The following is a 57,671-nucleotide window of genomic DNA, read 5'->3' as shown; positions in this document are numbered from 1 at the left end:
AACGCCTCATAAAGGCTATGTTTTTATGCATTATTCTCATCCAACATTGTTAGAAAGAGTGAAAAATTTAAAATTATAACCAAACCCCTCTTTTTTAAAAAAATTTCTTGTTTTAAATACCATAAAGTCGCTAAACATCTTATATTTATATAAATTACTTCCATTTACAAACTTCATAGTACCAACTATTTTAAGTAGAAAAGGATTGTAAATTCGTTTCGTTTATACTATTTTTAAATTTATGACAGAACTAGAGCTAGAGAATGAAAATGTTGCTATTGCTAAGGCTTATAAAGAATTACTTCGTGTAAGTTATAGAACGCTTACAGACGATGACAAAAAACTTATAAGGAAGGCTTTTGATGTTGCTGTAGATGCACATAAAGACCAACGAAGAAAATCAGGAGAGGCTTATATTTTCCATCCCATTGCAGTGGCTAAAATTGTGGCACAAGGAATTGGTATGGACGCAACTTCTATTGCTGCCGCATTACTTCATGATGTGGTTGAAGATAATGAAGACTACTCCATTACAGATATTGAGCAATTATTTGGTGAAACCGTTGCAAAAATTGTCGATGGCTTAACTAAAATTTCCTCTTTAGACACCGAAATGGATGTGTCTCTGCAAGCTGAAAATTTTAGACGTATGCTTCTAACATTAAATGACGATGTTAGGGTAATTATCATTAAAATAGCAGATAGGCTTCATAACATGCAGACTATGGAATCCATGCGCTCTGACAAGCAAGTTAAAATTGCCTCAGAAACCCTGTATATTTATGCCCCTTTGGCTCACAGAATTGGACTCTACAATATTAAAACAGAACTTGAAGATTTAGGTTTAAAATACACAGAACCTGAAGTATATAAGGATATTCTTACTAAGATAAAAGAGAGCAAAGAAGAACAAGATGCTTATATAACCGAGTTTAATAATGTTATAAAAACCTCGCTAGATAAGGAACAATTAAATTACACCATCAAAGGCCGACCAAAATCCATTTTTTCCATTCGAAGGAAAATGCAGAATCAAGGGGTTTCCTTCGATGAAGTTTACGACAAATTTGCAGTAAGAATAATTTACAAATGTAATCCTGAAGAGGAAAAATTTCTTGCATGGAAAATTTATTCCATAGTTACCGATCATTTTAGACCGAATCCTACTAGGCTTCGAGATTGGATTTCATCACCAAAATCGACAGGATATGAAGCATTACATATTACTGTTGTTGGACCAAAAGGACGTTGGGTTGAAGTTCAAATTAGAAGTGAACGTATGAACGAAATTGCCGAAAAAGGCTTTGCAGCTCATTATAAATATAAAGAAGGTAGCGTTAAAGAAGACACACTTGACACTTGGGTGGCCAAACTTCAAGAAGCTTTAGAAAACCACGAAACCAATGCTGTAGATTTTGTTGAACAGTTTAAGCTTAATCTTTATTCAAAAGAAATATTTGTCTTTACTCCAAAAGGAGAACTTAAGTCATTACCAAAAGGAGCAACACCTCTAGACTTTGCTTATAGTATTCATACCGAAGTTGGCATGAAAACTCGTGGCGCTAAAGTTAACGGGAAGCTGGTGCCTTTAAGTCATGAACTTAAAAGTGGGGATCGTGTAGACATTTTAACTTCAGATGCGGCGAAACCTAACCCTAACTGGTTAGATTATGCTACGACTGCAAAAGCGAGAAGTAAAATAAAATCGGCACTAAAGGAAGACAAGAAAATTATAGCTGAAGATGGTAAAGAAATTCTAAGACGAAAATTAAAGCAGTTAAAAATTGTTTTAAACGAGAAATCTGTAAACGAATTAGTAAGTCATTTTAAACTAAAAACCAGTTTAGATTTATTTTACAGAATAGGTGTTGGAACCATTGATAATACCATGCTTAAAGAGTATGCTTCGTCTAGAAGTAATGCTTTTATGAGCTATATTAAAAACAAAATCTCTCGAAAACAGAACCTTACTCAAGAAGAACTTGACAGAGATGAAATAACCTCTAAGTACGATTTATTAGTGTTTGGGAAGGAAGAAGAAAAACTAGATTACAAATTAGCCAGTTGTTGCAATCCAATTCCTGGAGATCCTGTATTTGGTTTCTTAACCATTAATGATGGTTTAAAGGTGCATAAAAAAAATTGTCCAAATGCTGTAAGCCTCCAATCTAACTATGCATACCGAATTATGCTTGCGAAATGGATTGATTCCTCTCAGCAGGAGTTCGCAGCCCAAATAACTTTATCTGGAATTGACAACCTTGGTCTTGTAAACGAAATTACCAAAGTCATTTCATCTAATATGCACGTGAACATGAAAAGTATAAGCTTTCAAAGTGATGATGGTATTTTTTCCGGAAAAATAAATGTGATTGTAAAAAACATCACCCTTCTTAAAAAACTTATGGACAACCTAAAAAAAATTAATGGTATCGATAAAGTATCTAGAGTTTAAAAAATAATGTAAATTTGCAACTGAATTATGAGTTTAAAAACAGATACTAAAAATCAGGAAATTGTAAAAAATGTTTTTACGGCTTATTTGGAACAAAAAAGTCACAGAAAAACACCTGAGCGTTACGCCATTTTACAAGAAATTTATAATAGCGAAGTACATTTCGATATCGAATCTTTGTACCTAAACATGAAAAACAAAAAGTATCGTGTTTCTCGTGCAACGTTATACAATACCATAGAATTATTATTAGAATGTGGCTTAGTTAGAAAGCACCAATTTGGCCAAAACCAAGCGCATTACGAAAAATCGTATTTCGACAAACAACACGATCATGTTATTTTAACAGATACTGGTGAGGTTATCGAATTTTGCGATCCAAGAATACAAAGCATAAAAAAAACAATTGAAGAGGTTTTTGATATTGAAATCACAAACCACTCACTCTACTTTTACGGCAACAAAAAAACAACCAAATAACTTATTTACAATGGCAGTAGACTTACTACTAGGATTACAATGGGGTGACGAAGGCAAAGGAAAAATTGTTGATGTTCTTACCTCCAATTACAATATTATTGCACGTTTTCAAGGTGGTCCAAATGCTGGACATACTTTAGAATTTGATGGCATAAAACATGTTTTAAGAACTATTCCTTCCGGGATTTTTCACAAGGAATCCATGAATGTTATTGGTAATGGTGTGGTCATTGATCCTGTTGTTTTTGCAAAAGAATTAGAAGGTTTAGATCAATTTAAAATCGATTATAAAAAGTCACTTATTATTTCTAGAAAAGCGCATGTCATTCTTCCAACGCATAGATTGCTAGATGCTGCAAGCGAAGCTTCAAAAGGAAAAGCTAAAATTGGTTCCACTCTTAAAGGAATTGGCCCAACTTATATGGATAAAACTGGAAGAAACGGAATTCGTGTTGGCGATTTAGAATTACCTGATTGGAAAGAAAAATATCGTGCTTTAGCTAATAAGCATGAGGCCATGATAAAATTCAATAATGTGGATGTTCAATACAATTTGGATGAAATGGAAGTTGAATTTTTTGAAGCTGTTGAAGTTTTAAAATCTTTACAATTTATAGATTCTGAAGAATATTTATATCAAGCCCAAAAAGCTGGAAAAACTATTTTAGCTGAAGGAGCTCAAGGCTCACTTTTAGATATCGATTTTGGAACTTATCCGTTTGTAACTTCAAGTAACACTACTGCAGCTGGAGCTTGTACAGGTTTAGGAGTTGCTCCAAATCAAATTGGCGATGTATATGGGATTTTTAAAGCCTATACAACACGTGTTGGTTCTGGCCCTTTTCCAACAGAATTATTTGATGAAGTTGGTGCAGACATGGCAAGGATCGGAAACGAATTTGGTGCTGTAACCGGGCGTGGTAGACGTTGTGGCTGGTTAGATTTAATAGCTTTAAAATATGCTTGTCAGGTAAATGGTGTCACAAAATTAATGATGATGAAAGGCGATGTGCTTTCAGGTTTCAAAGCCTTAAAAGTATGTACGGCCTACAATTACAAAGGAGAAACAATTACGCATCTACCTTATAATATTGAACCAGAAAACTTAACACCTATTTATACAGACTTTAAAGGGTGGAAAGAAGATTTAACTAAAATGACAGAAGCGTCTCAATTCCCTAAAGAATTGAACGACTATATAGATTTCTTAGAAAAGGAACTTGAAATCCCTATCTATTTAGTTTCTGTTGGACCAGACAGAAAACAGACTATTTTTAGATAAACCTTTTATAAAAATACCATATTAGACCTTTTAGTTTTAAAACACTGAAAGGTCTTTTCTATTAAAAATATCTTAATGCAAGCTAACAGAAGATATTAATCATTATTTTTGGGCAAAATTTACAATGTTGCAAAAAACAAGTCAAAATATATTAAGCATTTTCTTTTGTGTACTATTCTTAGGCGTTTCATTTGCCCAAGAACAGAAGCGTATAGAGATTAAATACTCTGGCTTTTTAGAGTTTAAGGAAGATGAGGCTCCAGGCTTGAAAGTAATGACTCGTGACGACTCGCAACAAATTCACGTAATTCACGAAGGGGTTAATATGTATTGCGATCAAGCGTTACTTTATAGCAACGAAGATTTTATTGAGGCTTACGGAAATGTCAGAATGATTCAAGGAGACACCATCAATATGACAGCCGCTTATTTAGAATACAGCGGAAAAACCAAATTGGCTTTTGCTAGTGGCGATGTTGTTCTTACAGAACCAAATTCAACCTTAACAACAGACACCTTATACTTTGATCGCGTCAAGCAACAATCATATTATAAAAGTGGTGGCCAAGTGGTTCGGGATTCGTCAGGAACTATTACCAGTAGAATTGGACGTTATTATATGGATTCCAAAAAGTATCAGTTTGTAAATGATGTCGTGTTAACACATCCTGATTACAATATCAATACTACCCATTTGGATTTTTATTCTGAAAGTGGTTATGCTTATTTATATGGTCCTTCAACCATTGTTACTGATGAGAGTAAAACCTATTGTGAAAAAGGGTTTTATGATACCGAAAACAAAACAGGTTACGGCATTAAAAATACGAAGATTGAATATGATAATCGGGTATTTGAAGGTGATAGTATGTATTTTGATAATACCAGAAGTTTCGCTTCGGCAACCAATAATATCATTGTAACAGATACCATTAATAAAAGTATTATAAGAGGTCATTATGCCGAAGTTTATAAAGCCAAAGATTCGGTTTTTATAACAAAAAGAGCTCTAGCAATCTCTGTACAACAGAAAGACTCCATTTATATTCATGCAGACACCTTAATGATAACTGGAAAAGCTGATAAGCGTATAACCAGAGCTTTTAGAAACACCAAGTTGTACAAATCGGATATGAGTGGGAAAGCAGATTCTATTCATGTTGATCATCAATCGGGATTAACGCAACTTATCAATCTCTCGAGATTAGGACCAAAAGATGCATTTGCTGTAAAACGAAGACCTGTAATCTGGAATTTAGACAACCAAATTTCGGGAGACACCATTCATTTAAAATCAAATCCGAAAACCGAAAAACTAGATTCTTTAATCGTTTTCTATGATGCGTTTTTAATTAGTAAAGACACCATTAGCGCCGACAGTTACAATCAAATTTCAGGCAAAAGACTCATTGGATTATTTGATAAAGAGAACAATTTAAGGCAAATCGACATTATTAAAAATGCCGAATCCATCTTTTTTGCTAGAAATGAAGAACAAGAACTTATTGGCATAGATAAAGCGAAATCTGGAAGCATCACTGTTTTCTTTGCCGATGGAGAAATGGAACAATACAACCGTTACAATCAGGTGGATGCAAAAACTTTTCCAGAAGCAGAATTCCCCAAAAATGCTAGAAAATTAAGAGGTTTCGATTATCGAGATGATGAGCGCCCTAAAAGCGTGGAAGATTTATTTAGTGAGGATGCGCCTTTGGAATTAACTAAAATTAAAGGCATGGAAGATTATGTGCCTCAAGAAGCCTTTTTCGATGAAAGCATGATCGAACGGATTAACAAAGCTGAAAAAGCTGAAGTACCAGTTCTAATTAAAGAAGGTGAAAATAGCGATAATACAACTAAAGAACGTTCTAAAGCCGCTAGACAAGTGCCTCAAAGCATTATAGATAGTGTGCAGTTAAAAAAGGAAATCAAAAAACCGATTCTTAAGGACCCGAGTAACTAATTATGGCAGATGATTTTTTAAAATATCAAGCGCAAACTTCGCCTCATCCATTAGCTATGAAAGTATCTCATGCTAAAGGTTCTTATGTTTACGATGTAAATAACAAAGCCTATTTAGATTTTGTGGCTGGAGTTTCAGCCTGTACCTTAGGGCATTGTCACCCAAAAGTAGTTACAGCAATTAAGGAACAATTAGACAGCTATTTACATGTCATGGTTTATGGCGAATATATACAAGAACCAGCTGTAGAATTAGCAAAATTATTGGCCAAAAACTTACCCAATTCCTTAGAAAAAACATATTTAACCAATTCTGGAACCGAAGCCATTGAAGGTGCTTTAAAATTAGCAAAAAGAGCCACAGGAAGAAGTCAAATTATTTCCGCAAACAATGCGTATCATGGCAGCACCATGGGAGCTATGAGTGTTATGGGCTTTGAAGAACGCAAAAGAGCCTTTAGACCTTTGTTACCAGATGTGTCATACATTACCTTTAATAACGAAGAGGATTTAATCAAAATAACAAAAAAAACGGCCTGTGTTGTTTTAGAAACCATTCAGGGCGGCGCTGGTTTTATTGAACCTCAAAATCATTATTTAGAAAAAGTTAGAGAACGTTGCGACAAAGTTGGGGCTCTTTTAATTTTAGATGAAATTCAACCAGGTATTGGCAGAACAGGAAAGTTATTCGGGTTCGAACATTATAATTGTGTTCCAGATATTTTAGTAACAGGAAAAGGTCTTGGTGGAGGCATGCCAATTGGTGCATTTACGGCTTCATCCAAATTAATGGATTTATTACAAGACCACCCCAAATTAGGTCATATTACTACATTTGGTGGGCATCCAGTGATTGCTGCCGCAGCTTTAGCCACTTTAAAGGAAGTTACAAAAAGTGATTTAATACCGCAGACACTAGAAAAAGAACAACTTTTTAGAAAACATTTAGTGCATCCATTAATAGTACAAATTCGCGGAAAAGGATTAATGCTCGCGGCAATGACCCCTTCCGCAGATATTACAAACGAATTGATTTTAGGGTGTCAAGATGAAGGACTTATTCTCTTTTGGCTACTTTTTGAACCTAAGGCAATACGGATAACACCTCCATTAACCATTTCAAAAGATGAAATTATTGAAGGTTGTCAAATTATTTTAAAAGTTCTTGATAAAATTCAAAAGAAATACAGCTCATCAACTAACTGATAGTCAGACAAAACCAAGCCTTTCCCTTAAAGTGTTCATTACTTTGTTAAAAACATTTAGGCTATTATATCATAAAAAACAAATAGTACGTTACATTTAGTAATGCAAACCATATAAATGTGCTTATGGAGTTTAGTCCCAATAACAATATATCTCTTACAAAGTTTGAATCGATGCTTAAAACAAACCATGTTTTGTTTTTCGATTCGGAGGAATTTGAGAACATTATACATCATTACTTAACTCAAGGTAAAATTTCTCTTGCTAAAAAAGCAATAAAATTAGGTCTAGAGCAACACCCCGATTCTACTAGTTTAAAACTTTTTAGAGTTGAAATTTATGTTTTTGAAGATAAACTTGACGAGGCAGATTCTTTATTGAATGAGCTCTACGAACTAGAACCACACAACGAAGAAATCTATATTCAAAAAGCAAATATCTTTTCAAAAAAAGACAATCATAAAAAGGCGATTCAAGCATTAAAAAAAGCCTTAGAACTTACAGATGATGTTCAAGATATTTACTCCCTAATTGGTATGGAGTACTTATTTATGGATAAATTTGAGGAAGCAAAATACTATTTCATGAAGTGCATGGAAGAAGATTATGAAGATTATTCTGCTTTGTATAACATGATCTATTGCTTTGAATTTCTTGATCAATTCGATGAAGCCATAGAATACTTAAATTCATTTTTAAACAAAAACCCTTATAGTGAAGTCGCTTGGCATCAATTAGGAAAACAATATTTTGCTTTAAAAGAACACGAAAAAGCTCTAGCTGCATTTGAATTTGCTATCATCTCTGACGACACCTTTATTGGTGCCTATCTCGAAAAAGGGAAAGTTTTAGAAAAATTAAAACGTTATGAAGATGCTTTAGAAGCCTATTCCATAACTCTAGAGTTAGATGACATTACGTCGTTTGCGCTTTTACGAATTGGCCACTGTTATGAGAAACTAAATCAAAATGAACTAGCCATTCAATATTACACCAAAACAGTTAAAGAAGATCCCTTATTAGATAAAGGATGGATTGCTATTACTAAGTTTTATAATAAAAAGCGAAATTATAAAAAATCCCTTTATTACATTAATAAAGCTATAAATATTGATTCTGAAAATGTAGTTTATTGGAAATTATATGCGCAATTAAACTTTCGATTAAATTTTTTAGAAGAAGCTGAAAGAGGTTATAAAAAAGTAATAGAATTAGGAAATCACGAATTAGAAACCTGGATGGTTAGAGGTGATATTTTACTAAAACTTGGAGAAACTGAAGCGGCTGTTTATCATTTTTTACAGGCCTCTGAATTCTACCCGGAAAATGCCGAAATTGAATATCGATTGGCAGGTTTATACTTTACTTTAAATGAAACTGAAAAAGGAAAATATCACTTAAAAAATGGCTTGTGCTTTAATATTGAATATGCGTTTATTTTAGAAGAACTCTTTCCAAAAGTCTATAAAAAACGTCTAATTAAAAACTTGCTTAAATCCAAATAATAGTAAAAACGTCTAACGTAAATTACATACCTTTGGTTTTCTATTTAAAAAACGAGACATGCAGAGACGTTTTAAAGACTATTTCTTAATTACATTAAAAGGTGTTGCCATGGGAGCTGCAGATGCTGTTCCTGGAGTTTCTGGTGGAACAATTGCTCTTATTTCGGGTATCTACGAAGAGTTGATTTCTACCATTAGCAATGTCAATTTTTCGCTTATAAAAACGCTTCGTACTGAAGGTTTCAAAGCTTTCTGGACAGCCTTAAATGGAAATTTCATCCTAGCACTTTTAATAGGTATTTTAACCAGTTTTGCATCGTTTATGCGATTAGCAAAATATCTAATTGAAGAACAGCCCATTTTAATCTGGTCGTTCTTTTTTGGATTAATAATTGCCAGTATTTTCTTTGTAGGGAAACAGATTAAGAAGTGGAACCCAGCTACTTTTATTTCATTAATTATTGGTGCCATTCTAGCTTATTATGTCACCACCTTACCTTCGATGGCAAACAATAGCAACCCCCTATTTTTATTCCTTGCTGGTGCTATCGCTATTTGCGCCATGATTTTACCGGGAATTTCAGGGTCTTTTATTTTGGTGATTCTTGGAGCCTACAAAACGTTAAGCGATGCTTTTCACGATTGGGATTTTAAACGTATTGCTATTTTTGGCCTTGGTGCAGTTGTTGGTTTACTAAGTTTTAGTCGCGTTTTAAAATGGCTTTTTAAGCATTATTATAATACAACCTTAGCACTTTTAACAGGCTTTATTATAGGTTCCTTAAATAAAATTTGGCCTTGGAAAAAATCTATTCTGGTTCTAAAGGATAGCACGGGATTAACCATGCCTTTTTCTGAAGTATCCAATTTAGGGTCGCTCTCCGTGTACCAACAACAAATAAACAACTTCGATTCTTATAAAATTGTAACAGAAGAAAGCGTTTCTCCTTATGTCTATTCTTCTATTAACGACGCAGTGAACAATCAATTATTTGTTGCTATCGCACTAATTATTGCAGGTTTTTTAACTATTTTTATTCTTGAGAAAATAGGAAACAAACAAACCTAATGCAAAGTACCAGGACATTTAAAGATAAAGTATTTCTAGTTTTAAAAGGACTAGGAATGGGAGCTGCCAATAAGGTTCCTGGTGTTTCTGGAGGTGTGGTAGCATTTGTGGCAGGTTTTTATGAGGAATTTATATACTCTCTTCAAAAAGTAAATGGAAAAGCCTTTAAACTTCTTATTAACGGACGTTACAAAAGTTTTTATCAATATATTAATGGGAGATTTTTAAGCTTGCTTTTCTTAGGAATGGTTGTAAGCTATTTTAGTATCTCTAAAATATTAGATTATCTTATTAAACATTATGAGCTCTATGTTTGGAGTGTATTCTTCGGAATGATTATTGGCTCAATTTATTATATAAGCAAAGATTTTAAAGATTGGAATTATAGAACCACTTTGTCCCTAATTATTGGGATTATGGTTGGTCTTAGCATTAGTTTTTTAGATCCAGCCACAGAGAACGATAATTTATTCTTTGTTTTCTTCTGTGGTATTATCAGCGTAGCAGGAATGACCTTGCCTGGTTTTTCGGGATCTTTCATTTTAATTATTTTAGGAAATTATGTGCTTTTATTAGTCGATTCTGTAAATGCGCTTTATGACACGTTTGCTCAAATAATAACAGGAGATTTTAGCTTTGTAAACAACCTAGAACGTATGAGAATGCTAAAAGTTTTAGCCGTATTTACCATAGGTTCTGTGGTTGGTTTGGTAACGTTTTCTCATATCCTAAATTATATTTTAAAACATTATAAAAGTATTACTATTGCCGCAATAATTGGGTTTATTGTTGGATCACTTGGCGTAGTTTGGCCATGGAAAAAAACCATCTTTAAAACGCAAAATAATGGTGAGTTCGTTTTGGATTCCACAGGACGCCAAATTATTGAAAATTACAAACGCTTTATTCCAGAATTAAATAGTACCACCTATAATGCCATTGGATTTATAGTATTAGGTATTATCATTGTTTTGGCATTAGAAATATACGGTCAGAAAACCAGAAAAATACATGAATAAATTTGGTCTCATAGGTAAAAACATCTCCTATTCATTTTCTAAAAATTATTTTAAAATTAAATTTAAAGATGAAAGCATTCTCGATGCTTCATATGAAAACTTTGATATTCAAGATATTAGTGCTTTTCCTGAAATCCTTAAAAACAATCCGAATATAAAAGGCTTAAACGTCACAATTCCTTATAAAGAAGAAATCCTTCCTTATCTAAACAAATTGGATAAGAAAGCAAAAAAAATAGGTGCAGTTAACACTATCAAAATAACTAAAAAAGGAAAATTAAAAGGCTACAATACAGATTATTACGGATTTAAAAAATCTTTAAAACAGCATCTAGAACCTCATCATAAAAAAGCACTTATTTTAGGAACTGGAGGGGCTAGTAAAGCTATTGCTTACGCTCTAAAAAAATTGAATATTGAAACTAATTTTGTTTCACGAAGTATTTCAAAAGAAACAGCTTATACCTACACCTCTTTAACTAAAAACGACATTGAAAGTCATCAAATAATTATTAATTGCACACCTTTAGGCACGCATCCGAATATTGATGAATGCCCGGAAATTCCTTATGAAGCAATAACCGAAAACCACATCCTTTTCGATTTAATTTACAATCCAGAGGAGTCCAAATTTCTTCTATTCGGGAAAGAAAAAAATGCGACAACCATAAACGGATTCCAAATGCTAATTTTCCAGGCAGATAAAGCGTGGAAAATCTGGAATTATTAGCTTAAAATCATATATAATTAGCCGAAGTCTTTGTTAATAATGCAGTTGTTATTACCTTTAACGCTAGAGTATTTTATTACGAACCATAACATTTTACAAAAATGTCAGAGCAAGATAACCTGCAAGAAGCAGACGGAAAGAAAGAATTAGAAATTTCAACAGAAAACATAGAAGATTCTACAACACCTAAACAAGAGATTACAGAAGAAATCGAAGACACTGAAAACGACGATAAAGTAATTTCTGAAATAGAAGAATCTAACGCTGAAGATGCTGAAGATGAAGGCAGTATAGACAGACATTCCATAACTAAAAAGGATTATGAGAAAATGTCTATGGAAGAACTTGCTGAAGAGTTGGAACACCTTGTAAATAACCAAAAGGTACAAGCTATAAAAACTCATGTGGAAGAAATACGCAGCGAATTTAAATCAAAATTCAGCACGCTTTTAGATGAAAAGAAAGAGGAATTCTTAAATGAAGGTGGTAGCGAAATCGATTTTTTCTATTCCAGTCCCATTCAAAAACGTTATAAAGACTCTATAAAAGACTATAGAACCAAATTAAATGCTCATTATAAAAGCTTAGAAAAAAGTCTTAAAGATAATTTAGCCGAAAGGTTAGATATAATTGAAGAAATAAAAGGCTTAATTAATGTTGAAGAAAACATTAATACAACCTATAAACATTTTAAAGATTTACAAGAAAGATGGCGTAAGGCTGGCCCAATTCCAAGAGACAAGTACAACAATGCTTGGAATAGCTACCATCATCATGTGGAGATATTTTATGATTTTCTTCATTTAAATCGTGATTTAAGAGATTTAGATTTTAAACATAATCTAGAACAAAAAGTAAAAATAATTGTTCGTGCAGAAGAGTTAGCTCAAGACGACGATTTAAATCGTGCTTTTAGAGAACTTCAAGTTTTACACAAAATGTGGAAAGAAGAACTTGGACCTGTCGATAAAGAATACAGAGAAGAAATTTGGAAACGCTTTAAAGCGGCTACTAAGAAAATTCACGACAAGCGTCAGGTATATTTTGAACAACTTGATGAAGAATATGAAAAAAACTTAGAGCTAAAACATGTTCTTATAGGCAAAATAAAAGATTTAGGTGAAAAAGGTGCCAAAACTCATAATGAGTGGCAGAAAAAAATTAAAGAAATTGAAGTTTTAAGAAACGAGTTTTTTAGCGCTGGAAAAGTACCCATTAAGGTAAACGAAGCAACTTGGGCATCTTTTAAAACAGCCGTAAGATATTTTAACAAAAAGAAAAACGACTATTATAAAGATCTAAAAAAAGATCAATATGATAATCTGAATAAAAAGCTTGAATTAATTAAAATTGCAGAAGCGAACAAAGACAGTGACGACTTTGATGCAACTACAGCTTTGATGAAGAAGATTCAAAACGACTGGAAGAATATTGGTCATGTGCCAAGAAAAAACAGCGATAAAATCTGGAATCAATTTAAAGCCGCCTGCAACCATTATTTTGATAAATTACACGAAGCCAAAAACGAAGAAAACAAAGAAGAAATAGAAGCTTACAACTCCAAAGTAACATTACTGGATGAGATTAAAGCTATCGAATTTTCTGGAGAGAAGGCAACAGACTTAAAAACGATTAAAGACTATATAGAACAGTGGAAAACTATTGGAACTGTCCCTAACAACAAAAGGCACATTGAAGGGAAGTTAAACAAAGTTCTAGATACTTGCTTTAAAAGCTTAAAATTAAATAAAACAGAAGCCGAACTTATAAAATTTGAAAACAAACTTGAAGTTTTAAGTAATTCGGACGATTCTAGACATTTAGACAACGAGCGTTCTTTTATCAGTAAAAAAATACAAGAAGTCAAAAGCGAAATCAACCAATTAGAGAATAACTTACAGTTTTTCACTAATGTAGATGAAAGCAATCCATTTGTAAAAGAGGTTTTGAATAATATTCAAAAACATAAAGATACTCTGGCTCTTTGGGAGACTAAACTAAATAAGATCAAGGCATTCTATTAAGAATAGTATTTTTTCTTAGCTCTATAAAACATTAAATCCTATTTGCATGAAATAAGTAAAACTTATTCGACAAATAGGATTTAATCTAACTAAACTAACTAAAAAGTTATTTTTTTCCCAACAAAAAAATAACCTACTTATTAATTGAATGACCTTCTGTATGGTAAGAACTTAAGCTATTAATCTATTACTCATGAAATAAAAAGTGTCATTCAATTATTATATATACGCACAGATATCTCTTTTGGATTACGAGGTTTAAAAAAAAATGTTTATTATTCGTATTTAACTAAAATTCAAAAGGTTGCAAATAATAATTTATCTAATTAAATCTTTTGAGACCGCCCGCCAAGACTTTCGGACAGGCTTTGCTTCTTCCCAAATTTAGTATTTGAAAATCACAGATTTTCCAGTTACATCTTTTGAGACCGCTTTGCTTCTTCCCAAATTTAGTATTTGAAAATCACAGATTTTCCAATTACATCTTTTGAGACCGCTTTGCTTCTTCCCAAATTTAGTATTTGAAAATCACAGATTTTCCAATTACATCTTTTGAGACCGCTTTGCTTCTTCCCAAATTTAGTATTTGAAAATCACAGATTTTCCAATTACATCTTTTGAGACCGCTTTGCTTCTTCCCAAAAGACATCCATTTCAGCTAAGGTCATATCTTTTAAATCCTTGTTTAAAGATTTAGCTTTAGATTCCAAATATTGAAAGCGTTTAGAGAATTTTTTATTTGTTCTTTCTAAGGCGTTCTCTGGGTTTATTTTTAAAAACCTAGCATAGTTTACCAAAGAAAACATAACATCTCCAAACTCATCTTCCATGCCGTTTAAGTTGCCATTTTTTACCTCGTGTTTAAACTCAGCTAGCTCCTCTTCTACTTTTTCCCAAACTTGGCTTGGTTCTTCCCAATCAAAACCTACACCAGCCACTTTATCTTGAATTCTACTCGCTTTTACTAAAGCAGGTAGACTTTTAGGCACGCCTTCAAGAACACTAGATCTTCCTTCTTTAAGTTTTAGGTTTTCCCAATTTCGTTTTACGTCTTCTTCATTTTCAACAATCACATCGCCATAAATATGTGGATGTCTATCAATTAATTTATCGGAAATTCCATTACAAACATCAGCAATATCGAAATCTTTAGTTTCACTTCCAATTTTTGAATAAAACACAATATGCAATAAGACATCACCCAGTTCCTTCTTGACCTCTTCTAAATCGTTATCTAAAATAGCATCACCTAATTCGTAAGTTTCCTCAATAGTAAGATGTCTTAATGTTTCCATGGTTTGCTTCTTATCCCAAGGACACTGTGCACGTAACTCGTCCATAATAGTTAATAACCGGTCGAAAGCTTTTAGTTGATTTTCTCTAGAATTCATTTGTGATGTTTTGATAAAATTACAATTTTTAATAGGATTGATTTAGGATATAAAGCAAAAAATCCAGCCTGTAAAGCTAGATTTTTTGTAATTTATTTTAATGAAAGAACTAATACTATTCTTCTTCGTCTGAAACAGCTGCTTCAACTTCAAAATCTAACATATCGTGTTTATGAAGTAAGTTATACCATTGAATTACTTTCTTGATATCGCTTACATACACACGCTCTTCGTCGTAATCTGGTAAGATTTCAAAGAAATATTCTTCTAATGCATCTTTACTGTCTTTATGACTAACAGGAGTGACATTACTGTTTTCTTTTTCTTTAATTTTAGTTAAAACCTCACGCAAAGGCACTTCTTCCGTTAGGGTATAAATAGCAATTTCGCTTAATACACTAACATTTTGATGAATGTTTACAGACAATCTTTTATTATCTAATAAAGATTCTGCAATAAAACCACCGCGAGTTTGGGTAATTAATTTATATAATCCTGGTTTCCCGGAAATGGCTAATACTTTTTCTAAACTCATAATTAATTTTTAAGGATCGCAAATATGCTACGTTTGTTATATTAAAACAAATTTTATCGTTTCTTTTTTTGATTAGGGAAGCGCATTCTATAATCAACACTAATTTTTCCTTTAGAAATATTAGTTAGTTTCCCTTTTATTAAGCGTTTTTTTAAAGCTGAAAGTTTATCAGTAAATAAAACACCTTCAATATGGTCATATTCATGTTGAATAACACGTGCTATTAAACCACTAAATTTTTCGGTATGTGTTTCAAAATTCTCATCTTGATATACAATCGTTATATTAGGTTTTCTAAACACATCTTCTCTAACATCTGGAATACTTAAGCAACCTTCGTTAAAAACCCATTCGTCACCTTCTTCCATTGTTATTTGGGCATTGATAAAAGTGCGTTTAAAACCTTTTAATTCGTCTTGCTCTTCAGGAGTTAACTCTTCGTCTTCAGAAAATGGAGACGTGTCTACAATAAACAACCTTATTGGAAGTCCAATTTGAGGCGCAGCTAAACCAACTCCAAAAGCACCATCCATGGTTTCATACATGTTATCTAAAAGTTCAGATAGTTTTGGGTAGTCTTTAGTAATCTCTCCACCTTTTTTCTTTAAAACTGGATCGCCATAAGCTACAATAGGTAATATCATTTTTTGTGTTTTGATAAATTCTCTGCAAAAATACAATCTTTAATTTATATCCATAAAAAAACTCCTTTTATTATAAAGGAGTTTTAATTTAAAATATATAAAAGATTTTTAACATCTTTTGCTTTTATCAGCAATGAAAAATAAATCTATTTCGCCTTTTAATTTGGAATTAATTCTTGCATTTAAGATATCTCTCTTTTTAGCAGCAATTTGTTCAGCAGAATCAATACTTAAAACTACCTCAGATATTATAGGATTTATTTCAATTGAAGTTTGAGAGTTCATATTAAAAGTTCCTAAAAATGCTACGAAAATTAAAGTCAAAAATGTTTTCATGTCGTGTATTGTTTTATTGAGACAGGACAAATATATGTTCGACGAACGGTATTAAAAGAATAAATTTGTTGAAACCCGCTGTAAATTCGTTAATATGATGAAGACATGTATTTCACCGATAAACGTACTACTCATAAACCTTAACAAATGGTTGTTCGTCGATTTATTGAAATAGTTGCTATTTTGAAGACAGATAACTTTGAAGAATGAGAGTTGCGCTAATTTCGTCAACTAAGGCTTTATTCTTGCGTTTCTTTTTAGAAAGACCACTATCAATCATAGTTTGAAACGCCATTTTGGATGTAAACCTTTCATCCACTCGAATAACAGGTATGCTAGGAATGGATTTTTTTAATTTCTCTAAAAATGGGATAATTAAGACTTCACTTTCAGAAGGGTCATTATTCATTTGTTTAGGTTCTCCAACCACAAATATATCCACGTTCTCTGCAGAAGTATAAGATATTAAATAAGCTATTAATTCTTTGGTTGCTACTGTTTCGAGTCCAAATGCAATAAGTTGCAATTCGTCTGTAACTGCGATTCCTGTTCTTACTTTCCCAAAATCTATAGCTAATACTCTTCCCATAGGTCAAAGTTACTACTTAAAAAGAGAAGATTCATGAACTGTTTAAAATTTCATATTTATAATCAAATCTAATTCTATGGATTTTGAATGAATAGCCTTTAGAGATTTCAATTATAGGCTTATCTTTGTGAAACGTATAATTAAATAACTAATGTTCCCGCTTTCGTGGGAAAACACTATGAAACAACTACAGCAAATTATAGAAAAAGCTTGGGACGACCGCAGCTTATTAACAGATAAAGTAACCATAGAAAGCATCCGAAATGTTATAGACTTATTAGACGCTGGAACTTTGCGTGTTGCTGAACCAACAGAGAATGGCTGGCAAGTAAACGAATGGGTTAAAAAAGCTGTAGTCTTATATTTCCCTATTCAAAAAATGGAAACCTTTGAAGTTGGAATTTTTGAATATCACGATAAAATTCCTTTAAAAACCGGTTATGCTGACAAAGGCATTCGCGTGGTGCCACATGCCGTTGCCAGACATGGTGCTTACATTTCTAAAGGTGTTATTTTAATGCCAAGTTATGTAAATATTGGAGCTTATGTTGACGAAGGAACCATGGTAGACACATGGGCAACTGTTGGTAGTTGTGCACAAATTGGTAAAAACGTCCATCTTTCTGGTGGTGTTGGTATTGGAGGCGTACTAGAACCGTTACAAGCAGCTCCTGTTATTATCGAAGATGGTGCCTTTATTGGTTCCAGATGTATTGTTGTAGAAGGTGTACGTGTAGAAAAAGAAGCCGTTCTAGGTGCCAATGTGGTATTAACTATGAGCACAAAAATTATTGATGTTACTGGAAAGGAGCCAGTAGAAACTAAAGGTGTTATTCCTGCTCGTTCTGTGGTAATTCCTGGTAGCTATACTAAAATGTTTCCTGCAGGAGAGTTTCAAGTACCATGTGCATTAATTATTGGAAAGCGTAAAGAAAGTACTAATAAAAAGACATCCCTAAACGATGCCTTACGTGAGTATGGTGTAGCTGTATAGGCTCGTTGCACTTCGCAAATAATAAAATTTAAAAAACTAAATTCCAAAATCAATATATTCCATGTTGGTTTTGGAATTTTTTTTATTCCGATTTGAATCTCATTTTTCTACCAGAACGTCTCAATTTCTTAGAATCTACTTTCTTTTGAAATGCTCTACTATGTTTCAACATTAAGGTATAAGTTTCATCGTAAGTCTTATTGTATAATTTAGAATACGTTTTGGACATATATTTAACCATAGTTCTAGACAACCACAAACGTCTAAAATTGTGCATACGATCGTTAAAGTCCATAACCTCAAAATGCATTCGATTTAAATCTATAAGATAGAAATCATATTGTTTCTCTTCTTTCTCAATAATCAAAGTATTTCCAGGAGAATGGTCTAAAAAATTAATATTGTTTTCGTGTAGCTTAAAGGTGAAGGCTGCAAATTGTTGTAATATCTCTTTCCTATTAGGAAAAAGTGGCTTGTGTATTAAATCTCTAAAATCGAAATCGTAGTTCACATGCTTACTTATATAATAACTAGTTGTTAGTCCTAAAAAATTACTATTTTCAATATATGCAATAGGAAATGGCGTTAAAATTTGACAGGCAATTAATTTCTCAGCATATTCAAAGGAACGTTTTGCCTTAGATTTTCGAATATACTTATACACAAAACTATTAAAGGCACTTGGTTTCTTGAACGACTTAACATTTAAAGCTTCCCCATTTACTTCAAATTGCTTGATAACATTTCGCTGACCAATAGTTACAGCTTCCCCAGAAGTTTCAAAATCTGCAATAATAGATTTTAAAGCTTCGTTTAAATGTTGGTATTGAGAATGGATGTGTATAATTTTGATTGTGTTTTGAATTTTCTCAAAGATATGTTAATTGATATTTTAATAAAAGTAGAAAATATAATACTTTGCAGTTAATTAAGTTTTAAGTTGATTAATTTTTATAAAAAAAGATTCCCACTTTCCTGTCTGCCGACAGGCAGGCGTGAGAACTAAGATGAAAAAAATACTTGTAATACAAAATAAACGTATTGGAGATGTTTTAATAGCTTCGGTAATAGCTCAAAACATGAAAAAAGTCTTTCCCGAAAGTGAGATTGATTTTTTGGTGTACGATTATACGGTTGGCGTTATTGAAAACCATCCCGACATTAGTCATATTATTGAAGTAAATGACAAGGAACTAAAAAAACTTGGGAATTTAAAAAAGCTTATCCAAGCAGTTAGAAAAAAAGAGTATGATATTATTTTCGATCCTTATTCTAAATTACAAAGCCGACTTGTTTGTTATTTTTCCAAAGCTCCTATTAGAATCGGCTTTCAAAAAAGAGGCAAAAACCCATTATTAAAATTTTACACCCATAACATTCCGTTTTTAGAAGACAAAACAAAGATTTGTGGCAAGGCTATTGAAGATAGAATTAATATGGTGACTTCTGTTTTCGATTTACCTGAAAATCAAATTGAATACGAACCAAAAATTGTTTTAACTGAAGAAGAAAAGCAATATAAAAAACTAGACACATATAATAAACCTTTTATCATGCTGGGTATTTTAGGGAGCACGCCTCAAAAATCTATGCCTTATGAATATATTGTTGAACTGATAGATTTTATTACGGACACCTACCAAGTGAATGTGCTTTTTAACTATGCTCCTCATCAAAAAGAAGATGCTCTTAACATCTATGAGTCCTGTAAAAACAAAGACAGCATTGTTATCGATATATATGAAGATAGTATCCGAGGTTTCATAAAACTCATGAATAAATGTGTGCTTTTAGTTGGGAACGAAGGAGGTGTTGTACATATCTCGAAAGCTTTAGACAAACCTACATTTACTATTTTCTCACCATATGTCATGAAAGACCATTGGGCTAGTTTTGAAGATGGCAAAAAACATGCATCTATCCATTTACTGGAAGAAAAACCAGAATTATATGATGAAAACAGTGTTGAAAACAGACGGAAAATTGAAGCAGACCCCAGCTTTATGTACAAGCAATTAACCCCAGAACTTATTATCCCTAAACTAGAAAATTTTTTAAAGTTCAATTTAAAAAACAAGGTTTGAAAATAATAGACAAGTTTCATAATTGGAGAAGAAAAAAGCGTTGGGATAGGCAATATAAAAAAGGCCGTTGGGACAATTTAAAAAAGCCTATTGAAGCATCTCGATATCATACTATAAAAGAGTTTATAATTTCTTATGGTAAAGACCAACCAAGTATTTTAGACTTAGGATCTGGAGAAGGTGTTCTAAACGAATATTTAGACTTAAATTCATACAACTATTTTTTAGGAATGGATTTTTCTAAAGTTTCTATTGAAAAAGCCAAGGAGAAGCAATTCCCAAATTCTAATTTTATCACAGCAGACATTCATAGTTTTACTCCAGACAGAAAATATGATGTCATTATTTTTAATGAAGCTTTTTATTACATTCAAGATTCTGAAAAAGAAAATGTCTTAAACCGCATCTTAAACTTTTTAGAAGACGAAGGCATCCTTATCGTTTCAATATATCAAGAAGGAACCAGTTGCTGGGAATACTTCAATAAACTGCAACAACTAAATCATAAAGTTGTAAAGACTCAAGAAGAAAAAAGGTATTGGAAAATAGGTGCTTATAAAAAATAGGTGTTGCTATTTACCAACAATCCCAAAATCGGTCCACGTTTTTTGTTCCGTTTTAGTTGTTTTTCTAATAGCTAGGTTTTTATCAATAGACTCCTGATTTTTATAACCTCGCGGATGATCTAAGTGAATACAAACTGCACTATATCTAATCTGTTTTCCTTTAATTCCAAGATTCATTAAGCGCTCACCTAGCTCTCTGTCTTGACCTCCATATTGCATACGTTCGTCAAATCCATTTATTGCAACAATATCTTTCTTCCAACCAGATGCATTATGTCCATTCCAACTAGCATTTGTAGGTGTAATCGCGTTTAAAAACCAAGACTTAAAACCTTTAGCTGTTAATTTATTATTTTTAAAAGACGCTTTTAAACCTTGAGATTTTAGCCATTTTAAATTAAAACAATTACCATTTAGAATAGATTCTTTAGTAATGGCTTTCGAAATAGTCATTGGCAACATAAAATAGCCACCAGACAAGAAATAACCTATTTCTCTTTCTCTAAAATGTACCTCAACAAAATCTTCTCTAGGAATACAATCGCCATCAGACATTAAAATATAATCTGCTTGACACTTTACAATAGCCTTATTTAAAATCTGAGATTTCTGAAATCCATTATCCTCATGCCAAACATGAGTAATTGGATAAAACACTTCCTTCTTTAAAGCTTCAATAAGATCTATGGTTTCTTGTTTAGAACCATCGTCTGCAATTACAACCTCAAAGTTCTGGTAAGTTTGATTGTTATAACCATGTAATACGTTTGCCAACCATTCAGGAGAATTGTAAGTACTAATTATTATAGAAATGGAAATCTCACTCATTAATTTATTGTTTTCTAAGGCAAAGATAAACATATTTAAGGTATTTGTTTTAATGGTTTAGAATGGTTTCAAATGAAATGGAATCTGTTATATTTAGGAATTCAAGAATTCACAAAAAATATAATTGGAACTATTTTAATAGAAATAATTTTAATAACGACTCCTAATACCATTTCCACCAAAAGTTATTGCCAATTTGGAAAGAGATAATTAGTAAGAATCAACAAACTCCTGTGATATAGCATTTTTTTCCACTTCTTTTATTTATCTTAGGGCTCACTTCTTAAAGACCTAATAAAAATAAATCACCCTCACAAAAAACATTAAAATCAATGAACATAACAGTGAAAAACATGTTAGCAGTTGTTGCGGGACTCGTAATTGGAAGTATTGTAAATATGGGCTTAATTAGTATAAGTGGCTCTATAATTCCTCCCCCAGAAGGAGTAGATAACACAACTATGGAAGGACTAAAAGAATCCATGCATTTGTTTCAATCCAAACATTTTATATTTCCATTTTTGGCACATGCCTTAGGCACTCTGGTTGGAGCCATAATCGCAGCAAAAATTGCAGCAACTCATAAAATAACATTCGCATTGGTAATTGGTGTTTTTTTCTTAATTGGCGGTATTGTTAGTGTGGTCATGTTACCTTCGCCAACTTGGTTCTCCATTCTTGATCTTGTTGGTGCTTACATTCCAATGGCTTGGCTTGGAGGAAAAATAGCCATAAAAAAGGTATCCAATTAAAGATGTAAATTACTTTTTTGAAATTAATTTAAAATCGTAATATTGAATCTTACATTTCTATGAAAAAACTATCAGTCATCATTCCCACATTTAACGAGGAAGCCTATTTAAAAAATGCGCTTCTTTCAGTATCGTTTGCCGATGAAATAATTGTGATAGATTCTTTAAGCACAGATAAAACCATAGAAATCGCACAAGCTTTTGGTTGCAAAGTAATAAACAGAAAATTCGATAATTTTTCGAACCAGAAAAACCATGCCCTTCAGTACGCTACTGGAGAATGGATTTTGTTTATTGATGGAGACGAACGTATTACCTACAAGTTAAAACAAGAAATTCTTGAAGCCATGGATTCTGGCAAACATGCTGGTTACAAACTTAACTTTCCACATTTTTATATGAATCGGTTTTTGTACCATCATAGCGATAACGTAACCAGATTAGTCCTTAGAGAAAAATGTCGTTTTGAAGGTTCTGTCCACGAAAAACTGATTGTAGAAGGTTCCATTGGGAAACTTAAAAACCCCGTTTTGCATTTTACTTACAAAGGCTTGATGCACTACATAAGCAAAAAAGACAGTTATGCTTGGTTTCAAGCCGAACAACTTTTAAACAAAGGGAAAAAAGCGACTTATTTTCATTTAGCTTTTAAACCCTTTTACCGTTTTTTTAGCAGTTATATTTTACGAGCTGGTTTTATGGATGGCATTCCTGGATTAGCTGTGGCTAGTATTAATGCTTATGGTGTTTTTTCACGTTATGTAAAGCTTATACTTTTACAAAAAGGCATTAAATAAGTATTAAAAAAACAATTTTCCGATCTTTAATTTCCTTTTAAAAGTAGCCAAACTATCTTCTCCCTTAATATCTAAGCGCTCAATTTCGTAATTGTTTCTAAATGGAAATTTATTTACTCTGTTTCCAATTCGTAAGCCATAAGCTATCTGATTCTTATTCAACAAACTAAAAAACTGTTCCTGAGCCTTGCCTTTTCGCGGATATTTCCCATAAGGGTAAGCTAAAGTGTTATGTATTTCTAAATTGTTTCTAACTATAAAATCTTTGCAGGTATCAAAATCTACCTGTATGTCCTCAACAGACATTTCATCATATTTTTTATGCGAAAAACTATGTAAACCAAGTTCGACAATTTCAGAATCCAAAGATTTTAATTGGGTAACAGACATAATCTTTTCTTCATCTGTGTTCCAAGAATCTGTACCATTTACATATTTAAACGGCACATAAAAACAGGCTTTTAAACCATATTTCTTTAGCAAGGGATAAGCTAATTCTAGCTGATTGATATAGACATCATCAAAAGTGATGATGACGGCTTTCTTCGGGAAATCTGCTGGTCCCGTTAAATGCTGTAAATCCTTAAAATGTAAAGTTTGATAGCCATTTTCCTTTAAGTAAGAAAATTGTTCTTCCAATTTTGAAACAGCAATAGTTAAGTCCCGACTCTCTTCAAGATTCGCACTCACGCTATGATACATTAAAATAGGAAGTTTTGGCATTGCTAGTTATAATTGAAAAAAATCTTTGTAAATTGATTCGTTTTAACACAAAGATATAAAGGGATTAGCAATATATTTGATAAAACTGAAATTTTATAAATGATAAGCGCTTTAGCTATAACCTACAACGAAGAATCTAACATTGAAAGATACATAGAAAGCTTGTCTTTTGCCGATGAAATTATTATTGTAGATTCTTTTAGTACTGATAATACTGTTGCTTTAGCTAACAAACACAACGTAAAAACTGTGCAACGTACATTTGATAATTTTTCAAACCAAAAAAATTATGCCATTTCCTTGGCAAAAAATGACTGGGTCGTTTTTTTCGACTTAGATGAAAAAATTTCAGAACCACTTGCTAAAGAAATCGTTTCAACGGTAAATTCTGAAAATCCTTTGAAAGCCTATAAAGTGAAACGCAACGTTATTTTTATGGGCAAACGTTTAAAATACAGCGGTTTTCAAACAGATGAAGTTATCAGGTTATTCAATAAAAACTACTGTAAATACAATGGGAATTCGGTACATGAAATCATTGAAACTTCAGAAAAAATTGGGCTTTTAAAAAACAGGTCAGATCACGATACCTATAAGAGTTTTGATAATTACAATCAGAAATTAACTCAGTATAGCAAATTGCAGGCACAGCAATTATTCAAAAAAAATGTGCGACCAAATATGTACCATTTCCTTTTTAGACCTTGGTACAGATTTATGCATCAATATTTTTTAAGGCTGGGCATTTTAGATGGCAAAGAAGGATTTATCTTAGCTTACATCAATGCTTTTTCGGTATTTAAACGCTATATTCAACTTTGGTTGATGTATAGAAAAATTAATTGATTTATGAGGCTTTTACAAATCACAGCATCGAATGTCTGGAGAGGACACGAACAACAAATAGCTTATTATTATGATGAATTCGACTCTAAAATTGAGCATCAAGTATTACTTTGTCCTACTAACACCCGTTTAGCTGAAATTGCCGAAGAAAAAAATTACACATTTTACGCTTTACCTGATTATTCTAAATCTAAAAAACTTTGGATTAGCACCATAAATAAAATTGTAAAAGAGCACAAAATAGACATTATTCTTATCCATAACAGCAAAGCACATACGCTTTGTATTATGTATTCACTGTTATATCAATCTAAAATTCCGATGGTGTTTTTTAGAACATTAATTAAAAAAGTGGATACCAATGCGCTTAGGAAATGGAAATACAATTATAAGCATCTTAAAAAACTGGTTTGCGTCTCGCAAGCAGTTGTCGATGTTTTAAAACCAGCCATTAAAGACCATTCTAGATTAAGTATTGTAGGAAGTGCCACAGATATTAGCGAATTCCCAAAAAAGAAAGCCACAGGGCTTTTACACCGTGAATTTAATTTACCAGAAGACAGTATTTTAATAGGAAACATTTCAGCTTTTGTTCCCTTTAAGGATCATTATACCTTTGTAAATGCTGCAAAAATTATAAAATTTAAAAAACCTAATACCAAATTCATTCTTGTTGGAAAAGGGGAATTAGAAGACGAGATAAAAGCATATGTAAAGGAATTAGGTCTTGAAAAGGATTTTATTTTTACAGGTTTCAGAAAAGATATTCCAGAGATTTTTCCAGAATTTGATGTCTTTATGTTTACTTCAAAATTAGAACCTACTGGAGGTGTTTTGTTAGAGGCCTATAATTGCCATGTACCAATTGTTGCAACTAATTATGGCGGTATTCCCGAGGTTGTTGAAAACAACAAAACTGGTATTTTATGCGAAAAAGAAAATGCTGAAGCTTTTGCCGAAGCAACTCTTAAAATAATAGAAGACAAGAACTTAAGAGATCAATTTGTTTTACAAGGCGAAAAACACTTATTAGCCAATTTTACAAAGGAAATTATTGCGGATAAAATGTTAAAAGAACTTCAGGAAGTTCTTAATTAGGCTTTATATGAAACACATTCTCTATCCAACCTGCCAAAGTGTATTTATACAAAACATCCATTGAAATTTCTTGATAAGGTGTTTTAAAAAAAGCATCAGGAATCTGGATATTATGAACATCAACAACCATCATGTTATTCGGATTATAAAAATCGTAATGAACTACATCTTTATTCGTTGTAATTAGTTTTTTCTTGTAACCTAAAGATTCGAACACTCTAAAGCTTAATCCATGTTGATTTTCCTTCTGAACATCCAAAAGCACATCTGCCTTTAAAAGATAATTCTTAACATCTTTAAGTGGCATATACTCCTGAGTAAATGTCACCAAATTTGAAACTTCTTCTTTCTCTTTTCTAATTATAATAGTGTAATCTAAGTGCTTACTTTTAAAATAAGTTGCCATCTTTTCAAGAGCTCCAAAACGCTCATCGTAAGACGAAATATTAAAGATCTTACATTCTGGATTTATTTGATTTATTGTATCAAAATCGTAAATAAAATTTGTGCTAAATGAAAGATTATATTTTTCAACATCCTTTTTCTCATAACTAAATACAGTATCAAAGTAAGGAATTAATGCAATTTTTTCTGGAAAATTTGAAATAGCATCGAAGTAAAATGAGTAATAATTTTTGGTGTATTTTTTCAAAGCAATTATAGTATCCAATTCTAACTTATCAGGTCTTACAACTATAATAAAATCTTGTTTTCCTAAAGCTTGAACTTGTCTAAATATTTCTTGAGATTTATAGATGTCTTTGATATTCTTTTTAAGGAATGTTTTTCTTAAAAGGTTCTTAAACTTATCAAATACAGATTTATATTGATAATGAAAACTTGAATAATTAATATAAACCGCCTGAGTCTCAGGATGTGCTTGTAATTCCTTTATAAGAAAATCCAAGTACCCAAAAGATTTAGGAGCAATGATGGTAATCTTTTTCATCTTTTAGTATAAGCTATGGTTTAATTTAAAACTTGTAAAACCTGTTTTTCGATTGAAGATATAGAAAATGGTTCTAAAATTTTCTCCGAAGCGTTACTAACATCCATCCATAATGCTTCGTCTTCATATAATTTAAGAATATTATCTGCTAAATCTTGAGACGAAGTAGCTATTAAACCCCTAGAAATAACGCAAAAATTAAATCCTTCTGCACCAACAGGGGTGGTAACAACTGGCAAGCCATACTCTAAACTTTGTCCAATTTTCCCTTTCACTCCCGCTCCATAACGTAAAGGCGCCACAAAAACTCGTGAAGTATTAAAGTAATGTGAAATGCTTTCTACATATCCCAGCACAGAAAACCTATCTGAATTTAAGGCTAACATCTCTTTTGTAGGATAACTTCCAACAATTGTAACTTTAATATTTTTATTTTTCTCCCAAACTAAAGGCATAATATCATTATATAGAAATTTTACAGCATCTTCGTTGGGTTTATGCGAAAATCCTCCAACAAAAAACAAGCCTTCCCTTTGTTTAAAAGGCACTTTTTCCACATCCAAATATTGATGAACATTACCAATAGTTATCATATTATCTTGTTTAGGATAAAATTCCTTTAAAGCAATTTCATCCTCTTTTGATATTGTAATAACGATATCTGCTTGCTGACAGTTTTTAACTTCTGTTTTTAAATATTTTTCAGCTTCTTTCTTCGTTTTAACCACTTTTGTTTTGTCCCACTCCCTAATTAATCTTAAGTAATGAAAATCGACCATATCGTAGATTAATTTGACCTCTTTACGTTTCGATACTAAATCCACATAATCTTTAAACACATCTGCTCTATGAAGCCAAGCATAGTCAATTTTAGGCAATATAGAATCTATAAATAATTCTTTGGTTATAAAGTCTCCATTTTCGTCAATGGAAGGTTCGTAAACAATAGCTCCTAGTTTTTTATAGTGCGCAACGTATTCGGTTTTGTATTTATACTCTTTTTTATCTGCAACTAGAAAAACACCAAATCCATGATTCAACAAAATATTAATTATTTTGTATAAGCGTCTAGAACCCGAATCTTTATCAAATTCAGGAATAATGGAATCTATTATTAAAACATTTTTTTTAGAATATGAAATTTTACTAAAATCAAAACATTTATTTGCTTTAGTCAGACGACGTTTTAGCTGAAACGTTTTATATTTTAATCTTAGATCTTTGTAAAATGACATGTAGTATAGATTTGGTTTTATTACAAACTAAAACACTTCTTTTAAAATACAAAAGTAGGTTATTTACTTATAAACTTTTTAGTCCTTTTTATTTTGTTTAGTAAGAATGAATTATTTTTGACTTAAAGTTTAAAACCTTGCAAAAATGTCTAAACCCTTAATTTCCATAATTGTTCCTTGTTACAACGTAGAAAAATTTATAAATAATGCCCTACAAAGTATATTCTTACAAACATATACGAATTGGGAGTGCATTTTGGTTGACGATGGCAGTAAAGATAATGTAAGTGATGAAATTGATGTTTGGGTTAAAAAAGATTCTAGATTTAAATATTTCTACCAAGACAACCAAGGACTTTCTGGTGCTAGAAATGAAGGCCTAAAAAAAGCCAAAGGTGAATTCATCTATTTTTTTGATTCAGACGATTTATTAAACACCATAACACTAGAAAATTTATATTCGTTAATTAATGATGAAATAGATATTGTTATAGGGAAGAACGCTATTACTGAAGGACAAACCAACCAAATATCTGATTACTTAGAGCACTATTCAGAAACATTAAAGAAATTAAGCAACCAAAATAAAGACTTAATAAAATTGGTTGTAGAGAATCCAATTATATGTGTTGCTTGGAATAAACTTTATAGGAAATCGTTTTTAGACAAACATCAATTAATTTTTAAAAAAGGTATTTTGCATGAAGATGAATTATGGTTTTTTGAAACGCTATTCCATGCAAGAGCCATAATTTTTAATAACAAGCCAACCTATTATTATAATGTTGCAAATACAAACTCTATTACAAATAATTTCGGCAGAAGAAATCTAGAATCCTATTTAGAAATAATTGAATATGTTAACGAATTCTATTACCAAAAGTCATCAGATAAGAATGATATAGAGTTATCATCTATATATACGACACATTTAAAAATAAAAGCCATACAGCATTGTTACAAACAGCTAAACAATAAAGATAAACACCAAGCTAATTCGAAAATAAAAACTTGTTTTGAGAGAGTTCAACCTACCAGAAACAAAAAAATATTAACTATCTCATTTGAAGATTTACATTATCATTTCAAAATAGCTGAAGTTCTAGAGCCCAAAAACATATTAAAATTTTTACGTTATTTTAACTCCTCAAAAATATTTAGAAAATTAAAAAGCAAGATACTTTTGCAAAAAGCTTTTAGAATCAATTCTCATAAAAATCGTTTTATTAAGAAGGTGTATTAAGTTATTCAAATAACGAATCTTTCTTTAATTCCAATATTTCATTTAAGTTCAAGAAACCCAAAATCTAAATCACATTTTAAATACCTATAAATCATAATGAAACACCTATTAATCAGTATAAAGCTTTAATTTAGTTTATATTAAAAAATCGTTTTATTTTTTGTTTTCTTAACTTTCTTTTTAGTTTTCTAAACTTCTGATCAAGTTTTTTATGTGCCAGTTCTGGTAAGATTCGATGATTTATTAAAGCCTTAATAGTATCATGGTCCGTTTGCATCTTTTCAATTTTGGATTTGGCAGTCCAAACACCTTTTTCATGAATTCTATAAACCGCCATATACTCTTCCAGTTTTTTTATTTTCCCATTTCCAACTTGTATGAAAAACAAAGGCCAGTCACTTATAGGTAAACTATTGAACCAAGGGGCTAGTATAAAGTTGTTCCTCATGACAACTGTTGGTGTCGCAATAAAATTATAATCCACCAAATCTATTGCAGTCGTTACATCTGGTATATCCGATGAAGCTGTGTTTATCTCAAATTCTCCATTATTTTGAAAGTACTTTTTACTATTGTGAAAGCACAACTCAAAGTCCATATTCTTTTCCAAAAAATCAACTTGTTTCTGAAGTTTTAACGGATCTGTCCAATAATCATCCCCTTCGCACAAAGCAAGATATTTACCTTTAGCCGCAGGAAAAACGAAACTAGCCCAAGGATCAACATTTTGAGAATATTGATTTTCAGTTTGAAGAATCGTTACAATGCGACTATCTTTAGCTGCATATTCCTTAATAATCTCAACAGTATTATCTGTTGAAGCATCGTCATGAATAATAATTTCTATTGGGAAATTTGTTTGTTGCATTAGAAACCCATCCAAAGTTTCCTTTATATATTTATCCTGATTAAATACGGTGCAACAAATGGTTAACAATGGCTTCATTATTACTTATTTTTTAGTTTTCCAGGAACACCTACAATGGTATTTTCGGTTAGGCAATCTGCTAGAACTAAAGTTCCGGCTCCAACAGTTACATTATCTCCTAAAATAATATTTGGTAATATTATAGCTCCTGCTCCAATATTACAATTGTTCCCTATTTTGACCTTTCCTAAAATTTTGGCACCTGGAGAAATATCGCAATAATCACCAATAGTTACATCATGATGAATATGTGCCGACGTATTTATTAAACACCCCTCGCCTATGTGAACGCTATTACTTATAAAAACAAAAGGCATAATATTACAGCCTGTACCAATCTTCACATCTAAAGAACCCAAAATGGCATGTTTTGAAATAACAGACTGATAAACACCTCCTGCTTTTAAAAATTTTTCTACAACCTGTCTTCGTAATTTAGGAATCCCAATAGCAGAAACAAAATGTGAATTTTTCTTAAAGTCGATGTCATTTAAATCATGAACAATTAGATATTTATCTAAAAAAAGTAATTCTTCAGGCTTCGTATAGTCGTCAAAAAAGATAAGAGTAGATGGTTCTTTTACCGCTTCATTTAAAACGACTAATAAATCTTTGGCATGTCCTTTTGCTCCTAGTACAATCATTTATATGCTATTAATAACGCTACAGATTTCTGCAACTTGCTGTTTTTCTAATTCGAAATATAAAGGTAAACATACTATTCTATTACAAATATCTTCTGAAATTGGCATACTTACAGAGTTTAACAAATAGGGCAACTTATTAAGTGATGGATAAAAATAGCGACGCGGATATATTTTTAATGCAGCTAATTTTTCTAATACCAATTTTAAATAAGCTTCATCTTTAAAAACAACAGGCATATAAGAATAATTTCGTTCAGTTGAAGCTCTAAAGTTAAAGAGCGTTACATTCTTATTCTTTTGTAAGAGAGCCTCATAATGCTCTGTTAGTATTTTTCTTTTCTCAATAATATCATCGATGTATGGAAGGACACTTAATCCTACAGCAGCTTGCATTTCGGATGCCTTGGCATTAATTCCTAATCCGTGATAGTCTAAAGGACCATTATGCCCAAAGTTATGATGATAATAACATTTTTTATATAAAGCATCATCTGGAACAAATATAGCTCCACCTTCCCCTGTATGAAATAATTTGGTTGAATGAAAACTGGTTGTAATTATATCGCCGTAAGAAAATATCGATTTTCCTTTATAGTTAACGGCAAAACAATGTGCTCCATCATAAATAACTTTCAAATTGTGTTTTTTGGCAATGTGTTCTATGGCTTCAATATCACATGGGTTTCCAAAAACGTGAGTTGCTAAAATAGCCTCCGTATTTCCCGTAATAGCCGCTTCAATTTTAGCGGGATCAATAGTTAACATATCACATTCTATATCCACAAAAACAGGCGTGCAATTCTCCCAAACAATGGCCGAAGTGGTGGCAACATAACTAAAAGGTGTTGTAATAACCTCCTTCGTAATATTTAAGGTTTTCAAAGCGATCTGTAATGGCAAAGTGCCATTGGTTGTAATAAAAAAATTAGAGACATTTAGGTAGTTTGCTAACTTCGACTCTAATTCTAGAAGTAATTCCCCTCTATTGGTCATCCATTTCTTATCCCAAGCGCGTTTTAAAATTTTTTCAAATTCTTGAATCGGTGGCAGAAAGGTTTGTGTTACGTTTATCATTATAACAAAATTAAGAAACTTCGACTTCTAAGACCTATAAAAATATAATTTTTTATAATCGAAGTAATTACTTGTTAAATGTATAATTTTACATTGCAGAAAGATTAAATATATGTCCAAAAAAATCTTAATTATTCCATCTTGGTACCCAAATACTGATAATGAGCAAGTTGGAACTTTTTTCCATGAACAAGCACAATTATTAAATAATAATGGATTTGATATCAAAATACTTTTTGGTGTAGAGAAGGAACTTGGATTTTTTGAATATTTAAAAACTCGATTAAAACAAATATGCAACAAAGATAACGCTGTTAACATTACTTACTTAAAACAAGATCCCCAAGCATACGCTTTTAATATTTATCATTATAAAAAATGGCGTGTAAAAAGGAAACTTAAAAAAAGTAAGAAGTCTTATCAATTAGCGTTTAATAGTATTACCGAACATTGGCAACCCAAGCTTATTCATGGGCAATGCGGTGCAAATGGAGGGATTTATGCCCATTATTTATCGGAAAACACTAACATACCGTTTGTAATTATTGAACACCAAACATTTATATTGGATTATTATCATAAGAAAATTCAAAGAGGTATTCGAAAAGCCATCGAGAATGCTTCAAAAATTGGAGCTGTAAGTCACCATCAAGAGCGGTGTATTTTAATGAATAATATGAATTGCAATCCAGATATTATTTGGAATTTAATGGATGAAAATAAATTTCAAATAGACACGAACAAAACAAATGACAAATTTACGATTGCAACAATAACTAATCCGCTATTGATTAAAGATTCTGAAACATTTTTTAAAAGTTTAGAAGCTTTTCAGAAGATATGTAAAGATGATTTTGAAGCTATAATTATTGGTAACGATGCCTTTAACGATATTTCCAAAGCCAACAGTTCCTATTTCGAATCCTTGGCTAAAAAATATAACGTTTTTGATAAATGTAAATTTTACCCACAGGTTTCACGATCAGAAATCAACATATATCTACAAAGATGCCATGTGTTTGTTTCAACGAGTATCGCAGAAACCTATGGTGTTGCCATTCGAGAAGCTATGTTGTGCGGAAAACCAGTAATAGCAACAAAAAGCGGTGGCGTGGAAGATTCCATAACTGTTGAAATAGGAGTTTTAGTAAACATTAAAGACGCCCATGCTATTGCCGAAAATCTATTAAAAATAAAAAATAAAGAACTTATTTTTGTTCCAGAAGATATTAGAAACCACATAATTAATCAAAGTGGGAAAGACGCTTTTATTAAAACAATGACTGACTTTTACAATTAGAAAAATAATCATGTTTACACTAACTCAAGCTCTAACGACTCTAAAAAACGGAGGACTCATACTTTATCCTACGGATACCGTGTGGGGAATTGGATGTGATGCCACAAACCCGGAAGCTGTTGAAAAAATATTTAAGCTTAAGCAACGTAAAGACAGCAAAGCTTTAATTTGTTTGGTGGCAGACGAAAGAATGCTAAAAAAATACGTTAAACAAATTCCTGAGGCCGCTATAGATTTAATGGACATTGAAGACAATCCAATTACCATAATCTACGACGAACCTCAAAATTTAGCAGAAAATTTAATAGCTAAAGACAATACCATTGCCATAAGAATTCCAGACAACGATTTTTGTTTTCAACTCCTTAGAAAATTCAATGGCGCCATAGTTTCTACTTCTGCAAATGTTAGTGGAAAGCCTACTCCAAAATCCTTTAAAGAAATACATGAAGACATTTTAAAAGGTGTGGACTATGTTGTAAATTTGCCAGACGAAAAAATAGGTGCTAAACCATCGTCAATTATCAAATTAAGTAATGATGGAAAAGTACAAGTTATAAGAAAGTAAATCCCAAAATCTAAATACTAAATTCCAAAAACACACTTTGGAATTTTATTTTTGGAATTTGAAACATATGAATTACAAGCAAGCATTAGAAAACCCAATCTTTAAGATTATTTCGCAATCTGCAAAAGAACTTGAGCTTGACGCTTATGTTATTGGCGGTTTTGTTCGCGATTTCATCTTACAGCGTGGTTCTGCAAAAGATATTGACATCGTAGCTATTGGATCTGGAATTGAACTAGCAAAACAAGTCGCTAAAAATTTACCCAACAAACCCAGCGTGCAAGTTTTTAAAACGTATGGCACTGCCATGTTACGTTTTGATGATATTGAAATTGAATTTGTAGGTGCAAGAAAAGAAAGCTACAATGAGGACAGTAGAAATCCTGTAGTTGAAAATGGTTCCCTTGCAGACGACCAGAACAGACGTGATTTCACTATAAATGCTTTGGCATTAGATTTATCTACAGAAAATTTTGGAGACCTTTTAGATCCGTTTAATGGGACTCAAGATTTAAAAGATGCCATTATTAGAACACCTCTAAATCCAGACATTACCTATAGCGATGACCCGTTACGTATGATGAGAGCCATACGTTTTGCAACTCAGTTACACTTCAAAATTGAAGAAGAATCGCTTAAGTCTATTACAAAAAACAAAGAACGAATCGAGATTATTACTAAAGAGCGTATTGTAGTAGAACTGAATAAAATTATGGAAAGCAGTAAACCTTCCATAGGCTTTTTACTTCTCGAAAAAACAGGCTTATTAGATTACATTCTACCTGAATTAACAGCTTTAAAAGGCATTGATGAAATTGAAGGTCAGAGACATAAGGATAATTTTTATCATACTTTGGAAGTCGTCGATAATATTTCAGAGAACACAGAAAATTTATGGTTACGTTGGGCCGCTTTATTACATGATATTGGAAAAGCACCAACCAAGAAATTTGATAAAAAGGTAGGTTGGACCTTTCATGGTCACGAATTTAAAGGCTCTAAAATGGTTTATCATTTATTTAAACGATTAAAAATGCCCTTAAATGATAAAATGAAATTTGTCCAAAAAATGGTATACATGAGCTCGAGACCTATTGTCTTAGCTGAAGATATGGCTACAGATTCTGCAGTTAGAAGATTGGTTTTTGATGCTGGAGAGCATGTGGACGATTTAATGACACTTTGCGAAGCAGACATTACTACCAAAAACCCTAATAAGTTTAAAAAATATCATAATAACTTTAAAAACGTTAGAACTAAAATTATTGAAGTTGAAGAACGTGATCATGTTCGGAATTTTCAACCTCCAATTTCTGGTGAAATTATTATGGAAACTTTCAACTTAAAACCTTGCAGAGAAATTGGACTTATAAAGGAAACCATTAAGGAAGCCATTCTAGAAGGAGACATTCCAAATGAATATGATGCCGCTTTTCAATTAATGTTGAAGGAAGGTGAACGTTTGGGACTAAAAGCTATTGAGTAATCATGTTAGAAATTGTTAGAACAAGCTCAGAAAACTTAGATTTTGTTTTTTTAGTAAAACATCTCGATAACTATCTAAAAGTGATGGATGGAGAGGAACATGATTTTTACAATCAGTTTAACAACATCGATGTTTTAAAAAACACCCTAGTAATTTATCTAGACAAAAAACCTGTTGGATGTGGCGCTTTTAAAGAATATAATTCTAAAAGTGTCGAAATAAAACGCATGTTTACTCTTCCAGAAACTAGACAAAAAGGCGTGGCCTCGAAAATCTTAACGGCTTTAGAAGATTGGGCTAAAGATTTAAACTATTCTTCTAGTATTTTAGAAACTGGTATCAGACAAGTTGAAGCTGTGCAATTTTACAAAAAGAAAGGTTATAAAATTATTCCAAACTACGGACAATACAAAGATGTTGAAAATAGTATTTGTTTTAAAAAAGAATTAATTGACAATGAAAAAGGACAATAAGAAAGTAATTTACTGGCTTTTAACAGGCTGTATTTTACTCTTCATTATGGTAATTATTGGAGGTATTACCAGATTAACAGATTCGGGATTATCTATTTCCAACTATAAATTGATAACTGGTACCATCCCTCCTATTGGCGAAACCGAATGGCAAGAAGCTTTCGAACTATACCAACAATATCCGGAATTTCAAAAATTACATTCACATTTCACCATAGAAGATTTTAAAGATATTTATTTCTGGGAATGGCTTCATAGAGTCATTGGTAGATTAATAGGTCTTGTATTCTTTATTCCATTTATGTATTTCATATTTACAAAACAACTCACAAAAAAAACCATAAAGAAGTGTATCGTTCTTATGATTCTTGGAGGTTTCCAAGGTTTTTTAGGTTGGTATATGGTTAAAAGTGGTTTGGTAGACATGCCAGATGTAAGTCATTTTAGATTGGCGGCACATTTAACAACGGCGTTTTTAACCTTCGCAGCAACTTTATGGGTGGCTTTAGATCTAATCTTTCCCGAAAAAAAAATAGTGGATAAGAAATTTAGAAATCTTGTTATAGTAGGTTATCTCGTATTAATATTTCAGATAATTTATGGTGCATTTGTAGCTGGGTTAAAAGCTGGTTTACTACATAATCATTGGCCCTTTATGAATGAAGGTAAATTCATGCACGAAACTGTTTACATACTAGATCCCTTTTATAAAAACTTGATAGAAAACCCAAGCGGCATTCAATTTATTCATAGAACATTTGCCTATATAGTGGTTGCCTTTATTTTAGTTATCTGGTATCAAGCAAAAAGAATGACGCTTACCAACTATCAAAACAAAGCAGTTAATAGCCTATTTATTTTGGTTTTAGTACAGTTTTTATTAGGTGTTTTAACCATTATTTATCAAGTTCCTTTATGGTTAGGCGTAGCACATCAAGTAGGTGCTTTTTTCTTGCTTACTGCTATGACTTTTACCTTACATCGCTTTAGTAAATAGTTAAAATGCCTAAAGTTTTGAGTGCCTAAAGTATTTAAAGTTTGGCTTTTGGAATTTAGTTTTTGGGATTTAATATTTTATCTTTGCACACTAATTTTTGAACATGATATACAGATTTAGAATTATACTTGACCACGAAGATGAAGGGGATATCTTTAGAGACATTGAAATTCGTGAAACAGACACTTTAGAAGATTTCCACAACACCATTACACAATCTTTTGGGTTTGAAGGTAGTGAAATGGCTTCTTTTTATGTAAGTGATGACGAATGGAATCAAGGAGAAGAAATTTCTTTATTTGATATGAGTGAAGTTGCAAACCAGGTTCGTTTAATGAGAGATACTGCAGTTAATGAAGTAACTGACGACTCTAAAACAAGGCTGATTTATATTTACGATTTTTTAAGCATGTGGACTTTTCTAGTGGAACTTGCCGAAATTGTTGAAGAAGCTGAAGGTGCTGACTATCCAAATCTGATGTTTGTACATGGACAAATTCCTGATGAAGCTCCAGATAAAGCTTTTGAATCTGAAAGTTTCGATGATGATGACGAGTTTGAAGACGATTTTAATCCAGAAGATTACGACAATTTAGATTTTGACGAGAACTGGAATTAATTTCTAAAAAAGAAAATAGAATATAGAGAAAAGATAAAAGACTAATTTCATTAAGATTTGAGTATAATTTTCAATTGAACAACTTTATTGCAAGCAACTTCAATTTCAACTTCAATAAAAGTTTTTCATATTCACATCTTCGTAATTTCGTTTCACAAAATCCAGAGCATATTTTAAAATACCTCCCATGGTATTACATTTCTTGAAATTGATATCGGAAGCAAATTCAAAAATATCATCTCTTAACTGCTTAACATATTCAGGTTTTGAAATGGTATCATCAATCATACAAACTATTAAATGCTCTATTCTATCATGATAACTTATCAAGCGCTTTGCAATTATAGAACGCTCTTCTAACTTATATTGATCGATGGATTCTGATCGAATTTTTTCAGTCACCAATTCTACCATTTTATAATTTTCCTTGAAAAACTGAGGTTTGTAAATATTAAATTTCCCTTCGTAACACTGCTGGTCAAAATCTATGGCACGAATTCTATAAACTACATGATCGAAATCGTGAGTTGGAACAATAACGTAATTATAAGACCTCATATCTCCTAAAAGTCTAATAGTACAACGTTCGTTAAATTTTACAAACTCTTTAGCTATCTGCGATTTTTCTAAAGGATTACAATTTGGCAACATGTTTTTAATAAACTCATCTCCTGGAATCCCAGCAATATGCTCTTCAATTAAAGTATCCTTATGTACCAAGAAATTCAAATTATAAGGAGATAACATGTGTTCCAATTCCAAGCCATAAACCCTGGAAGCATCTGCTTTTTTTACATAAAAATAAGTGTAATTATCGTTTAAAACGTTTCTAACCTTCACCCGAAATGGCTTCGAATTTCCAAAAGTGCAGTAATCGACAGCATCAACAGTTAAATATGGAATGGTTTTTTCGTTTCCATCACTATGCAAAATAGTGTAAACACGTTTCAGACTTAAATCTATTTCCTGACGTTCAAATTCATTGTAAAAAACACGAACCCAAAGAGTGTCTTCATCATTTTTGTCATAAACAACAATTGAACCTTGAAAGCGTAACAAATCGTCATAAAAAATTGGCAACCTAATATTTCTGTTATATTCAGTAAGATATTGGTGTAATTTATCACTAACGGGATAAGATGGCTTTTTTTTTGATATCTTTAAATCTTCCATAGAAAACGAATTCTTCAAATTTAAGCTTTTATTTTTATGGTTGTAACATTTTTGAAGGTCACTCGTCATATACATACTAACTTTTACCGAATCCACGTTCGGCATCAATCAAAAACAAAAAAATTTGGAACCAATTCTTACAATTAATAATCTTACAAAAAAATTTGGATTTCTAACAGCTGTAAACGACCTATCCTTTAACATAAACAAAGGTGACGTATACGGAATTTTAGGTCCTAATGGAAGTGGGAAATCGACCACCTTAGGTATTGTTTTAAGTGTTGTAAACAAGACATCTGGAGACTTTAAATGGTTTGACGGCAAAGTTTCTGCACATGATGCTCTTAAAAAAGTTGGAGCTATTATTGAGCGACCAAATTTCTATCCATACATGACAGCTGCTCAAAACTTGAAATTGGTCTGCAAAATAAAAGGGGTGGATTATTCTAAAATAGACGAAAAACTTGAAGTTGTAAATTTATTAGATAGAAAAGACCACAAATTTAGCACCTTCTCTTTAGGAATGAAACAGCGTTTGGCCATCGCTTCGGCTTTATTAAACGATCCTGAGATACTGATTTTAGATGAACCAACCAATGGTTTGGACCCTCAAGGAATTCATCAGATAAGACAAATTATGAAAGACATAGCTAGTCAAGGAACAACCATACTTTTAGCTTCACATTTATTAGATGAAGTTGAAAAAGTTTGTTCTCATGTGGTGGTGTTAAGAAAAGGCGTTAAACTCTATTCTGGACGTGTGGATGAAATGATTTCAAGTCATGGTTTTTTTGAATTGAAATGCGAAAATGAGGAAGAACTGATTGCTTACTTAGAATCGAATCCTGATTTTGGAACCCTAAAAATTGAAAACCAATTAATCACTGCTTTTTTAAATGAACCAATGGATGCTATAACTTTTAACAAGCTCATGTTCGAAAAAGGCATTGTCTTATCTCATTTAGTAAAACGCAAGCAAAGTCTGGAAGAACAATTTTTACAACTTACAGATAAACTTTAATTCATCCAATCAAAACCAATTTCATGTTAAGACTTTTAAATCTAGAACTACAAAAACTGCTTTTAAGCAGAACCAGTAAAGTATTGATATTTGTATCTTTTATATTGCCATTTACCGTATTAATTCTTTCTTCTATAAAAATTAATTTTTTCGGTTTTTTCACCTTAGAATTAGGAGAATTAGGCATTTTTAACTTCCCGATTATCTGGCATATTACCACTTTTTTCGCATCGCAATTTAAATTTTTCTTTGCTATTGTTGTTGTAAGCATGATAGGAAACGAATACAGCAACAAAACCCTGAAACAAAATTTAATTGATGGCTTAAGTAAAAAGGAATTTATACTTTCTAAATTTTACACGATTGTTTTCTTTTCATTAATTGCTACATTATTAATTGCAGTTGCTTCATTTTTTATTGGAATGTATTATTCTAGTTATACAGAAGCTTCTATTATTTTTAGGGAAACCAGTTTTTTATTAGCATATTTCACCAAACTTATTGGTTTTTTTAGTTTGTGTTTGTTCTTTGGAATGTTGGTAAAACGATCTGCTTTTGCTTTAGCATTTCTATTTATATTATACATTGTAGAATGGATTATTTTCGGCCTAATTTCTTGGCAGGCAAATATGGATATAGCAGGTAAGATTCAAGATTTCTTTCCTTTAAAATCTATGTATAATCTTATCGATCAGCCATTTCAAAGAGTTATGATGACTAAATTTCCTGAAAAAGGAGAATTAATGTACGATTACGCTGTTCATGGAGGAGAAATAGCTATTGTACTATGTTGGACTGCTATATTTATCTTTTTATCTTATAAATTATTAGAAAAGCGAGATTTGTAGTACATTTAGTAGATAGTCTCATTAAATGAAAATACTACCTTTTTATATTATACTATTTGGTTTTTTCACAGTTTATTCTCAGGAAGAAGCTTCCAATTGGTATTTTGGTAACAATGCAGGGATTCAATTTAATACGTTATCAGGAGCTGTAACAGCAAAAACAGATGGACAATTAAATACAAAAGAAGGTTGTGCTTCTATTTCTGACGAAGAAGGAAACTTATTATTCTACACAGATGGGGTAACCGTTTATAATAAATTACATCATGTAATGAACAATGGTGAAAATTTATATGGTGATGATTCTAGTACACAATCTGCCATTATAGTTCCTAAGCCAGAAGATTCAAACATATATTACATTTTCACGGTAGACAGCGCGTCAAATGGTACAAATCAAGGTCTAAATTATTCCACTGTGGACATATCTTTAGATGGAGGTTTAGGTACCATAGTTAGCAAAAATGATGGCCTATTAGAAAAGTGTTCAGAAAAAATAACCGCAGTTTTAAAAGATTGTGGTTCTGAGTCAATTTGGGTCATTGCATTTGCCGCTTTCGACAGAAATGATACTGGCGGTGTTTATAATACCTTCCATGCTTTTGATGTGAGCTCTAATGGTGTGAACACTAATTCCATAAGGTCTTTTGGGCCAGTTATCTCAGATGCCAGAGGTTATCTTAAAACGTCACCAAACGGCAAAAAATTAGCAGCAGCCAATGTTAGAGACGGTTTATATTTATTCGATTTTAACACATCAAATGGTAGAGTTACAAACGAAGAAGAAATAGAATTACTTACTGTTAATTGGTTTCCATATGGAGTTGAGTTTTCACCTAATAATCAGTATCTATATATTCATGCTTATAATGATATACCAAGTACGGATTTTAATATTATTCATACTTCAGCTTTATTGCAATTTGATTTATTAAATCCATCCATTAGCAGTTCTATGGCCGTGCTTGATAATCGAGATTTATATAGGGGAGGTTTACAATTAGGGCCAGATGGAAAAATTTACAGATCTCTTAGTCATTCTTATTTATTTGGCAGTCCCTATCTAGGTGTAATAAACAATCCTAATGGCTCAGGTGCTTCATCTAATTACGTACACAACGCAATTGATTTAGGAGGTAGGCCTTCCACGCAGGGACTTCCTCCATTTATTACTTCTTTCTTTAATCAAAAAATCGATATTATTAACAATGGTGAAGAATCTACTTACTTACCTTTATGTGAAGGTGACAATTACACATTAATAGCTGAAGAAATAGTAGGTGCAACTTATACATGGTATCAAGACGGTATTTTACTACCTGAAGAAAATTTTAATTTAACTGTTACAGAGTCTGGTGTGTACGAGGTAATAATTCATTTATCTAGCGGCAATTGCGAAACCTACGAAGGGAAAGCTAATATTGAGTTTTTTGAAAAGCCTACAGTAACGAATGTATCCTTAATACAATGTGATGAAGATGGTTTAAATGATGGACAAACCATTTTTAATTTAGAAGAAGCTAATGATATTTTAATTGGATCAAACTCGGGCTTAGAAATAGTATATTATAATTATTATTTTGATGCAGAAAACGAATTAAACCCTATTACAAATAATATTTTTACAAATTCAAGTAATCCGCAAACAATTTTTGCACATATTACAAGTGCTGCTGCCAGTTGTTCAACTATAGCAGAGGTCTCTTTAGAAATAAGCACAACTCAAATTCTTGATTACAATTCTCCAATAGTTTGCGACGATATAGATTCTGAAGATGGATATAACACCTTTAATCTAAACGATTTTGAAGCAGATATGCAAACTATAAATAGTATCGGTTACCCAATTACTTTTTATGAGACTTACCTAGATGCTCTATTAGAACAAAATGAGTTAGTTTCACCTTATAATAATATAACGCCATACAGTCAAACTATTTTTGCCCGGGCAGAAAGCAACAATGCTTGCTATGGCATAAACAAAGTTTATATTAATGTTAACAGGTTGCCTGAACTGGAAAACAACGAAACTGTTTATTATTGCTTAAACATTTTTCCACAAACCATTCCGATATCAGCTGAAATCCGTAACGATTCGTCTACTAATTTCACATATTTATGGTCTAATGGTGAAACTACTGAAACAATTTATATTAATCAATTGGGTACTTACATTGTTACTGTCACAGACATGAGTGGTTGTTCTAAATCCAAATCTATCATAGTAGAATCGTCTAACACAGCTACCTTTATCAATATTATTACGGTTGATGCTAATGAAAATAACACGATTACAGTGTTAGTTTCTGGTGAAGGTCAATATCAGTATGCGCTTTACAATCAAGATGGTTTATATGCTACTTATCAATCTAGTAACATTTTTTACAATGTTTATGGTGGTATTTATACGGTTGCAGTAAAAGATATTAAAAACAATTGTGGAACTGTTTCTCAAGTGATATCTATAATTGGTTTTCCTAAGATATTTACTCCGAATGGAGACGGTTACAACGATACTTGGAACATAAAAGGAGGGTCTAATGTGTTTCAACCAGATACAGTGATTCGTATTTACGATAGATATGGCAAACTTATTAAACAAATAAGCCCTCTTGGTGAAGGGTGGGATGGCACTTTTAATGGAAACCAACTTCCAAATACCGACTACTGGTTTTCTGTAATGCTACAAGATGGCCGTAAATTTCAAAGTCATTTTACGTTAAAACGATAATTTTTTTACAGATTTGAGACTTCGTATTCATAATTAAGGATTTATTTTTAATAATTCAAGATTTCTTTCCTTTAAAGTCTATGTATAACCTTATCGATCAGCCATTTCAAAGAGTTATAATGACTAAATTTCCTGAAAAAGGAGAATTAATGTACGATTACGCTGTTCATGGAGGAGAAATAGCTATTGTACTATGTTGGACTGCTATATTTATCTTTTTATCCTATACATTATTAAAAAAGCGAGATTTATAGTACATTTGGTAGCTATCCCTCGTTAAATGAATAAATATCTTTTTTATATATTTTTATTAAGTTCATTGTCTGTCTTATCCCAAGAAGAAGCATCGAATTGGTATTTTGGTGAAAATGCAGGGATTCAGTTTGCAAATGATGGTTCAATTAATATTTTAAATGACGGTCAATTAAATACCATTGAAGGTTGTTCTTCCATTTCGGATGATAATGGTGACTTATTGTTTTATACAGATGGCACCACCGTTTACAATAATCGGCATTTAGTAATGAGCAACGGATTTGGGCTTTTAGGAGATCCTTCGAGCTCACAATCGGCTATAGTTATTCCTAAGCCAAACGATTCAGATATTTATTATATTTTCACAGTTGGTTCTAACCAATCATTTACAGGATTAAAATATTCGGAAGTAGACATCACTCTTGACGGTGGTTTAGGTGGCATTACTCAAAAAAATATTAATTTATTATATCAATGTTCTGAAAAAGTTACAGCTGTATTAAAAGACTGTACTTCCCAGGCCATTTGGGTTATTTCATTATCCAATCCCAATGGAACTTCAACTTCTCAATTAAATACGTTTCATGCGTTTGAAGTAACTAATGCTGGTGTCAATACAACCTCTGTTACTTCAACTTTTAATAGTTTAGGTATTTTAGATTTAAGAGGCTATTTAAAATTATCTCCAGATGGAGAGAAATTAGCCTGTGCAAATGTAGAACGAGACGAATTATTTCTTTTCGATTTCAACAAAGACACTGGAATTGTCAGTAACAATTTAAGATTAAACATTAATAGTCCATACGACCAACCTTATGGTATCGAATTCTCACCTAATAGCCAGTTATTATATGTGTCTTCATCAAACGATAATTTCGGTTCTACGAGTCAAAATCCTTCAAGTCATTTTTCAGCCTTAACACAATTTGATTTAACAGCAACAAATATTGTTGCATCTCAAGTTCTTATTGATCAACAAAATTTATACAGAAGTGCCTTACAACTTGGACCGAACGGAAAAATATATCGTTCTATGGCTGCCACTTATACGCAAGGAAGTCCTTTCTTGAGTGTCATTAATAATCCAAATGAAATTGGTCAAGCTTGCAACTATCAAAATAATGCTATTAATTTAGGCATCCATAATTCCACACAAGGCTTACCTCCATTTATATCCTCTTTCTTTGTCGAAAAAATTGATATAATAAATAATGCGGTTACACCAATAGCTACTAATTATTTGCCTCTATGTCTTGGTGAAAATTACAGGTTGATGGCTGTTGAAGTTCCTGGTGCCATTTATTCATGGACCCGCAATGGTCTTCCGTTACCCAATGCCGATTACTTTTTAGATATTAACCAGAATGGTCATTATGAAGTATTAATCGATTTAAACAATGGAGGTTGTGACTTTTTAGAAGGGGAAGCTACAATAGAATATTTTCCTATTCCCATTGCAAATAGTACTCCAAAAATAGATATCTGTGACGATAATAATGATGGAGCTTGGGCTTTTGATTTAACCGTTCAAGATATAAGTATTTTAGGTGTTCAAGATGCAAATCATTATAGTGTGCATTATTTTGAATCTGAAAATGATGCAGATTTAAACCAAAATGAAATTTCTGGATTATACACCAATCAAGACAATCCTAAAGAAATATTTGCTAGAGTAGATCTAATTGGAAGTCCAAGTTGTTACGATAAAACATCCTTTTTAATAGAGGTTTTCAACACACCAACTGCAAATCCAGTAAGTATTCAAGAGTTTTGTGATAACAATGTTGATGGGAATTATTCAAACGGACAAATAGATATCTTTTTACATAATTACGATGCTACCGTTCTAGATAGTCAAGATGCTACTGCTTATACAATAACGTATCATCCAACTCAAACAGATGCTGAGAATAATACTGCTGCATTAAACGAACCTCACTACAATTCAACAAATCCTTTTACAGAAACCGTTTTTGTTAGAATTGAAAATAATTTGAATACAACTTGCTACGACACAACATCCTTCAATATTATTATAAATCCTGTTCCAATATCTTATAACACATCCCTTTTACAATGTGATGAAGATGGATTAAACGATGGTAGAACATTTTTTAATTTAAACCAAGCAAACCATGATTTAACTGGTGGAGCTCCAAATACATCAACTGTTTTTTACACCAGTTTTATGGATGCCTCAGACAGTAACAGTCCTGTAAATGCTGAAAACTTTAACAATACAGAAAATCCTCAAATTTTGCATGTTCAAGTTATAGACGATATCACTGGATGTTTTAGTATTGCCCAACTTTCGCTTGAAGTAAGCAACACCCAGCTTTTAGACTACCAAGCCCCTTATGCTTGTGATAATTTGGATTCTGAAGATGGTATAAACACGTTCAATTTGGCTGATTTTGAAAGTGACATGCAAACTTTAAATGGGATTACTTTACCTATTACTTTCTATGAAACTTATCAAGATGCCCTTTTAGAGCAGAACGAATTGGTATCTAATTATAACAACATAATTCCTTATAATCAAACACTCTTTGCCAGAGCAGAAAACAGCAATGCCTGTTATGGTATTAGCGAAGTCTATCTTTCTGTAAAGACCCTACCTTCTTTAGAAGAAGATGAAACTGTTTTATATTGTTTAAACACCTATCCGCAAACTATTCCGTTGGAAGCAGGTATTTTAAACGATTCTCCAGCAAATTACACTTATTTATGGTCTAATGGCGAAACTTCTGGAACCATTCAAATTAATGAAATTGGAACTTACATTGTTACGGTTACTAATAGCTTTGGTTGTTCTCAAACAAGACAAATCACGGTAGAGCCTTCCAATACAGCAGCATTTAATGATGTTATTGTTGTTGATGCTAATGAAAACAATACTATAACAGTCCTTGTTTCAGGTGAGGGAGAATATGAATATGCCTTATATAATCAAGATGGCTTATATATTTCATTCCAAGAAAGTAATACATTCTATAATGTGTATGGTGGCATTTATTCTGTAGCTGTAAGAGATATTAAAAATAATTGCGGCATTGTAACGCAGTATGTTTCTATCATTGGTTTCCCAAAATTCTTTACTCCAAATGGAGATGGTTACAATGACACATGGAATATAAAAGGAGTTTCAAATGTCTTTCAACCTAATACCATGATTCGTATTTTTGATAGATATGGACAACTTTTAAAGCAAATCAATCCGCTTGGCGAAGGTTGGGATGGAACCTTTAATGGAGATTTATTACCAACTGACGATTACTGGTTTTCGGCAACCCTTCAAGATGGAAGAGAATTTAAAAGTCACTTTACCTTAAAACGCTAATTTCATGAAATTGATAAAAAGTATTTTATTCATATTTTTCTTGGTTTCTCATTTACATATTGTCGCTCAACAACCTACAGATTGTATTGATGCTGTAATTGTTTGTGGAAATTCAGCAATAAACCTAAATGTTAATGGCATAGGCATTCAAGAATTATATGGATCAAACACTTGTCAAAGTTTGGAAAACAATAGTATTTGGCTTCAAGTTACCTTAATAACCGATGGTACTTTGGGCTTTACCTTAAAACCTGAAAGCCGTTCAATACAAGAAGATTACGATTTTTTTGTTTTTGGTCCCAACGTACCTTGTAATAATATTGGACAAGCCATAAGATGTTCTACAACCAATCCTGAAGCTTCAGGACAGGCTAATAATTTTACAGGAATGAATGAAACAGAAACAGATACAGCTGAAGGACCAAGCGAATTTGGCAATAGTTTTGTTCAATGGCTAGATGTTTCTGCAGGAGACACCTATTTTATTGTAATCGATAGGCCTATAGGAAATAGCCCATTTACTTTACAATGGTCTGGAACAGCTGAATTTTCTAGTCCCCCAATAAATGAAACCGGTTCTCCGGAAGCCTTGAACCTTGAAGCTTGTGATACTGTTGCTCCATTTGATGATGGTAAAAGCCAATTTAATTTAGAATTGAACACCAGTTCTATTATTGGTTCTCAAATAGATGTGGCAGTTACCTATCATTCAAATGAGAGTGATGCTAATTTAAATATTAATCTTTTAAATAGTCCATACACTAGTACAAGCATTTCTCAAACAATTTATTCTAGATTAACAAATACCATTACTGGATGCTTTGAAGTTATACCTTTTGAGCTATCGGTTACTAGTCCCGATTTTGCCCAACCATCAGATTTTATAGTTTGCGATAACTATGAAGATGGTGATGCCACAAATGGACAGGTAATTTTTGATCTTCTATCTAAAAATAGTGAAGTTTTAAACGGACAAAATCCAGCAGATTTTAATATTAGCTACCATAAACTTCAAACTGAAGCTGAAACAGATGCCAATCCTCTAGCCTACTTATATCCTAATTCAACACCTAACATGCAACAAATTTATGTTCGGATTGAAGACGCTAATAATACAAATTGCGCTAGCATCACTACTTTGAACTTGGAAGTATTGGTTGTTCCAAATTCCTATAACACGACATTATTACAATGCGATGTAGATGGCTTAAACGATGGTAGAACCTATTTTAATTTAAATGAAGCCAATTCTGAATTAACAGGAGATGTTGGTAATCTTTCAACCGCTTTTTATCTCAGTTTTTCAGATGCCGAAATTAGCAACAGTCCATTAAATGCAGGAAATTATAATAACACATTTAACCCGCAAATAGTTTTTGCACAAGTAATCGATAACGCTACGGGTTGCTTTAGCATTGCTCAACTTTCTTTACAAGTTAGCATCACGCAACTTCTGGACTATCAGTCACCTCTTGTTTGTGATGAAATGGATTCTGAAGATGGGATAAACACCTTCAACCTCAACGATTTTGTTGTAGCCATGCAAACCGAAAACAATATTACATTTCCAATTACTTTTTATGAAAATTATCAGGATGCCCTTTTAGAACAAAACGAATTGTCATCGCCATATAACAATACCATTCCATACAATCAAACACTTTATGCTAGAGCCGAAAATGATAATGCTTGTTATGGGATTAGTAAAGTTTACTTAACAATAAATCAGTTACCCGAACTTGAAGAAGATGAAACTGTTTTATATTGTTTAAACACCTATCCCCAAACGATTCCATTGGAAGCTGGTATTTTAAACGATTCTACAGTAAATTACACCTACTTATGGTCTAATGGAGAAACTTCAGAAACCATTCAAATTAATGAAACTGGAGTTTATACTGTTACTGCTACTAATAGTTTTGGCTGTTCTAAATCGAGAAACATCACCGTTGATCCATCAGACATTGCAACTTTTAATGACATTATAGTAGCTGATGCTTCTGAAAACAATACCATAACAGTTCTTGTTTCTGGTGAAGGAACATACGAATATGCCCTTTATAATCAAGATGGCTTGTATGCCAGTTACCAAACCAGTAACACATTCTATAATATTTATGGTGGCATTTATTCTGTAGCAGTTAGAGATATTAAAAATAACTGTGGGATTGTAACACAGAATGTTTCAGTTATTGGTTTCCCAAAAATCTTCACTCCCAATGGAGATGGTTATAATGATACTTGGAATATAGAAGGAGTTTCTAACGTCTTTCAAGCAAATACCATGATCCGTATTTTCGATAGGTATGGGAAATTGGTAAAACAAATTAATCCATTAGGCGAAGGTTGGGATGGAACCTTTAATGGTGCTATTTTACCTGCAGACGATTACTGGTTTTCAGTAATCCTACAAGACGGAAGAGAATACCAGAGTCATTTTAGCTTAAAACGATAAACTTAAAAGTTGTACATTTATTTCAACAATAATTTCCGAATGTATAAACTCTTTAAATACGTTTTATTTATTTCACTTCTAACTGGCAATCTAACCTATGGGCAAGAGATAACCTTATTTCAACAATTTAATGGGCGTTACGATTATTTGGCTTTTGGGAACACCTTAAATCCAGCTGAAAACAACATAGAAAGAGCTTTTTGTAATATTTTACCCGAATCTCAAGCCGATTTACTTTTACCTACGAATACTACCATTGTTGCCGCTTATTTATATTGGGCTGGCTCTGGAGAGGGAGACCTAAACGTAAACTTAAACAATACACCTATTGTAGCAGATAATACTTACTTGGTAGAATTTAACGACCAAACCTATGGTAATCTCACCTACTTTTCTTGTTATGCAGACATTACAGATCTTATAACATCTACAGGGAATGCCAGTTATACCTTAACAAATTTAGATATTTCAGAAACCTTAGCTAGCAATCTTGGCTATTGTGGTAATAGAACCAATTTTGCAGGTTGGGCTGTTTATGTTGTCTTTGAAGATAGCCAGCTACCATTAAATCAGGTAAATTTATTTCAAGGCTTAGAAATTATAAATAGAAATGTTCAAGAAAAAACCATTTTACTAGACAACGTCAATGTTTTAGATAATGACGGAGCAAAAATTGGATTTCTTGCCTGGGAAGGAGATTCTAATTTAGATTATGGCGAATCCATACTCATCAACAATAATATTATTTCAAGTCCGCCTTTAAATCCTGCCAATAATGCTTTTAATGGAACAAACACTTTTACAAATAGTAGCACCTTTTACAATGGGGATGTGGATGTTTATAACATTCAAAATAATATTGCTATTGGAGATACTTCGGTAGAAATAAAATTAACAACAGGCGATTATGATATTTTTGGAAACTTTCAAGCAGATTTAATTATAATCAACAACATTATAACCGTTTTAAACAGTCAGCTTCCTGATGCTACCATTCAAATTAACAATATCAATTTGGAATGTGGAAATAGACAAGTTACTATAGATTATACCGTTTTCAATATAAATAGCACAGATGTGTTACCCGCCAATACACCAATAGCCATTTATGCGAACAATGATCTTATTGCAACCACTTATACTACAACCCAGCTAAATATTGGGGCTTCAGAAAATGGCCAGATTACAGTTAGTATTCCTGATAGTCTACCTGCTGACCTTATAATCACCATGGTTGTAGACGATACAGGAAATGGTTCCGGAATTATTACCGAATTAAATGAATTAAATAATGAAGCATCTCAGGAAATCCAACTTTTAGAAATTCCTGTCAACCCACTTCAACCTTTATTAAATTGTGATGAAGGTTTTAACTCAGCTTATTTCGATTTATACTTATCATTAGATCAAATAGAAACAAACGGCATGGCAACTTCATTTTATAAAACTCTTGAAGATTTGCAATCAGATACCAATGAAATTCTAAATCCAAGCTATTACCAGAATACAACTTCCCCGCAAACCATCTATTTAAAAATGGAAAACACGCCATGCTACGATATCTATTATTTCGATTTAACAGTAGAAAATTGTCCTCCAATTATACCACAGGTTTTCACACCAAATAACGATGGTTATAACGACTGGTTTAACATTCAAGGACTTTATAATATTTTCGAAAACCATAAATTATTAATCTATAACAGATATGGCACCTTAATCTTTGAAGGAGACAACAATAATCCATGGTTAGGAAACTCTAATAAAGGCCTCAATAATACAGGTAAAAATCTACCTACAGGAACCTATTATTATATTTTAAATCTGAATGATTCTCAATATAAAACTCTAACAGGTTGGGTATATCTAAATAGGTAGTTTAAATTAAAATGTTGCGTTTGGTCGATAATTTTTGCGTTTAGTCTATTTTTTAGTTACTTTGCTCCAAAATTAACACAAAACTGAATTATCCTTGAAAATAAAAAACAATCGTTCGTTTTTATTGCCTAAAATTTACAGCTATTTATTGATAACTTTATGCGTTGTTTTTACTCAAGTTTCCTTCTCTCAACAAATTTCAATTAACGATAATGTCTCTTTAACCGAGCTTATTGAAACAAACCTAATTCAAGGCTGTGTTGAGGTTTCAAACATTCAATCGAACATTAATGGCTCTGTAAATCAAATAGCTAGTTATGGTTATTTTGAAAAAGCTAGTTCCAATTTCCCCTTCGAAAACGGTATCATGCTTTCTACGGGAGCCGCAGTTTCAGCTGGAAATACGGTAAATTCGAATCCTTTAAATGAAGGTGAAACCTCTTGGGGAACAGATTCCGATTTAGAAATTGCGTTAGGAATTACAAACACTTTAAACGCGACTTCCATAGAATTCGATTTTATTTCAGTTTCTAATCAAGTGCAATTTAATTATATTTTAGCTTCCGAAGAATACTATGCTTACTATCCATGTGAATATTCAGATGGATTTGCATTCTTAATAAAACCTACAGGTTCAGCAGCTCCTTACACCAATGTTTCATTAATTCCTGGAACTAATATTCCAGTAAACACGAATACAGTTCACGAAGAAGTTGTTGGTTACTGTCCTGCAGAAAACGAACAATATTTTGATGGTCATAATTTAGGAGACACCAATTTTAATGGAAGAACGACCGTACTATCTGCCATTGCAACCATTCAACCTAATGTACAATATCATATAAAACTAGTAATTGCTGATCAAACGGATGAAAATTTTGATTCTGCCGTTTTTATTGAAGGAAATAGCTTTAATGCCACTGTAGATTTAGGTCCTGACATTACAACTTGTGCAGACAATGCTGTTTTAGATGCAGACACACAAAATCCTTTAGCAACTTACGAGTGGTTTTTAGATGGACAACCTCTTTCTGGGGAAAATTCAGAAACATTGACAGCGGAAACTTCTGGAACTTATACCATAGTTATTTCGATTCCCATTAGTAACACCACTTGTGTCATAGAAGATACTATAGAAGTTATTCTAAACTCTGAACAGCCTGCTGGACCAATTTCCGATTATGAACTTTGCGACGATGCCAGTAACGATGGCATTGAAACCTTCAATCTAAACACCAAGGATTCCGAAATTTTAGCCTCTATTCCAGCTTCCAGTTACAATATTAGTTATCATTACTCTTCAAATGACGCTCAAAATAACTTAGGCGCCATTACCACAGCCATTCAAAACACAACTAGCCCACAGATAATTTATGTAAGAATAGAAGACTCCGTTAATGGCTGTATGGCTTATGCTAGCTTTAATTTAGTGGTAAACCCACTGCCAACCATTACAGATCCTCAACCTATGGAAGTCTGTGATGATTCTACTTCTGATGGTTTTACTCAAATAGACTTAACCCAAGCTAATAATGAAATTACAAACAACGACCCCAATTTAATTGTTTCTTACCATTATTCACCTGAGGAAGCAGCAACTGGAGCAAATCCTATTGCTTCTCCTTATGTAAACACAAATCAAACAGAACAACTTTTTGTTAGGGTTATAAATGCAAGTACGGGATGCGAAACAACAACTTCCATTGTTATTACGGTTTTGGATAGTCCTGTTATTAATACAGACCCACAAACCATCAATGCCTGCGAGCAAGATGGAGATGGATATGAAATTTTCGATTTATCGTCCATTATAGATAACGTGCTACAAGGTTTAACCGGTGTTACAACCACATTTCATATTACGTATGAAGATGCTCAAACTGGCGACAACCCGATTCCAGACATTCAAAACTTCCAAAACACGACTCCTAATATTCAAACTATATTTATAAGAGTTATAGATTCTGTAACAGGATGCCCATCTATTTCTACCATTATTTTATACGCTAATATCTTGATAGATGGAACCAATATTCGAGATTTTAGTGTTTGTGATGATGCTTCAAACGATGGTATTGCTACCTTCGATTTAGAAGATATAGCAACTAGTATTATTAATGGTCTTGAAAATGTAACGGTTACTTTTTATGAAACTGAAAACGAACAAACCAATGGGAATAATCCAATAGATCAAACTATTCCTTATGAAGTTATTGCAACGCCTCATCAATTATTTATAACTATTGAAGATACAGATTGTGATTATACTACAGGAGTTTATTTAATTATTGATCCCGCAACTGTTATTCTACCTTTGGATACTGTTGATTATTGCGATACAGATGACGATGGTTTTACAGCTATTGAGCTAGCAACCTTCGATAGTTATGTTAGTACTGGAATAGCTAATGCAGAAGTAAGATATTTTTTAACTGAAGAAGATGCTCAAAACTTGGAAAACTTCTTACCTCCATTTTTTACAAATACAAGCAATCCTCAAAAGGTTTATGTTCGTGTCACTAATTCTACTAGTAATTGTCATGATATCTCGCCTCTTTATATAAATATCGTTCAAGCTCCAACAGTTAATCAACCAATAAATCTTGTTATTTGCGATGATGACCAGGATGCATTTTCAATTGTGAATTTAGATGATAAAATTTCAGAAATTGTTTCGAACACATCTAACTTAAACATCTCCTTTCACACCTCTGAAGACGATGCCAACCTTAAAGAGAATGAAATTACTAACACAACGGCTTATAATGCCAATACCCAAACGGTTTATGTTAGAATAGAGAGTGAACTTACAAGCTGTTATACTTTAGTTCATTTTGAAATAATTGTAAATACAGAGCCAACATTCATCGACATTAGCAATTTCAGAAATTGTGAAACAGATGGAAATCAAACTGCAGAATTCTTTTTTGTAGATAAAGATGCTGAAATATTAAACGGTCAACCTGGGAAACAGGTGTTGTATTTTGAGAATGCAACCGACGCCTTAAATAGAACCAATATTATAGATAAATCTGTAGCTTATGTAAACCAAACGAATCCAGAAATTATTCATGTTCGTGTGGAAAACAATAGCGATCAAAGTTGTTTTGGTCTGTCTTCATTTATTATTGAAGTAGGTTCAGTGCCTCTTTTCGATGCACCCTTAAATACCTTTTTATGTGATGACAGCTCCAACGACACTCAAGAATCTTTCGATTTAAATGCGATTATTACTGAAATGTCACAAAACAGTCCAGAAAACTTAATAATTACTTTCTATGAGAGTTTTTTAGATGCTGAAAATAAAGAAAACGAATTGCCTTTAAATTATACCAATCAAACCAATCCACAACAAATATACGCTCGTGTAGAAAATGGCACCTATTGCCACGCTATCGCGGAATTTGGTTTAAATGTGATTCAAGTACCTTTAGTAAACTCCGCTTCTGCATTAACACAATGCGATACCAACCAAGATGGTTCTGCTAGTTTTGATTTAACGGTGACAGAACCTGAAGTTTTAGATATTAGACAAGATGATATTCTAGTAACCTTTCATGAAACTATCGAAGATGTAGAAGATAACAATGTGACTATTCTTAATCCAAGTGCTTATACCAACACCTCAAATCCACAAACGGTTTATATTCGCGTAACCAATACAGTTTCGAATTGTTATGTCACTATTCCTTTGGATTTAATCGTCAACCTACCTCCTGCTATTCTTACAAACACTATTGACACTTGTGAAAACGATTCAAATTTCTATAATTTATTAGACGCAATTGAAGATTTAATTGGAACCCAAACGCCAATAGATTTAACCTTTTATGCTAATTTAACTGATGCACAAAGCACTCAAAATCCTTTAGACACAAATTATACTTATATAACAAACAACGACACTATTTTTTTAAAAGCTGTAAATACAGATACTGGTTGTACTACCATTACATCTTTTAACTTGTTGATAAATCCTACTCCATTTGCAAATCAGCCTCAAAACATGGTTGCCTGCGATGACGATTATGACAGCATGCTTATATTCGATTTATCGCAACAAACATCTTCCATTCTAGGAGCACAAAACCCAAGTCAATACACCGTTAGTTATTTTGAATTAGCTGAAGAAGCTACAGACAACACCAATGCCATTCTAGATTTAGATTACAATGCATTCGACCAGCAAACTATTTATGTAAGAGTTGATAATAATACTACTGGCTGTTTTAGCACAACCTCTTTTATGACTATTATAAATAGAAAACCTGTAGTGGATATTCCAGATCAAACAGTTTGTTTGGATAATTTACCTTTAGTCGTTTCCGCTGATACTGGATTTGCAGACGACACCTATTTATGGTCTACAAATGCATCGACACCAGAAATTGAAATCACACAAATTGGAACCTATACGGTTACTGTAACCACTGCTAATGGTTGTCAAACCTCTTCAACATTTACCGTAATAGAATCTGAACAAGCCACCATTGAATTTACAGAAACGGTCGATTTTTCTAATCCGAATAACATTACTGTAACTATCAGTGGAATTGGAAATTACTTATATACCCTAGATCACGGAGTACCACAAGAATCTAACGTATTTTACAATGTAACCTTAGGATTACATACCATAGAAATAATCGATTTAAACGGTTGCGCCAATGCTACCAAAGAGATAGTAATTATTGATGCCCCATTGTTTTTTACTCCAAATAACGATGGTTATAACGACACATGGCATATTACAGGAGTAGATCAATTAGAAGGAACTATTGTACATATTTTTGACAGATATGGCAAACTCCTTATTACCTTAACCCATAGTTCTCCGGGTTGGGACGGAATTTATAGAGGAGAGAATATGCCATCTAATGATTATTGGTTTATAGCTCAAGTTAAAAAAGGCCCCATTTCTTTTGAAGTGAAACGACATTTTGCATTAAAACGATGATAGAGGAAGCAGATGTTTTTCTTTTCTCATGCCATTAAGTTTTCTTTTAATTAACCAGAGTCTGCGATTTCGTTTTTAAAAACTCATTTTCATGAATGATGTAAATATTTGGAGATGGCTTTTTAGAATATTCATTTTCTGTAAAACCGCCAATAAGGTAAAAAGCACCATTAAAATAATGCATTCTGGCATGCTCTACATGTAAATTAATCTCATAGGTCACAAACGTTTTCTTAGGTGGATTATATACGTACATTAAACCTGCATCATAAATGTATATCTTTTCATTGTGAACAGTCAAGGCCGGCTGAGACATACTTGAAGGCAGATCTATTTCCTCCTGCCAAACTTCAGAGTTTAAATCTAAAACGTCAATCGTAGACAAAGGCTTACCATCAAAACCACCTACTACATATATTTTATCCTTAATTAAAACGCTATTCGTTTCTTTTGGATTTATCATACTCGGTAGTTCATACCAAAGTCCAGATTTAAAATTGTAAAAATGGACTTTATCTGAATAGATAATTTTTCCATTTTTATTTTCTTTAAAAGATCCACCCATCGTCACCAAATAATCTTTAAAAACCACAGAGGTCACATTTTTTGCTTGATGTGGGTTTGTGTAATCGACTGTAACGTTAAGCGAATCAAGATTAAGAATTTCTATTTTTTCATTTAGATAAACATAAATACCATTTTTGGAAACTCTTTCTCCTCCAAAAGCATAAAGATTGTTATTATAATAGGCGACATTATGATAGGCACGATTATCGAACGTAACTTCATTTTTAACCCAAATATTTTCATTTAAATCATATATCTGTAACTCATTACTGTACCCAAATTTAGAAATCTCATTATATCTCCTCATCAATACAAAATAGTTTTCAATACTTTCAATCATGCCATTAGAATGGAGAATGACCTTTTTCCCAACATCGGTAAAGGTTGAAGCATCTCCTCCAATTATGTAAATTTTATTATTAACTATGTAGGAACCAAATGCAAAAACATTATTTTTCAGTCTGGTAAGTTTGGAGTAATCCAATTTATCTTTTAAACGATTTTTTCCTTTTAATGCAACTTCCTGAAGTTCTTCTATGTTTTCGGAAAGTGAAATTACATTCTTATTAGCCAGAAGCTTTTGAAACGTTATTTCCAAAGTAATATAACCTATATAAGAAAAACGAATGGTATCAGTCTGCAACAATTTTGATTGATCCCTTATTTCAAAAATGCCAAGACTATCAGTCGTTGTTCCCTTGCCATCCTTTAGAATAAAAACATTAACTAGTTCCAATGGATTTCCTTTGACATCAATAACCTTACCCTTTAAATTTTGGCTAAAAATTTGGGGACATATAAAGAAAAGGAATAAAAAGGGCAACAAGTTTTTCATAACATGAACTAAGTTAATGCTTTTGTAGATTAAGACAAAACTGCTATAGGTTGTTATTCAAATAAAAAAAATTCCTTTTTAATTAAGAAGTCTTTTTGTTAAATCTTTGATAATGAACCCTAAAAGTCTTTAATAACTTTATTCCTTTAAAAAACCTTTATTACTTATCTTTGCAAT

General features: G+C 32.2%; 48 protein-coding genes (1 of these 48 only partly in view). 33 read left to right on the top strand and 15 right to left on the bottom strand.

Going from position 1 to position 57,671, the window contains the following annotated elements; genetic code table 11:
• From IEV77_RS15470 to IEV77_RS15420, 11 genes are all read left to right on the top strand, one after another.
• Positions 1-79, top strand: partial view of a M48 family metallopeptidase gene (locus IEV77_RS15470; protein ID WP_188466466.1) — the end only. Its footprint begins 1,154 nt before the window's first position; 79 of the gene's 1,233 nt are visible here — the last part of the coding sequence; its start codon lies beyond the left edge, outside the window; it ends in the stop codon at positions 77-79.
• A 162-nt stretch (positions 80-241) separates the two neighbouring features.
• The gene (locus IEV77_RS15465) at positions 242-2,455 is read left to right on the top strand and encodes a RelA/SpoT family protein (protein ID WP_188466464.1); all 2,214 of its coding nucleotides are present in this window, start codon (positions 242-244) and stop codon (positions 2,453-2,455) included.
• Positions 2,456-2,482: 27 nt separating this feature from the next.
• Positions 2,483-2,935 (top strand): Fur family transcriptional regulator, encoded by a 453-nt coding sequence (locus IEV77_RS15460; protein WP_188466462.1) that lies wholly within the window; start codon positions 2,483-2,485, stop codon positions 2,933-2,935.
• 10 nt (positions 2,936-2,945) lie between these two features.
• A complete protein-coding gene (locus IEV77_RS15455) occupies positions 2,946-4,217 on the top strand; it encodes an adenylosuccinate synthase (RefSeq protein ID WP_188466460.1) in 1,272 nt (423 codons plus the stop codon).
• Positions 4,218-4,341: 124 nt separating this feature from the next.
• Entirely contained in the window at positions 4,342-6,180 is a 1,839-nt protein-coding gene (locus tag IEV77_RS15450; protein ID WP_188466458.1) for an OstA-like protein, read from the top strand.
• Between the two features lie 2 nt (positions 6,181-6,182).
• Positions 6,183-7,385 carry an aspartate aminotransferase family protein gene (locus IEV77_RS15445; RefSeq protein WP_188466456.1) on the top strand — a complete coding sequence of 401 codons (1,203 nt, stop codon included), beginning with the start codon at positions 6,183-6,185 and terminating at the stop codon, positions 7,383-7,385.
• 125 nt (positions 7,386-7,510) lie between these two features.
• Entirely contained in the window at positions 7,511-8,890 is a 1,380-nt protein-coding gene (locus tag IEV77_RS15440; protein WP_188466454.1) for a tetratricopeptide repeat protein, read from the top strand.
• A 58-nt stretch (positions 8,891-8,948) separates the two neighbouring features.
• On the top strand, positions 8,949-9,959 hold the full coding sequence (locus IEV77_RS15435; RefSeq protein ID WP_188466452.1) for a DUF368 domain-containing protein: 1,011 nt from the start codon (positions 8,949-8,951) through the stop codon (positions 9,957-9,959).
• Positions 9,959-10,978 (top strand): DUF368 domain-containing protein, encoded by a 1,020-nt coding sequence (locus IEV77_RS15430; protein ID WP_188466450.1) that lies wholly within the window; start codon positions 9,959-9,961, stop codon positions 10,976-10,978. Before IEV77_RS15435 ends, IEV77_RS15430 begins: the two co-directional genes overlap by 1 nt.
• On the top strand, positions 10,971-11,708 hold the full coding sequence (locus IEV77_RS15425; protein ID WP_188466448.1) for a shikimate dehydrogenase family protein: 738 nt from the start codon (positions 10,971-10,973) through the stop codon (positions 11,706-11,708). The genes IEV77_RS15430 and IEV77_RS15425 overlap by 8 nt, the downstream gene beginning before the upstream one ends.
• Positions 11,709-11,809: 101 nt before the next feature.
• Positions 11,810-13,732, top strand: a complete 1,923-nt coding sequence (locus IEV77_RS15420) for a DUF349 domain-containing protein (RefSeq protein WP_188466446.1) — start codon at positions 11,810-11,812, stop codon at positions 13,730-13,732.
• Between the two features lie 608 nt (positions 13,733-14,340).
• Here IEV77_RS15420 and mazG read toward each other — a convergent pair.
• The 5 genes from mazG to ruvX all read right to left on the bottom strand — a co-directional run bounded on the left by mazG (position 14,341) and on the right by ruvX (position 17,227).
• Complete coding sequence (gene mazG, locus IEV77_RS15415) at positions 14,341-15,123, bottom strand: nucleoside triphosphate pyrophosphohydrolase (RefSeq protein WP_188466444.1); 783 nt, start codon at positions 15,121-15,123, stop codon at positions 14,341-14,343.
• Positions 15,124-15,238: 115 nt separating this feature from the next.
• On the bottom strand, positions 15,239-15,658 hold the full coding sequence (locus tag IEV77_RS15410) for a DUF5606 family protein (RefSeq protein WP_188466442.1): 420 nt from the start codon (positions 15,656-15,658) through the stop codon (positions 15,239-15,241).
• 53 nt (positions 15,659-15,711) lie between these two features.
• Positions 15,712-16,302, bottom strand: a complete 591-nt coding sequence (gene def / locus IEV77_RS15405) for a peptide deformylase (protein ID WP_188466440.1) — start codon at positions 16,300-16,302, stop codon at positions 15,712-15,714.
• A gap of 108 nt (positions 16,303-16,410) precedes the next feature.
• Positions 16,411-16,638: a hypothetical protein gene (locus IEV77_RS15400; RefSeq protein WP_188466438.1), complete on the bottom strand. Its 228-nt coding sequence runs from the start codon at positions 16,636-16,638 to the stop codon at positions 16,411-16,413.
• A 178-nt stretch (positions 16,639-16,816) separates the two neighbouring features.
• Positions 16,817-17,227: a Holliday junction resolvase RuvX gene (ruvX, locus tag IEV77_RS15395; RefSeq protein ID WP_188466436.1), complete on the bottom strand. Its 411-nt coding sequence runs from the start codon at positions 17,225-17,227 to the stop codon at positions 16,817-16,819.
• 178 nt (positions 17,228-17,405) lie between these two features.
• On the opposite strand from ruvX, the gene IEV77_RS15390 reads away from it, so the two are divergent.
• Positions 17,406-18,221, top strand: coding sequence for a 2,3,4,5-tetrahydropyridine-2,6-dicarboxylate N-succinyltransferase (locus tag IEV77_RS15390; RefSeq protein ID WP_188466434.1), 816 nt, complete (start codon positions 17,406-17,408; stop codon positions 18,219-18,221).
• Between the two features lie 82 nt (positions 18,222-18,303).
• Here the strand turns inward: IEV77_RS15390 and IEV77_RS15385 are convergent, their stop codons facing one another.
• The gene (locus tag IEV77_RS15385; RefSeq protein WP_229736693.1) at positions 18,304-18,885 is read right to left on the bottom strand and encodes a lipopolysaccharide kinase InaA family protein; all 582 of its coding nucleotides are present in this window, start codon (positions 18,883-18,885) and stop codon (positions 18,304-18,306) included.
• A 343-nt stretch (positions 18,886-19,228) separates the two neighbouring features.
• Between IEV77_RS15385 and IEV77_RS15380 the strand changes: the two genes are divergently transcribed.
• Complete coding sequence (locus IEV77_RS15380) at positions 19,229-20,305, top strand: glycosyltransferase family 9 protein (RefSeq protein ID WP_188466432.1); 1,077 nt, start codon at positions 19,229-19,231, stop codon at positions 20,303-20,305.
• Positions 20,302-20,871, top strand: coding sequence for a class I SAM-dependent methyltransferase (locus IEV77_RS15375; RefSeq protein ID WP_188466430.1), 570 nt, complete (start codon positions 20,302-20,304; stop codon positions 20,869-20,871). The genes IEV77_RS15380 and IEV77_RS15375 overlap by 4 nt, the downstream gene beginning before the upstream one ends.
• A 6-nt stretch (positions 20,872-20,877) precedes the next feature.
• Here the strand turns inward: IEV77_RS15375 and IEV77_RS15370 are convergent, their stop codons facing one another.
• Entirely contained in the window at positions 20,878-21,699 is an 822-nt protein-coding gene (locus IEV77_RS15370) for a glycosyltransferase family 2 protein (protein WP_188466428.1), read from the bottom strand.
• A 332-nt stretch (positions 21,700-22,031) separates the two neighbouring features.
• Between IEV77_RS15370 and IEV77_RS15365 the strand changes: the two genes are divergently transcribed.
• Both IEV77_RS15365 and IEV77_RS15360 read left to right on the top strand, forming a co-directional pair.
• Positions 22,032-22,451 carry a hypothetical protein gene (locus IEV77_RS15365; RefSeq protein ID WP_188466426.1) on the top strand — a complete coding sequence of 140 codons (420 nt, stop codon included), beginning with the start codon at positions 22,032-22,034 and terminating at the stop codon, positions 22,449-22,451.
• Positions 22,452-22,510: 59 nt separating this feature from the next.
• Positions 22,511-23,248 carry a glycosyltransferase family 2 protein gene (locus IEV77_RS15360; protein ID WP_188466424.1) on the top strand — a complete coding sequence of 246 codons (738 nt, stop codon included), beginning with the start codon at positions 22,511-22,513 and terminating at the stop codon, positions 23,246-23,248.
• 3 nt (positions 23,249-23,251) lie between these two features.
• On the opposite strand, the gene IEV77_RS15355 is transcribed toward IEV77_RS15360, so the two are convergent.
• Positions 23,252-23,971: a polysaccharide deacetylase family protein gene (locus tag IEV77_RS15355; RefSeq protein ID WP_188466422.1), complete on the bottom strand. Its 720-nt coding sequence runs from the start codon at positions 23,969-23,971 to the stop codon at positions 23,252-23,254.
• Positions 23,972-24,070: 99 nt separating this feature from the next.
• On the opposite strand from IEV77_RS15355, the gene IEV77_RS15350 reads away from it, so the two are divergent.
• Together IEV77_RS15350 and IEV77_RS15345 are read left to right on the top strand one after the other, a co-directional pair.
• On the top strand, positions 24,071-24,817 hold the full coding sequence (locus IEV77_RS15350) for a glycosyltransferase family 2 protein (protein ID WP_188466420.1): 747 nt from the start codon (positions 24,071-24,073) through the stop codon (positions 24,815-24,817).
• A 3-nt stretch (positions 24,818-24,820) separates the two neighbouring features.
• On the top strand, positions 24,821-25,915 hold the full coding sequence (locus IEV77_RS15345; RefSeq protein WP_188466419.1) for a glycosyltransferase family 4 protein: 1,095 nt from the start codon (positions 24,821-24,823) through the stop codon (positions 25,913-25,915).
• Here IEV77_RS15345 and IEV77_RS15340 read toward each other — a convergent pair.
• Together IEV77_RS15340 and IEV77_RS15335 are read right to left on the bottom strand one after the other, a co-directional pair.
• Positions 25,908-26,864, bottom strand: a complete 957-nt coding sequence (locus IEV77_RS15340; RefSeq protein WP_188466417.1) for a WaaS/CpsH family glycosyltransferase — start codon at positions 26,862-26,864, stop codon at positions 25,908-25,910. The two genes, IEV77_RS15345 and IEV77_RS15340, sit on opposite strands and share 8 nt — an antisense overlap.
• 20 nt (positions 26,865-26,884) lie before the next feature.
• Positions 26,885-28,099: a glycosyltransferase gene (locus tag IEV77_RS15335; RefSeq protein WP_188466415.1), complete on the bottom strand. Its 1,215-nt coding sequence runs from the start codon at positions 28,097-28,099 to the stop codon at positions 26,885-26,887.
• 145 nt (positions 28,100-28,244) lie between these two features.
• Here IEV77_RS15335 and IEV77_RS15330 point away from each other — a divergent pair, with 145 nt between their 5' ends.
• Positions 28,245-29,342: a glycosyltransferase family 2 protein gene (locus tag IEV77_RS15330; RefSeq protein WP_188466414.1), complete on the top strand. Its 1,098-nt coding sequence runs from the start codon at positions 28,245-28,247 to the stop codon at positions 29,340-29,342.
• A gap of 130 nt (positions 29,343-29,472) precedes the next feature.
• On the opposite strand, the gene IEV77_RS15325 is transcribed toward IEV77_RS15330, so the two are convergent.
• From IEV77_RS15325 to IEV77_RS15315, 3 genes are read right to left on the bottom strand one after another with little or no spacing between them, the layout of a single operon-like run.
• A complete protein-coding gene (locus tag IEV77_RS15325; protein WP_188466412.1) occupies positions 29,473-30,288 on the bottom strand; it encodes a glycosyltransferase family 2 protein in 816 nt (271 codons plus the stop codon).
• A 2-nt stretch (positions 30,289-30,290) separates the two neighbouring features.
• Positions 30,291-30,914: an acetyltransferase gene (locus tag IEV77_RS15320; protein WP_188466410.1), complete on the bottom strand. Its 624-nt coding sequence runs from the start codon at positions 30,912-30,914 to the stop codon at positions 30,291-30,293.
• Positions 30,915-31,991: a DegT/DnrJ/EryC1/StrS family aminotransferase gene (locus IEV77_RS15315; RefSeq protein ID WP_188466408.1), complete on the bottom strand. Its 1,077-nt coding sequence runs from the start codon at positions 31,989-31,991 to the stop codon at positions 30,915-30,917.
• Between the two features lie 112 nt (positions 31,992-32,103).
• Here IEV77_RS15315 and IEV77_RS15310 point away from each other — a divergent pair, with 112 nt between their 5' ends.
• The 6 genes from IEV77_RS15310 to IEV77_RS15285 all read left to right on the top strand — a co-directional run bounded on the left by IEV77_RS15310 (position 32,104) and on the right by IEV77_RS15285 (position 37,434).
• A complete protein-coding gene (locus IEV77_RS15310; RefSeq protein WP_188466406.1) occupies positions 32,104-33,291 on the top strand; it encodes a glycosyltransferase in 1,188 nt (395 codons plus the stop codon).
• Between the two features lie 10 nt (positions 33,292-33,301).
• Positions 33,302-33,859, top strand: a complete 558-nt coding sequence (locus IEV77_RS15305; protein ID WP_188466404.1) for an L-threonylcarbamoyladenylate synthase — start codon at positions 33,302-33,304, stop codon at positions 33,857-33,859.
• A 67-nt stretch (positions 33,860-33,926) separates the two neighbouring features.
• Positions 33,927-35,345, top strand: a complete 1,419-nt coding sequence (locus IEV77_RS15300) for a CCA tRNA nucleotidyltransferase (RefSeq protein WP_188466402.1) — start codon at positions 33,927-33,929, stop codon at positions 35,343-35,345.
• Between the two features lie 2 nt (positions 35,346-35,347).
• Positions 35,348-35,818 carry a GNAT family N-acetyltransferase gene (locus IEV77_RS15295; RefSeq protein WP_188466401.1) on the top strand — a complete coding sequence of 157 codons (471 nt, stop codon included), beginning with the start codon at positions 35,348-35,350 and terminating at the stop codon, positions 35,816-35,818.
• Positions 35,802-36,815 (top strand): COX15/CtaA family protein, encoded by a 1,014-nt coding sequence (locus IEV77_RS15290; RefSeq protein ID WP_188466399.1) that lies wholly within the window; start codon positions 35,802-35,804, stop codon positions 36,813-36,815. The genes IEV77_RS15295 and IEV77_RS15290 overlap by 17 nt, the downstream gene beginning before the upstream one ends.
• 103 nt (positions 36,816-36,918) lie before the next feature.
• The gene (locus IEV77_RS15285) at positions 36,919-37,434 is read left to right on the top strand and encodes an IS1096 element passenger TnpR family protein (protein WP_188466397.1); all 516 of its coding nucleotides are present in this window, start codon (positions 36,919-36,921) and stop codon (positions 37,432-37,434) included.
• Between the two features lie 111 nt (positions 37,435-37,545).
• Here IEV77_RS15285 and IEV77_RS15280 read toward each other — a convergent pair whose 3' ends face one another.
• Positions 37,546-38,607 (bottom strand): hypothetical protein, encoded by a 1,062-nt coding sequence (locus IEV77_RS15280; RefSeq protein WP_188466395.1) that lies wholly within the window; start codon positions 38,605-38,607, stop codon positions 37,546-37,548.
• A gap of 124 nt (positions 38,608-38,731) precedes the next feature.
• Here IEV77_RS15280 and IEV77_RS15275 point away from each other — a divergent pair, with 124 nt between their 5' ends.
• From IEV77_RS15275 to IEV77_RS15240, 8 genes are all read left to right on the top strand, one after another.
• The gene (locus IEV77_RS15275) at positions 38,732-39,628 is read left to right on the top strand and encodes an ABC transporter ATP-binding protein (protein ID WP_188466393.1); all 897 of its coding nucleotides are present in this window, start codon (positions 38,732-38,734) and stop codon (positions 39,626-39,628) included.
• Positions 39,629-39,651: 23 nt separating this feature from the next.
• Complete coding sequence (locus IEV77_RS15270) at positions 39,652-40,476, top strand: ABC transporter permease (protein WP_188466391.1); 825 nt, start codon at positions 39,652-39,654, stop codon at positions 40,474-40,476.
• 25 nt (positions 40,477-40,501) lie between these two features.
• Positions 40,502-43,207: a T9SS type B sorting domain-containing protein gene (locus IEV77_RS15265; RefSeq protein WP_188466389.1), complete on the top strand. Its 2,706-nt coding sequence runs from the start codon at positions 40,502-40,504 to the stop codon at positions 43,205-43,207.
• Between the two features lie 80 nt (positions 43,208-43,287).
• Complete coding sequence (locus IEV77_RS15260; protein ID WP_229736692.1) at positions 43,288-43,461, top strand: hypothetical protein; 174 nt, start codon at positions 43,288-43,290, stop codon at positions 43,459-43,461.
• Between the two features lie 26 nt (positions 43,462-43,487).
• Entirely contained in the window at positions 43,488-46,802 is a 3,315-nt protein-coding gene (locus IEV77_RS15255; RefSeq protein ID WP_188466387.1) for a T9SS type B sorting domain-containing protein, read from the top strand.
• A 4-nt stretch (positions 46,803-46,806) separates the two neighbouring features.
• On the top strand, positions 46,807-49,257 hold the full coding sequence (locus IEV77_RS15250; RefSeq protein WP_188466385.1) for a T9SS type B sorting domain-containing protein: 2,451 nt from the start codon (positions 46,807-46,809) through the stop codon (positions 49,255-49,257).
• A 39-nt stretch (positions 49,258-49,296) separates the two neighbouring features.
• Positions 49,297-51,135 carry a T9SS type B sorting domain-containing protein gene (locus IEV77_RS15245; RefSeq protein WP_188466383.1) on the top strand — a complete coding sequence of 613 codons (1,839 nt, stop codon included), beginning with the start codon at positions 49,297-49,299 and terminating at the stop codon, positions 51,133-51,135.
• A gap of 94 nt (positions 51,136-51,229) precedes the next feature.
• Positions 51,230-56,092 carry a T9SS type B sorting domain-containing protein gene (locus IEV77_RS15240; RefSeq protein WP_229736691.1) on the top strand — a complete coding sequence of 1,621 codons (4,863 nt, stop codon included), beginning with the start codon at positions 51,230-51,232 and terminating at the stop codon, positions 56,090-56,092.
• Between the two features lie 46 nt (positions 56,093-56,138).
• Here the strand turns inward: IEV77_RS15240 and IEV77_RS15235 are convergent, their stop codons facing one another.
• Entirely contained in the window at positions 56,139-57,494 is a 1,356-nt protein-coding gene (locus tag IEV77_RS15235) for a Kelch repeat-containing protein (RefSeq protein ID WP_262891665.1), read from the bottom strand.
• Between the last annotated feature and the right edge of the window lie 177 nt (positions 57,495-57,671).

It is taken from the genome of Xanthomarina arctica (assembly GCF_014638915.1).
Lineage (GTDB): Bacteria > Bacteroidota > Bacteroidia > Flavobacteriales > Flavobacteriaceae > Xanthomarina > Xanthomarina arctica.
The sequence above is the reverse complement of the archived record's forward strand: the minus strand, read 5'-3'. Positions and strand labels throughout refer to the sequence as shown.

Excerpts from the sequence above, each read along its gene's own strand:
- IEV77_RS15400 (WP_188466438.1), bottom strand. The coding sequence starts at position 16,638 with ATGAAAACATTTTTGACTTTAATTTTCGTAGCATTTTTAGGAACTTTT.
- IEV77_RS15255 (WP_188466387.1), top strand. The coding sequence starts at position 43,488 with ATGAATAAATATCTTTTTTATATATTTTTATTAAGTTCATTGTCTGTC.
- IEV77_RS15435 (WP_188466452.1), top strand. The coding sequence starts at position 8,949 with ATGCAGAGACGTTTTAAAGACTATTTCTTAATTACATTAAAAGGTGTT.
- IEV77_RS15270 (WP_188466391.1), top strand. The coding sequence starts at position 39,652 with ATGTTAAGACTTTTAAATCTAGAACTACAAAAACTGCTTTTAAGCAGA.
- IEV77_RS15310 (WP_188466406.1), top strand. The coding sequence starts at position 32,104 with ATGTCCAAAAAAATCTTAATTATTCCATCTTGGTACCCAAATACTGAT.
- def (WP_188466440.1), bottom strand. The coding sequence starts at position 16,302 with ATGATATTACCTATTGTAGCTTATGGCGATCCAGTTTTAAAGAAAAAA.
- IEV77_RS15365 (WP_188466426.1), top strand. The coding sequence starts at position 22,032 with ATGAACATAACAGTGAAAAACATGTTAGCAGTTGTTGCGGGACTCGTA.
- IEV77_RS15390 (WP_188466434.1), top strand. The coding sequence starts at position 17,406 with ATGAAACAACTACAGCAAATTATAGAAAAAGCTTGGGACGACCGCAGC.
- IEV77_RS15300 (WP_188466402.1), top strand. The coding sequence starts at position 33,927 with ATGAATTACAAGCAAGCATTAGAAAACCCAATCTTTAAGATTATTTCG.
- IEV77_RS15430 (WP_188466450.1), top strand. The coding sequence starts at position 9,959 with ATGCAAAGTACCAGGACATTTAAAGATAAAGTATTTCTAGTTTTAAAA.
- IEV77_RS15360 (WP_188466424.1), top strand. The coding sequence starts at position 22,511 with ATGAAAAAACTATCAGTCATCATTCCCACATTTAACGAGGAAGCCTAT.
- IEV77_RS15285 (WP_188466397.1), top strand. The coding sequence starts at position 36,919 with ATGATATACAGATTTAGAATTATACTTGACCACGAAGATGAAGGGGAT.
- IEV77_RS15355 (WP_188466422.1), bottom strand. The coding sequence starts at position 23,971 with ATGCCAAAACTTCCTATTTTAATGTATCATAGCGTGAGTGCGAATCTT.
- IEV77_RS15445 (WP_188466456.1), top strand. The coding sequence starts at position 6,183 with ATGGCAGATGATTTTTTAAAATATCAAGCGCAAACTTCGCCTCATCCA.
- IEV77_RS15425 (WP_188466448.1), top strand. The coding sequence starts at position 10,971 with ATGAATAAATTTGGTCTCATAGGTAAAAACATCTCCTATTCATTTTCT.
- IEV77_RS15370 (WP_188466428.1), bottom strand. The coding sequence starts at position 21,699 with ATGAGTGAGATTTCCATTTCTATAATAATTAGTACTTACAATTCTCCT.
- IEV77_RS15455 (WP_188466460.1), top strand. The coding sequence starts at position 2,946 with ATGGCAGTAGACTTACTACTAGGATTACAATGGGGTGACGAAGGCAAA.
- IEV77_RS15245 (WP_188466383.1), top strand. The coding sequence starts at position 49,297 with ATGTATAAACTCTTTAAATACGTTTTATTTATTTCACTTCTAACTGGC.
- IEV77_RS15465 (WP_188466464.1), top strand. The coding sequence starts at position 242 with ATGACAGAACTAGAGCTAGAGAATGAAAATGTTGCTATTGCTAAGGCT.
- IEV77_RS15235 (WP_262891665.1), bottom strand. The coding sequence starts at position 57,494 with ATGAAAAACTTGTTGCCCTTTTTATTCCTTTTCTTTATATGTCCCCAA.
- IEV77_RS15410 (WP_188466442.1), bottom strand. The coding sequence starts at position 15,658 with ATGAGTTTAGAAAAAGTATTAGCCATTTCCGGGAAACCAGGATTATAT.
- IEV77_RS15350 (WP_188466420.1), top strand. The coding sequence starts at position 24,071 with ATGATAAGCGCTTTAGCTATAACCTACAACGAAGAATCTAACATTGAA.
- IEV77_RS15320 (WP_188466410.1), bottom strand. The coding sequence starts at position 30,914 with ATGATTGTACTAGGAGCAAAAGGACATGCCAAAGATTTATTAGTCGTT.
- IEV77_RS15325 (WP_188466412.1), bottom strand. The coding sequence starts at position 30,288 with ATGAAGCCATTGTTAACCATTTGTTGCACCGTATTTAATCAGGATAAA.
- IEV77_RS15450 (WP_188466458.1), top strand. The coding sequence starts at position 4,342 with ATGTTGCAAAAAACAAGTCAAAATATATTAAGCATTTTCTTTTGTGTA.
- IEV77_RS15305 (WP_188466404.1), top strand. The coding sequence starts at position 33,302 with ATGTTTACACTAACTCAAGCTCTAACGACTCTAAAAAACGGAGGACTC.
- IEV77_RS15315 (WP_188466408.1), bottom strand. The coding sequence starts at position 31,991 with ATGATAAACGTAACACAAACCTTTCTGCCACCGATTCAAGAATTTGAA.
- IEV77_RS15335 (WP_188466415.1), bottom strand. The coding sequence starts at position 28,099 with ATGTCATTTTACAAAGATCTAAGATTAAAATATAAAACGTTTCAGCTA.
- ruvX (WP_188466436.1), bottom strand. The coding sequence starts at position 17,227 with ATGGGAAGAGTATTAGCTATAGATTTTGGGAAAGTAAGAACAGGAATC.
- IEV77_RS15330 (WP_188466414.1), top strand. The coding sequence starts at position 28,245 with ATGTCTAAACCCTTAATTTCCATAATTGTTCCTTGTTACAACGTAGAA.
- IEV77_RS15460 (WP_188466462.1), top strand. The coding sequence starts at position 2,483 with ATGAGTTTAAAAACAGATACTAAAAATCAGGAAATTGTAAAAAATGTT.
- IEV77_RS15280 (WP_188466395.1), bottom strand. The coding sequence starts at position 38,607 with ATGGAAGATTTAAAGATATCAAAAAAAAAGCCATCTTATCCCGTTAGT.
- IEV77_RS15265 (WP_188466389.1), top strand. The coding sequence starts at position 40,502 with ATGAAAATACTACCTTTTTATATTATACTATTTGGTTTTTTCACAGTT.
- IEV77_RS15295 (WP_188466401.1), top strand. The coding sequence starts at position 35,348 with ATGTTAGAAATTGTTAGAACAAGCTCAGAAAACTTAGATTTTGTTTTT.
- IEV77_RS15260 (WP_229736692.1), top strand. The coding sequence starts at position 43,288 with ATGTATAACCTTATCGATCAGCCATTTCAAAGAGTTATAATGACTAAA.
- IEV77_RS15380 (WP_188466432.1), top strand. The coding sequence starts at position 19,229 with ATGAAAAAAATACTTGTAATACAAAATAAACGTATTGGAGATGTTTTA.
- IEV77_RS15340 (WP_188466417.1), bottom strand. The coding sequence starts at position 26,864 with ATGAAAAAGATTACCATCATTGCTCCTAAATCTTTTGGGTACTTGGAT.
- IEV77_RS15250 (WP_188466385.1), top strand. The coding sequence starts at position 46,807 with ATGAAATTGATAAAAAGTATTTTATTCATATTTTTCTTGGTTTCTCAT.
- IEV77_RS15290 (WP_188466399.1), top strand. The coding sequence starts at position 35,802 with ATGAAAAAGGACAATAAGAAAGTAATTTACTGGCTTTTAACAGGCTGT.
- IEV77_RS15440 (WP_188466454.1), top strand. The coding sequence starts at position 7,511 with ATGGAGTTTAGTCCCAATAACAATATATCTCTTACAAAGTTTGAATCG.
- IEV77_RS15420 (WP_188466446.1), top strand. The coding sequence starts at position 11,810 with ATGTCAGAGCAAGATAACCTGCAAGAAGCAGACGGAAAGAAAGAATTA.
- IEV77_RS15345 (WP_188466419.1), top strand. The coding sequence starts at position 24,821 with ATGAGGCTTTTACAAATCACAGCATCGAATGTCTGGAGAGGACACGAA.
- mazG (WP_188466444.1), bottom strand. The coding sequence starts at position 15,123 with ATGAATTCTAGAGAAAATCAACTAAAAGCTTTCGACCGGTTATTAACT.